The sequence below is a fragment of the Enterobacter cloacae complex sp. I3 genome (assembly GCF_014896175.1).
GTDB classification, from domain to species: domain Bacteria; phylum Pseudomonadota; class Gammaproteobacteria; order Enterobacterales; family Enterobacteriaceae; genus Enterobacter; species Enterobacter bugandensis.
The window spans coordinates 1-57671 of the sequence record NZ_JADBQZ010000005.1 but is presented as its reverse complement, the minus strand read 5'-3'; the positions used below and the strand labels follow the sequence as shown (position 1 = coordinate 57671).

At 56.3% G+C, this 57671-nt stretch carries 47 protein-coding genes (1 of these 47 running past the window's edge); 29 read left to right on the top strand and 18 right to left on the bottom strand.

The window, feature by feature from the left end:
- The 12 genes from gspF to IM271_RS04890 all read left to right on the top strand — a co-directional run.
- Positions 1-1009, top strand: the 3' portion of a protein-coding gene (gene gspF / locus IM271_RS04945) for a type II secretion system inner membrane protein GspF (RefSeq protein ID WP_045261802.1). The gene continues 200 nt to the left of window position 1, outside the view; only the last 1009 of its 1209 coding nucleotides appear in the window; the start codon falls outside the window, past its left edge; it ends in the stop codon at positions 1007-1009.
- A 3-nt stretch (positions 1010-1012) separates the two neighbouring features.
- A complete protein-coding gene (gspG, locus tag IM271_RS04940) occupies positions 1013-1462 on the top strand; it encodes a type II secretion system major pseudopilin GspG (protein ID WP_028012525.1) in 450 nt (149 codons plus the stop codon).
- Entirely contained in the window at positions 1462-1947 is a 486-nt protein-coding gene (gene gspH / locus IM271_RS04935; protein ID WP_028012526.1) for a type II secretion system minor pseudopilin GspH, read from the top strand. Before gspG ends, gspH begins: the two co-directional genes overlap by 1 nt.
- Entirely contained in the window at positions 1940-2317 is a 378-nt protein-coding gene (gene gspI, locus IM271_RS04930; RefSeq protein ID WP_193052250.1) for a type II secretion system minor pseudopilin GspI, read from the top strand. Before gspH ends, gspI begins: the two co-directional genes overlap by 8 nt.
- Positions 2314-2949, top strand: coding sequence for a type II secretion system minor pseudopilin GspJ (gspJ, locus tag IM271_RS04925; protein ID WP_193052249.1), 636 nt, complete (start codon positions 2314-2316; stop codon positions 2947-2949). The genes gspI and gspJ overlap by 4 nt, the downstream gene beginning before the upstream one ends.
- A complete protein-coding gene (gene gspK / locus IM271_RS04920) occupies positions 2946-3956 on the top strand; it encodes a type II secretion system minor pseudopilin GspK (RefSeq protein ID WP_045261800.1) in 1011 nt (336 codons plus the stop codon). Before gspJ ends, gspK begins: the two co-directional genes overlap by 4 nt.
- A gap of 15 nt (positions 3957-3971) precedes the next feature.
- Positions 3972-5105 carry a type II secretion system protein GspL gene (gspL, locus tag IM271_RS04915; protein WP_193052248.1) on the top strand — a complete coding sequence of 378 codons (1134 nt, stop codon included), beginning with the start codon at positions 3972-3974 and terminating at the stop codon, positions 5103-5105.
- The gene (gene gspM / locus IM271_RS04910; protein WP_193052247.1) at positions 5102-5587 is read left to right on the top strand and encodes a type II secretion system protein GspM; all 486 of its coding nucleotides are present in this window, start codon (positions 5102-5104) and stop codon (positions 5585-5587) included. Before gspL ends, gspM begins: the two co-directional genes overlap by 4 nt.
- Positions 5584-6381 (top strand): A24 family peptidase, encoded by a 798-nt coding sequence (locus IM271_RS04905; RefSeq protein ID WP_193052246.1) that lies wholly within the window; start codon positions 5584-5586, stop codon positions 6379-6381. Before gspM ends, IM271_RS04905 begins: the two co-directional genes overlap by 4 nt.
- A 255-nt stretch (positions 6382-6636) precedes the next feature.
- Positions 6637-9342 (top strand): glycosyl hydrolase family 18 protein, encoded by a 2706-nt coding sequence (locus IM271_RS04900; RefSeq protein WP_126326604.1) that lies wholly within the window; start codon positions 6637-6639, stop codon positions 9340-9342.
- 102 nt (positions 9343-9444) lie between these two features.
- Entirely contained in the window at positions 9445-9885 is a 441-nt protein-coding gene (iagB, locus tag IM271_RS04895) for a type III secretion system invasion protein IagB (protein ID WP_048959679.1), read from the top strand.
- Positions 9886-10018: 133 nt separating this feature from the next.
- Entirely contained in the window at positions 10019-11845 is a 1827-nt protein-coding gene (locus IM271_RS04890; protein ID WP_048959680.1) for a chitinase, read from the top strand.
- A 111-nt stretch (positions 11846-11956) separates the two neighbouring features.
- Here IM271_RS04890 and IM271_RS04885 read toward each other — a convergent pair whose 3' ends face one another.
- The 4 genes from IM271_RS04885 to poxB all read right to left on the bottom strand — a co-directional run bounded on the left by IM271_RS04885 (position 11957) and on the right by poxB (position 17267).
- A complete protein-coding gene (locus tag IM271_RS04885) occupies positions 11957-12970 on the bottom strand; it encodes an NAD(P)-dependent oxidoreductase (protein WP_028012536.1) in 1014 nt (337 codons plus the stop codon).
- Positions 12971-13061: 91 nt separating this feature from the next.
- Positions 13062-14498, bottom strand: coding sequence for an SDR family oxidoreductase (locus tag IM271_RS04880; RefSeq protein ID WP_193052245.1), 1437 nt, complete (start codon positions 14496-14498; stop codon positions 13062-13064).
- A 10-nt stretch (positions 14499-14508) separates the two neighbouring features.
- Positions 14509-15510 carry a low-specificity L-threonine aldolase gene (gene ltaE, locus IM271_RS04875; protein ID WP_192970845.1) on the bottom strand — a complete coding sequence of 334 codons (1002 nt, stop codon included), beginning with the start codon at positions 15508-15510 and terminating at the stop codon, positions 14509-14511.
- A gap of 38 nt (positions 15511-15548) precedes the next feature.
- A complete protein-coding gene (poxB, locus tag IM271_RS04870; RefSeq protein WP_193052244.1) occupies positions 15549-17267 on the bottom strand; it encodes a ubiquinone-dependent pyruvate dehydrogenase in 1719 nt (572 codons plus the stop codon).
- Positions 17268-17418: 151 nt separating this feature from the next.
- Between poxB and IM271_RS04865 the strand changes: the two genes are divergently transcribed.
- Positions 17419-17853 carry a DoxX family protein gene (locus tag IM271_RS04865; protein ID WP_193052243.1) on the top strand — a complete coding sequence of 145 codons (435 nt, stop codon included), beginning with the start codon at positions 17419-17421 and terminating at the stop codon, positions 17851-17853.
- A 336-nt stretch (positions 17854-18189) separates the two neighbouring features.
- On the opposite strand, the gene hcr is transcribed toward IM271_RS04865, so the two are convergent.
- The 4 genes from hcr to aqpZ form a co-directional block, all read right to left on the bottom strand.
- Positions 18190-19158, bottom strand: coding sequence for an NADH oxidoreductase (hcr, locus tag IM271_RS04860; RefSeq protein WP_163333968.1), 969 nt, complete (start codon positions 19156-19158; stop codon positions 18190-18192).
- Positions 19159-19168: 10 nt separating this feature from the next.
- Positions 19169-20821 carry a hydroxylamine reductase gene (gene hcp, locus IM271_RS04855; RefSeq protein ID WP_048999359.1) on the bottom strand — a complete coding sequence of 551 codons (1653 nt, stop codon included), beginning with the start codon at positions 20819-20821 and terminating at the stop codon, positions 19169-19171.
- A gap of 144 nt (positions 20822-20965) precedes the next feature.
- Positions 20966-21865 carry a lysine exporter LysO family protein gene (locus tag IM271_RS04850; RefSeq protein ID WP_193052242.1) on the bottom strand — a complete coding sequence of 300 codons (900 nt, stop codon included), beginning with the start codon at positions 21863-21865 and terminating at the stop codon, positions 20966-20968.
- Between the two features lie 181 nt (positions 21866-22046).
- Positions 22047-22742: an aquaporin Z gene (aqpZ, locus tag IM271_RS04845; RefSeq protein ID WP_028012545.1), complete on the bottom strand. Its 696-nt coding sequence runs from the start codon at positions 22740-22742 to the stop codon at positions 22047-22049.
- A gap of 291 nt (positions 22743-23033) precedes the next feature.
- On the opposite strand from aqpZ, the gene IM271_RS04840 reads away from it, so the two are divergent.
- Entirely contained in the window at positions 23034-24692 is a 1659-nt protein-coding gene (locus IM271_RS04840; RefSeq protein WP_041910643.1) for an ATP-dependent endonuclease, read from the top strand.
- Here IM271_RS04840 and IM271_RS04835 read toward each other — a convergent pair.
- On the bottom strand, positions 24689-25645 hold the full coding sequence (locus IM271_RS04835) for a VirK/YbjX family protein (RefSeq protein WP_193050398.1): 957 nt from the start codon (positions 25643-25645) through the stop codon (positions 24689-24691). The two genes, IM271_RS04840 and IM271_RS04835, sit on opposite strands and share 4 nt — an antisense overlap.
- A 159-nt stretch (positions 25646-25804) precedes the next feature.
- On the opposite strand from IM271_RS04835, the gene macA reads away from it, so the two are divergent.
- Positions 25805-26920 carry a macrolide transporter subunit MacA gene (macA, locus tag IM271_RS04830; RefSeq protein ID WP_041910641.1) on the top strand — a complete coding sequence of 372 codons (1116 nt, stop codon included), beginning with the start codon at positions 25805-25807 and terminating at the stop codon, positions 26918-26920.
- Positions 26917-28857 carry a macrolide ABC transporter ATP-binding protein/permease MacB gene (macB, locus tag IM271_RS04825; RefSeq protein ID WP_045630015.1) on the top strand — a complete coding sequence of 647 codons (1941 nt, stop codon included), beginning with the start codon at positions 26917-26919 and terminating at the stop codon, positions 28855-28857. The genes macA and macB overlap by 4 nt, the downstream gene beginning before the upstream one ends.
- 70 nt (positions 28858-28927) lie before the next feature.
- Here the strand turns inward: macB and cspD are convergent, their stop codons facing one another.
- Positions 28928-29149 (bottom strand): cold shock-like protein CspD, encoded by a 222-nt coding sequence (gene cspD, locus IM271_RS04820; protein ID WP_006809408.1) that lies wholly within the window; start codon positions 29147-29149, stop codon positions 28928-28930.
- Positions 29150-29416: 267 nt separating this feature from the next.
- Between cspD and clpS the strand changes: the two genes are divergently transcribed.
- The 3 genes from clpS (at position 29417) to IM271_RS04805 (ending at position 32808) form a co-directional block, all read left to right on the top strand.
- Positions 29417-29737 (top strand): ATP-dependent Clp protease adapter ClpS, encoded by a 321-nt coding sequence (clpS, locus tag IM271_RS04815; protein ID WP_006174393.1) that lies wholly within the window; start codon positions 29417-29419, stop codon positions 29735-29737.
- Between the two features lie 27 nt (positions 29738-29764).
- A complete protein-coding gene (gene clpA, locus IM271_RS04810; RefSeq protein WP_028012550.1) occupies positions 29765-32044 on the top strand; it encodes an ATP-dependent Clp protease ATP-binding subunit ClpA in 2280 nt (759 codons plus the stop codon).
- A gap of 314 nt (positions 32045-32358) precedes the next feature.
- On the top strand, positions 32359-32808 hold the full coding sequence (locus tag IM271_RS04805) for a hypothetical protein (RefSeq protein WP_193052241.1): 450 nt from the start codon (positions 32359-32361) through the stop codon (positions 32806-32808).
- A 70-nt stretch (positions 32809-32878) separates the two neighbouring features.
- On the opposite strand, the gene infA is transcribed toward IM271_RS04805, so the two are convergent.
- The 5 genes from infA to trxB all read right to left on the bottom strand — a co-directional run bounded on the left by infA (position 32879) and on the right by trxB (position 38702).
- Positions 32879-33097: a translation initiation factor IF-1 gene (gene infA, locus IM271_RS04800; RefSeq protein WP_002211347.1), complete on the bottom strand. Its 219-nt coding sequence runs from the start codon at positions 33095-33097 to the stop codon at positions 32879-32881.
- Positions 33098-33381: 284 nt separating this feature from the next.
- Positions 33382-34086 carry a leucyl/phenylalanyl-tRNA--protein transferase gene (aat, locus tag IM271_RS04795; RefSeq protein WP_041910636.1) on the bottom strand — a complete coding sequence of 235 codons (705 nt, stop codon included), beginning with the start codon at positions 34084-34086 and terminating at the stop codon, positions 33382-33384.
- A 45-nt stretch (positions 34087-34131) separates the two neighbouring features.
- Positions 34132-35853 (bottom strand): cysteine/glutathione ABC transporter ATP-binding protein/permease CydC, encoded by a 1722-nt coding sequence (gene cydC, locus IM271_RS04790; protein ID WP_193052240.1) that lies wholly within the window; start codon positions 35851-35853, stop codon positions 34132-34134.
- Positions 35853-37619: a cysteine/glutathione ABC transporter permease/ATP-binding protein CydD gene (gene cydD, locus IM271_RS04785; protein ID WP_049136502.1), complete on the bottom strand. Its 1767-nt coding sequence runs from the start codon at positions 37617-37619 to the stop codon at positions 35853-35855. Before cydD ends, cydC begins: the two co-directional genes overlap by 1 nt.
- A gap of 114 nt (positions 37620-37733) precedes the next feature.
- A complete protein-coding gene (trxB, locus tag IM271_RS04780; protein WP_028012555.1) occupies positions 37734-38702 on the bottom strand; it encodes a thioredoxin-disulfide reductase in 969 nt (322 codons plus the stop codon).
- 544 nt (positions 38703-39246) lie between these two features.
- On the opposite strand from trxB, the gene lrp reads away from it, so the two are divergent.
- From lrp to IM271_RS04730, 10 genes are all read left to right on the top strand, one after another.
- Positions 39247-39741, top strand: coding sequence for a leucine-responsive transcriptional regulator Lrp (lrp, locus tag IM271_RS04775; protein ID WP_000228469.1), 495 nt, complete (start codon positions 39247-39249; stop codon positions 39739-39741).
- A 135-nt stretch (positions 39742-39876) separates the two neighbouring features.
- Complete coding sequence (locus IM271_RS04770; RefSeq protein ID WP_060572716.1) at positions 39877-43572, top strand: DNA translocase FtsK 4TM domain-containing protein; 3696 nt, start codon at positions 39877-39879, stop codon at positions 43570-43572.
- Between the two features lie 127 nt (positions 43573-43699).
- Positions 43700-44314, top strand: coding sequence for an outer membrane lipoprotein chaperone LolA (lolA, locus tag IM271_RS04765; protein ID WP_028012557.1), 615 nt, complete (start codon positions 43700-43702; stop codon positions 44312-44314).
- 9 nt (positions 44315-44323) lie between these two features.
- Positions 44324-45667, top strand: a complete 1344-nt coding sequence (gene rarA, locus IM271_RS04760) for a replication-associated recombination protein RarA (protein WP_193052239.1) — start codon at positions 44324-44326, stop codon at positions 45665-45667.
- 92 nt (positions 45668-45759) lie between these two features.
- Complete coding sequence (gene serS / locus IM271_RS04755; protein WP_063154575.1) at positions 45760-47052, top strand: serine--tRNA ligase; 1293 nt, start codon at positions 45760-45762, stop codon at positions 47050-47052.
- 211 nt (positions 47053-47263) lie between these two features.
- Positions 47264-49708: a dimethylsulfoxide reductase subunit A gene (gene dmsA, locus IM271_RS04750; RefSeq protein WP_150143212.1), complete on the top strand. Its 2445-nt coding sequence runs from the start codon at positions 47264-47266 to the stop codon at positions 49706-49708.
- 10 nt (positions 49709-49718) lie between these two features.
- Positions 49719-50336 (top strand): DMSO/selenate family reductase complex B subunit, encoded by a 618-nt coding sequence (locus IM271_RS04745; protein WP_014883208.1) that lies wholly within the window; start codon positions 49719-49721, stop codon positions 50334-50336.
- 1 nt (position 50337) lies between these two features.
- Positions 50338-51201: a dimethyl sulfoxide reductase anchor subunit family protein gene (locus tag IM271_RS04740; protein ID WP_048999366.1), complete on the top strand. Its 864-nt coding sequence runs from the start codon at positions 50338-50340 to the stop codon at positions 51199-51201.
- Between the two features lie 275 nt (positions 51202-51476).
- Positions 51477-52625 (top strand): MFS transporter, encoded by a 1149-nt coding sequence (locus tag IM271_RS04735; RefSeq protein ID WP_049136505.1) that lies wholly within the window; start codon positions 51477-51479, stop codon positions 52623-52625.
- A gap of 122 nt (positions 52626-52747) precedes the next feature.
- Complete coding sequence (locus tag IM271_RS04730; RefSeq protein ID WP_193052238.1) at positions 52748-53278, top strand: anti-virulence regulator CigR family protein; 531 nt, start codon at positions 52748-52750, stop codon at positions 53276-53278.
- Between the two features lie 36 nt (positions 53279-53314).
- Here the strand turns inward: IM271_RS04730 and pflA are convergent, their stop codons facing one another.
- The 3 genes from pflA to focA all read right to left on the bottom strand — a co-directional run bounded on the left by pflA (position 53315) and on the right by focA (position 57450).
- On the bottom strand, positions 53315-54055 hold the full coding sequence (pflA, locus tag IM271_RS04725) for a pyruvate formate lyase 1-activating protein (RefSeq protein WP_028012563.1): 741 nt from the start codon (positions 54053-54055) through the stop codon (positions 53315-53317).
- Positions 54056-54258: 203 nt separating this feature from the next.
- Complete coding sequence (gene pflB / locus IM271_RS04720; protein ID WP_023338210.1) at positions 54259-56541, bottom strand: formate C-acetyltransferase; 2283 nt, start codon at positions 56539-56541, stop codon at positions 54259-54261.
- A 51-nt stretch (positions 56542-56592) separates the two neighbouring features.
- Positions 56593-57450, bottom strand: coding sequence for a formate transporter FocA (gene focA, locus IM271_RS04715; RefSeq protein WP_028012564.1), 858 nt, complete (start codon positions 57448-57450; stop codon positions 56593-56595).
- Positions 57451-57671: the final 221 nt, after the last annotated feature.

Below are 57671 nucleotides of genomic sequence, written 5' to 3'. Positions count from 1 at the left end.
GTTTACCCGCCAGCTTTCGACGCTGGTCAACGCCGCGCTGCCGCTGGAAAGCGCCCTGAAGGCTATCTCGAAGCAGACGGAGGACAAAAAGCTGGCGGCGATGGTGGTGGAGATCCGCGAGAAAGTAGTGGAAGGCCACACGCTGTTCGACGCGTTTAGCCAGTTCCCGCGCACCTTCGACAAGCTCTACTGCACCCTGGTGATGGCCGGCGAAAAAACCGGCCACCTGGGCGACGTGCTGGAGAAGCTGGCGGAGTACAACGAGCAGCGCCAGAAGATGAAAAGCAAGCTGACGCAGGCGATGGTCTACCCGATTACCCTGACCGTGGTCGCCATCGCGGTCATCAGCATTCTGCTGGTGGCGGTGGTGCCGCAGGTGATCGAGCAGTTCACCCACATGAAGCAGCAGCTGCCGATCACCACCCGCACGCTGATTGCGGTGAGTGATTTTCTGCAGGCGTACGGGATCTACATCGTGGGGATCCTCGGCGGCGGGTTTGTCGGCTTTAAGACCTGGCTGAGAAACGCCAAAAACCGTTTTCGCTGGCACAGCTGGCTGGTGAACGGATCGCCGATCAAAAAGCTGGTGTGCGCCATCAACAGCGCCCGCTACATCCGTACCCTGAGCATTCTTCAGGCCAGCAGCGTGCCGCTGCTGGAGGGGATGTATATCGCGATGGACGGTATCGAAAACCTCTATGCCCGGCAGGTACTGGAGCAGGCCGCTGATACCGTGCGCCAGGGGGCATCGCTCTATGCCGCGCTGGAGCAGGCGAAATTATTCCCGCCAACCATGCTGTATATGATTGCCTCCGGCGAAGAGAGCGGGGAATTAGGCAATTTAATGGACCGCGCGGCGGAAAACCAGGAATCGGCATTGCAGCATCGAATTACATTAACGCTGTCGGTATTTGAACCGGCGCTGGTGGTATCCATGGCGACGATTGTTTTATTCATCGTGCTGTCAATATTACAACCGCTTCTGCAACTTAATAATATGGTAGGTTAAATCATGGCTTTAAAACGTAAAAACCTGGCGCGTCAGGCGGGTTTCACCTTGCTCGAATTAATGGTGGTCATTGTTATTCTCGGCGTACTGGCGAGCATGGTGGTGCCAAACTTAATGGGCAATAAAGAAAAAGCAGATACGCAAAAAGCAACCAGCGATATTGTCGCGCTCGAAGGTTCGCTGGATATGTATAAGCTGGATAATCACCGCTACCCGACAACCGAGCAGGGTTTACAGGCGCTGGTAACCAAGCCTGAAATCGCGCCAATCCCGAACGGCTACCGTGCTGATGGCTATATCCGTCGCCTGCCGCAGGACCCGTGGGGCGGAGATTATATTCTGGTTAGCCCGGGCGAACACGGCGCGGTCGACGTATTCTCCGCCGGTCCGGACGGTGAAGCCAATACCGCCGATGATATTACGAACTGGTCTCTGGATAAGAAAGAGAAATAATGAATAAACAACGCGGCTTTACGTTGCTGGAAATTATTCTGGCGCTGGTAATATTTGCCAGCTGCGCCATGATGGTGGTGTCAACAATACCTTCACGGAGCGGTGCGGATATATTTGGCCAGCAATTAAAAGCTCTCGTTGATTATGGTTCAGACCGTGCGGTGATGGACGGAAATATCGTCGGGCTGGTCATCACGACGGATAATTATCAGCTGGTGACGCTCGAGGATAAAAACGGCGAACGTCACTGGGTGCCGTTATCCGCCGGGCGTATTACCACCAAAGGCGATTTCCCGGAAGAGATGCACGTTTCGCTCTCGCCCCAGCGCCTTGCCGCCACGGTAAGCGCCGATCCGCAGGTGCTCTTTTTACCGGACGGCGAAATCAGCCGCTTCACGCTGACGCTGCAAAGCTATGACAAACAGCACCATTTCCGCGTGGTGTCGCAAGGCGCTGCGCCTGTATCGGTAGAGAACGATGGCTAACGGCAAAAAGCAAAAGGGGATGACGCTGCTGGAGGTGATGGTCGCGCTGGTGATCTTCTCCACCGCCGCGCTGGCGCTGATGAACTCCGTCTCCCTGAACGTGCGTTTCACTCGCGGCCTGGCCGACACGCTGCAGGCCAGCTGGGTGGCGGAAAATCAGCTGGCGGAAGCGCAGCTCACGAAAACCGACTTCCCGGACGCCGAGGCGCAGGGGACGGAAATCATGGGCGGGCGCAGCTGGAACTGGCGCAAGCAGCGGGTGAAAACCACCGACAACGGCTGGGCGAACGCCATTCGCGTCTACGCGGAAGGGGACGACAGCCAGCCGGTTATCGCTTTGCAGATCGTTCCGCCGGGAGAGAGCAAGTGAAAAAAACGCGACGCCAGCGCGGGTTTACCCTGCTGGAGATCATGATTGCCCTGACCATTTTCGCGGTGATCAGCACCCTGGCCTGGCAAATTCTGGACGGCGCAATGCGCACCAGTTCGGCAACCGACGCCAGCGCCGCGAAGCTCAATCAGCTGCAGCGGGCCTGGAATCTGATGGAGCGCGATTTCTACCAGCTGCAGGCGCGCGCCCCGCGTAACGAGCCGGATCTGTTTCGACAGGTGGATGATGCGCTTGAGCTGACCACGCTGAATGGCGTGAGCGGAACGATCCAGCTGGAGCGTGTGCGCTGGCGCCTGGAAGAGGGGCGTCTGTATCGCGACGTCTGGCCGGTGATTGATGGCCCGGTGGACGCGAAGCCCGATGAAGTGCCGATTGTCAGTGAGGTGAAATCCCTGCAGTGGCGTTTTTACCGTCAGGGCTGGCAGAAAAGCTGGAGCGACCCGGCGCATCTGCCGGACGGCGTGGAGCTGACGCTAACCATGGAAAACGGCGATACCTGGCGCTGGGTCTTTACGACCCCGGGCGATATGCCTGAAGCGGCGGTGCCAGCGCCCGCCGCTGCGCCAGAGACCGCGCCTGCGCCGCTGCCGGCACCGGAAGCAAAATCATGAGTGCATTACGTAAACAGAAAGGGGTAGCGCTGCTGGTGGTGCTGATCCTGCTGGTCATGATGTCGGCGCTGGCCGCCAAAATTAGCCAGCAGTTCTGTCGCAATCTGCAGAAAACCCATTATCAGGTCAGCCAGCAGCAGTTGCGCTGGGCGATGCAGGCGCAGGAGAAGGTGGTGAAGGACCGCCTGCAGACCGACGCCACCGGTGAAAACAAGGCTCTGAACCTTGACGGCGACTGGCACCAGCCGCTGGAGACGCGGGGCGAAGATTACACGGTGGTCAGCCAGGTGGAAGACGCGCAGGACTGCTTTAACGTCAATAACCTGCTGGCCGCAGAGAAAATACCACAGGGGCAAAACGCGCCCGCCGTGCCGGAAAAACCGCGCAACGAGCAGATTGTTGAACAGATCCTGACGGAAAGCGGCATCAGCCACACTACGGCAGAAGAGGTGTATCAACAGCTGGTGGACTATCTCGATGGCGACGCGACGACGGCCAAAGACGGTGCAGAGAGCGATGCCTGGGCGGGCGTTGTGCCCGCCCGACAGCCCGCGAACCAGATGATGCGCACCATTGCGGAGATCAAACAGCTGCCCGCGTTCCCGGTAGCGGCATATCCGAAGGTGAGCAAGCTGCTCTGCGCGCTGCCGGACTCTGCCAGCAAGGTGGATGTGAACACCCTGAAACCGGAACAGGCCGCCTTACTGGCCGCTCTGTTCCCCGGAAAATTAACGGAAGATGATGCCGTTCGCCTGATTGATTCGCGTCCAGAAACCGGCTGGGAAAATATGGAAACCTTCAGCAAAGCGCTGGAGCAGACCTTCCCGCAGTTAAAAGACGATCTCCCGCAGGTGGCTGAGCTTCTCTCCATCAGCAGCCGGTATTTCCGCGTGAACTATACCGGCAATACCGATGAATTAACGCTTCGCGTGGTTAGCCAGCTTCAGGTCAATAACGAGGCCGGTGAGATCGTGACGTGGCAACGTCGTTACCGAATGATTGAATAAGAAAAGTAGATCGCTATGAAACAGGTACTTTTTGTTCGTCCCGATAACCGCGAGGGCGGGAAAATAATGGGGTGTGTCTCCGGCAGCCAGCAGGTTGAGACGCTGGAGAGCCTGGACGCGCTGGCGGACCACCCACTGGCGGCCCGTGTTTGTCTGCTGCTGCCCGCCAGCAGCATGATCTTCCGCCATTTTACGCTGCCGAAGAAAGTCGCCTCTCAGGCGACGGCATTCTCCTGGATGGCGGAAGAGACGCTGATTGGCGAGGTGGATAATCTCCACTGGACGGTGCTGAACAAAAAAGGCGCTGAGGTTGATGCGGTGGCGATAGACGCCGATCTGCTGCGCGGGTGGTTAAGCCGCTGTCAGGAGGCGGGGTTAAAAGTGATCCAGGTGCTGCCGGATGCCTGGCTGCTGCCCGTGACGGCTGGCGGAAGTACTCTTGTCGCTCAGGACGACGGCTACTGGCTACGTTTATCACCGCATGTTGCCAGCGAAATGGAAGCGAGCCTGCTGCCGCTTCTGATGCAGAAGGCCGGAGAGGGGGAGGTGTGCTGTTACGGCGAAGCGCCTGCTGGTGTGGACGTCGACATCGCCCAGCCCTGGCAGCATCCGTTGGTGCTGATCCAGTCGCAGTGGCAGGCCTGTCGCGTGAATCTGCTTCACGGTGAATTCAGCCTTAAGGCCGGTAAAGGGCGTGTCGCGAAAAGCATGAAAGCCGCAGTAGCGATTGCGGGCCTGCTGTCCGTTAGCCTGCTGCTGGGGCCGCGCATTGCGATGGCCTGGATGCTGGTGCAGCAGGAAAACCAGATACAGGAGGAGATCCTCCAGGTGTATAAGCACCATTTCCCCAGCATGCGTCACCAGACCAATATCAAATATCACTTTGGTCAGAACGTCAAAAAACAGAGTAAGGGGATCTTCCTTCAACTGGACGAGCTGGCGGCCGCCCGGCAGTCAGTGCCTGCGATGGAAATCGATCTTCTGGAATACGATGCGCAGCAAAACACGCTGACGCTGAGCGTCAGCGCGCAAAACCAGCCCGCGTTGCAGGCGTTTGTTAATCAGACCCGTGAGAATTTCGATTTTACCTTACAGCCTGTTTCAACCACCAAACCCTATACCGCCATGATCGCAGGGAAACATAAATGAAAGAGCGAATCGAGCAGCTGAAATCACGCTACCAGAACTACAGCGCCCGGGAGAAAGTTATTTTAAAACTCTGCATCGTTGCCCTGCTTGGGGCTGCGGTGTATTACGCAGGAGTCATCCCTTTGGATAATATGATTCAAAATAGTAAATCGACGCTTAAAAGACAAAAAGAGACGCTTAACTGGATGCGCAATGAAATTGATAAAAATCATCTTCAGGTTCAGTTAGTCAAAACGGATAATCCTCGCACGGTGGTCGAGAAAAGCGCCAATGAAATTAACCTGTCGCTGACGGACGTGCGCCAGGAGGGACAAATTTTATCGTTCGTGGTTAATCGGGTAAATGTTTATGAATTAAAAAACTGGCTGCGCGAAATTAATCAGACCTCCGGCGTCAGATTGCAAAAAATAAACCTCACGCCGGTTGACCATCTCAGCGATGTAAAAGCGCAGGTGCAGCTCACCTGGGCAAAAAACGCATGAATACCTTCTCGCTGATCCGGGAGGCCTGCCCGGTTAGTTTTCCGATAATGAGTGCGATCCTGGGCGGGATTATGGGTAGTTTTCTTGGTGTTGTTGCCGAGCGCCTGCCGGGGATCGTGATGGATGTAGAGGGAAGCGGCAATCTGCTCTTTCCTGCCTCGCACTGTCCGGTGTGCCAGCACACGCTTGCTGCATGGGAAAATATCCCCCTGGTCAGCTGGCTGTTATTACGGGGACGCTGCCACCAGTGCGGCACGACCATCCCGCTGCGGTTATTTTTGATCGAATTTTTCTCGGCGCTGTTTTTTGGCGTTACGGCCTGGTGCATGCCGGACGTTCAGGGGTTGTTTTCGCTGTGGTTACTCGCGCTGTTTTTACTGCCACTGGCGATGATCGACTGGCAGCATCAGCTTCTCCCGGACTGCCTGACCCAGCCGCTGTTGTGGGCAGGTCTCTTACTCCATGCATTTGACCACAGATTGCCGTTGCAGGACGCGCTGTTCGGTGCGGTAGCGGGCTATCTGTCGCTCTGGCTGCTCTACTGGGCCTTTCGCCTGCTGACCGGGCGGGAAGGGCTGGGCTACGGCGATTTTAAGCTGCTGGCGGCCTTAGGTGCCTGGTGCGGCTGGCAGGCGCTGCCTTCAATTGAACTTGCCGCAGCGTTGAGCGGTATCGCGGGCTATTTCGCGTTAAATAATTTAAATAAAAATAACCTCACTATTTCTTTCGGACCCTATCTGTCATTTGCTGGAATAGTCGTGTTTATTGGGCAGCAGTTTGCTTTCATATTTTAAATATACAGGTCAAGTTTTTTTATAAGTTTTTTTGACGGTGGAAGAGAAGGATGTCTCTTTGCGCTCAGTGTATCGTAAAAGATATAAGCTACACGGAATTTGGGCTTGTATCTTTTTATGGAGGAATACAACGCAGCAAAACGTTTTTTGTCACGGTTTTCAGGTTGGTTAAATACGCATTACGCAAATAGACTCCATGCTCTCAAGGAAGACATGGATTATTACGTTACGAATAAATTTATCAGGAAATAAAAAATGAAATTTATGAAGCCTAAATATCTGGCGCTTTTTGTTGCAGCCGCAACAAGCTCAGTATTTGCAGCGGCGCCGGGTACACCGTCAATTACATCAGGCAATGATAAGTTTGCGCTGGTAGAGGTGGATCAGGCGGCACAGGACTACAACAACCTCATCAAAGTGCATAAAGATGGCGTTGACGTGAAGGTGGAGTGGAACGTCTGGAGCGGCGATGCCCCAACGTCTGCAAAAGTTTTGCTGGACGGCAAGACCGTCTGGACCGGTGCGGGTAGTGCCGCAGGCTCTGCGACCTTTAAAGTGAAGAAAGGCGGACGCTATCAGGAGCAGGTTGAGCTGTGTAACGACAGCGGCTGCACCAAGAGCGCCAGCAAGCTGATCATCGTGGCGGACACCGACGGTAGCCACCTGCTTCCTCTGAACACCCCGCTGCTGGAAAACAACAAAGCGTTCGCGCAGCACACCGATAAAGTGGTTGGCGCTTACTTCCCTGAGTGGGGCGTGTACGACCGTAACTTCTCGGCAGACAAAATTCCTGTCGCGAACATTAACCACCTGCTGTACGGCTTCATTCCAATCTGTGGCGGCGACGGCATTAACGACAGCGCCAAATCCTCCGGCGCGCTGGAGTCTCTGAAACGCGCCTGTCAGGGCCGCCAGGACTACACCGTGGCGATCCACGACCCGTGGGCTGCGCTGCAAAAACCTCAGCAGGGCGTAAGCAACTGGGACGACCCGTACAAAGGCAACTACGGCCAGCTGATGGCGATGAAAAAAGCCCATCCTGATCTGAAAATCCTGCCATCCGTAGGCGGCTGGACTCTGTCTGACCCGTTCTATCAGATGGATAACAAAGTGCTGCGCGACCGCTTCGTTGCGTCCGTTAAAGACTTCCTGACCACCTGGAAAGTATTCGACGGTGTGGATATCGACTGGGAATTCCCGGGCGGCGGCGGTGAGAACGCCAAGCTGGGTAACCCGCAGACCGACAAAGCGACTTACACCGCGCTGATGCATGACCTGCGTCAGATGCTGAACGAGCTGTCTGCGGAAACTGGCCGTACCTACGAGCTGACCACGGCAATCGGTGCAGGTAAAGATAAGATCGAAGACGTGGACTACAACACCGCGCAGCAGTACATCGACCATATCTTCCTGATGAGCTACGACTTCTACGGTGCGTGGAGTAATACCGATTTGGGTCACCAGACCGCGCTGTACGGTGCGTCCTGGAAACCAGATACCAACTACACCACCGATAACGCAGTGAAAGAGATGCTGGCGCAGGGCGTTCAGCCTGGCAAGATCGTCGTCGGTGCGGGCATGTATGGCCGCGGCTGGACCGGCGTTCACGGTTACACGGGTGACAATCCATTCACCGGTACCGCGACGGGTCCAATCAAAGGGACATGGGAAAACGGTATTGTTGACTACCGTCAGATTGTAAACCAGATGCTGGGCAAACCAGGCTGGGAATACAAATACGACGAAGCAGCAGAAGCGCCGTACGTGTTCAACAAATCCACCGGTGAGCTGGTGACATACGATAACGCCCGTTCCGTCAATGCGAAAGGCAAATACGTGCTGAGCAAAAACCTGGGTGGTTTGTTCGCATGGTCTATCGAATCCGATAACGGCGATATCCTGAATGCCATGAACGAAAGCCTGCTGGGCGGCAGCTCTACGCCTGTTGAGCCGGTTGTAACCAACCATGCGCCGGTCGCTTCTGCAACCGACATGACGGTAACGGGCCCGGCGACTGTCACGCTCGACGGCTCAGCCTCCAGCGACCAGGACGGCGATGCGCTGACCTATAAATGGACGCAGGTTTCCGGCGCCACCGTGACCCTGGCGAACAGCACCAAAGCGAAAGCCAGCTTCAGCGTACCGGCCGTGACCAGCGATCAGAACCTGGTGTTCCGCCTGACCGTGACCGACGCGAAAGGGTTGAGCAACGCTATCGACGTACAGGTAGTGAACAAAGCGCCTAAGGCCAACCAGGCTCCGGTGATCAATGCCATGGAATCCGTTACCGTTGAATCCGGTGAAGCGATTTCTCTGCATGCACAAGCCTCCGATCCTGATGGCGATGCGCTGACCTACAGCTGGAGCGTACCGGCTGATATGAACGCAACGGGTACCGATACTGCTAACGTTCGCATCACTGCGCCAGAGGTGAACAATACCTCTTCTTACACGCTGAGCGTTGTTGTGACGGATGGTAAAACCAGCGTGCAGTCTAACGTGCAGGTAACTGTGAATCCAAAACCGGCTGACGTAACGCCACCGGCTGATGAGGTGACCCCTCCGGCTGACGATGTGACCCCACCAGCTGATGATGTGACTCCGCCATCTGACGAAGGTTCTGCAACCGGTAGCTGCGACGCGCCTGTCGATGCTAACGCCAGCAAATATGCTGCCTGGGATGCCAGCAAAATCTACAACAATGGCGATACCGTAAGCTTCGACCATCTGGTGTGGAAAGCGAAGTACTGGACGCAGGGCAACCAGCCTGGCTTCGGTGTGGATGCATGGGAACTGGTGAGCAACGTGAAGATGAACTGGCGTTCTGACCTGGTCTATAACGGCGGTGATACCACCACTTACCAGGGCAGCGTTTACCGTGCCAAATGGTGGACCCGTGGTGATAACCCGGCTAACAGCGATGTATGGGTAAAAGAAGGCGCAGCAACAGACTGCAAATAATCTAGCCCAATAAATGCTCCCCCCTTATTGGGGGGAGCAATTCAAACTTCATTTTACAGGATGTTGGCCAGGAGAAATAACCGAAAATGTCAGCAGGTAAAAATGAAAAAGTTCATCTTGTTATTATTGATAATAAGCCACGGCGCACTGGCAAACTGTTGGAATAACGCCGCGCACTATTATCATGTCGATCCTTATTTGCTGTACGCCATCGCTAACGTTGAATCGGGGATGAACCCGTATGCGGTAGGGCAAAATCATGATGGCACACGCGATGTCGGATTAATGCAAATAAACAGCTCACACTTTACGGAGCTTGAGAGAAAAGGCATTGATGAGTATCGGTTGATGGCCGAACCCTGTACCTCAATTATGGTGGGAGCGTCGATTCTCTCAAACATGATTAAGGTCTACGGCTATAACTGGGAAGCAGTAGGGGCTTATAACGCCGGATTAAAAAGAGAGAACTATCCGCAGCGTATGATGTATGCCCACAAAGTCTGGAAAAAATATCAGGAATTGAAATTAGCAGCGCGTTATTAACGTTTTTTATTTTTGAAGAATTCCTTTTGGTGTTCTTCGAAAAGTGAAAACAGCTGTCTGTGGTTTATTTATTAATGGATTAATACATAAACCGGGATTCTTTTTTTAATCTTAACGAAACAGGAATATTGAAATGAACAAAAGGACGTTACTGAGTGTACTTGTTGCTGGTGCTTGCGTTGCACCTTTTATGGCGCAGGCTGCCTCTTTGCAGGCGACCACCGGCGAGCCGTACACCATGAAAGCCAGCGATCTGGCGAAGAAAGAGCAGGAGCTCACTAACTTCCCGCTGATGACCTCCGTTAAAGAGACGATTCAGACCCTTGATAACGCGCAGGTCGAAATGATTGAGCCAGGCCGTGCGGCGAACCCGGACAACGTTAAGCGCGTGGAAGGGATCGTGAAGGCCAGCGACTGGGATTATCTCTTCCCGCTGCGCGCTCAGGCCTATACCTACAGCAACTTCCTGAAAGCCGTAGGTAAATTCCCGGCGCTGTGTAAGACCTATAACGACGGTCGCGACAGCGATGCGATTTGCCGCAAAGAGCTGGCCACCATGTTTGCCCACTTTGCCCAGGAAACCGGCGGCCACGAAAGCTGGCGTCCGGAAGCCGAGTGGCGTCAGGCGCTGGTCCACGTGCGTGAAATGGGCTGGAGCGAAGGGCAGAAGGGCGGCTATAACGGCGAATGTGACCCGAAAGTATGGCAGGGCCAGACCTGGCCGTGCGGTAAGGATAAAGACGGCGACTTCCTGAGCTACTTCGGTCGCGGCGCGAAGCAGCTGTCCTACAACTACAACTACGGTCCGTTCTCCGAAGCAATGTACGGCGACGTGCGTACCCTGCTGGATAAACCTGAGCTGGTGGCGGATACCTGGCTGAACCTGGCGAGCGCGATCTTCTTCTTCGCCTACCCGCAGCCGCCAAAACCAAGCATGCTGCAGGTTATCGACGGCACGTGGCAGCCGAACGATCATGATAAAGCCAACGGTCTGGTCCCTGGCTTCGGTGTGACCACCCAGATCATCAACGGCGGCGTAGAGTGCGGCGGCCCGACTGAAATTGCTCAGTCTCAGAACCGTATCAAGTACTACAAAGAGTTCGCGAACTACCTGAAAGTGCCTGTTCCGGCCAATGAAGTGCTGGGCTGCGCCAACATGAAGCAGTTCGACGAATACGGTGCCGGCGCCCTGAAGATCTACTGGGAGCAGGACTGGGGATGGAGCGCGGATACGCCAGACGGTAAGACCTACTCGTGCCAGCTCGTGGGCTACCAGACGCCGTTCAGCGCGTTCAAAGACGGCGACTATACCAAGTGCGTGCAGAAGTTCTATAACGTCAATATCGTGAACGATGACGGCTCTGCCGTAACGCCGGACGAAACCCCGGTAACGCCAGCGCCAACGCCTTCAGAAGATGAAACGCCGGCACCAGCTCCAGCGCCAACGCCGGATGAAACCCCGGCTGAACCTGTTGCGGTGAACCACGCGCCGGTTGCGCAGATTGCGGGTCCAATCGGTGCCGTTGAAGCGGGCGCACAGGTTTCTCTGAGCGCGGAAGGCTCTACCGACGCGGACGGCAACAAGCTGACCTACACCTGGCATTCTCAGGATGGCCAGACTGTGACCGGCGAAGATAAAGCGGTGGTGACCTTCAAGGCGCCTGAGTCCGCAACGGCGCAGCAGATTGAAATCAGCCTGACCGTCAGCGATGGCGAGCTGAGCAATACCACCACTTACCTGCTGAACGTGAAAGCGAAAGCGGCAACGCCATCAGGTGACGAAGGTGCTTACCAGGCGTGGAGCGCGAACAGCAAGTACAACGCAGGTGATATCGTGAACAACCACGGTAAACTGTTCCAGTGCAAACCGTTCCCGTACAGCGGCTGGTGTAACAACTCCCCGGCATACTATGAACCAGGCGCAGGTCTGGCATGGGCTGATGCCTGGACGGCTCTGTAAAAGCAAACGGCAACCGAAAGGTTGCCGTTTTAGTATTTGCACTTTCCCCTCTCCCCGGAGGCGCGAGGGGATGTAGGCCCGGTAAGGCGAAGCCGCCACCGGGCAAAAAGGCTAGCGGTGCAACTTCCCGTGATCCCGTAACCACGCCGCCGTGCGCACAATGCCTTCATCCAGCGTCACAATCGGCTTATACCCCAGCTCAGTCTCCGCGCGCGTGATATCCAGCGTAAAATCAAAGTTAAGCTTCGATACGCCGTAGTGCGTCAGCGCGGGCTCTTTGGCGGATTTACTGCCAAAACGCTCCATGCTGCGGGCGATCATGTCCAGCATCGGGTAGGGCACGGAACGGATACGGCAGTCGATCTGCAGTTCATCAATCAGCCGCTGCACAATGCTGCGCAACGTGCACGGTTCACCGTTGGTGATGTTATAGGCGCGACCGGAGATAAGCTTATCGCAGTCCGGCTGGCTTGCCAGCCACATGGCGTGGACGGCATTTTCGTAATAGGTCATGTCCACCAGCGCATCGCCGCCGCGCGGCAGCAGCACGCTGCCGTAGTGGTGCATCATCTGCGCCAGACGCGGAATAAACACTTTGTCGTGCGGTCCGAAGAGGCTTTGCGGGCGCAGGACGGTAAAACGGGTATGCGGGTTTGACTGCGCCAGCAGGTCGATCACCTCTTCGCTGGCCGCCTTGCTGCGGGCAAACTCGCAGGCAAAGCGAGCAGGGCGGAAATCTTCCTGCACGTCGCGATGGTGGTGATAATCAAAATAGAGCGACGGGGAGGAGATATGGATAAAGTTACGCACGCCCCAGGCGACGGCCCATTCGCCCAGACGACGCGTGGCGCGCACGTTGGCGAGATCGAAGGCTTCCTGGGTTCCCCACGGGGAGGTAAAACTGGAGCAGTGCCACAGCGTGTCGATACCGGCGAGCATCACCTTCGCCTGCGAGGAGACCAGCTCCGTCAGGTCGGCATGGACGAACTCCGCGCCCATTTTTTGCAGCAGTTTCCCCATCGCTTCGTTGCGACCGGTGGCCCTGACGCTGATGCCCTTGTTGCGCAGAAATTCGACCGCATTTCGGCCTAAGCCGCTGGTCGCCCCGGTAACCAGTACCTTCATATCAATCCACTGTGTTGAAAAGAATTTCGTGCGCATTCTTTCGTGAATTACGATGTGTTGCAATGGGAAAGGTGAAAGAAAGAGGGTTTTATTAACTTATTTTCGTCTTTTGTTCTGCCAGTTGCGCAATGCGTTTTGCCATACCCCGGAAGATAAACAGATGGGCGGGGATCATAAACAGCCAGTAGAACAGACCCGGCATCCCGTGTGGGTGCCACCAGGCGCGAACGTCCAGTTCCCGATGGTCGCCTTTGTCCTTGAGCGTAAAGCAGAGCCGCCCCAGCCCCGGCGCCTTCATGCCGAACAGTAGCGCCAGCTGTTTTTCCGGCTCGACGACGATCACCTTCCAGCTGTCGACCGCATCGCCTGGCTTAAGATACGGATGCGCCGGGCGGCCTTTCGCCAGCCGGTGACCGACCAGCAGATCCATCGCACCGCGCGTCTGCCAGAGGATATTGCCGAAGAAATAGCGCTCTTTGCCGCCGATCTGGTTCACCACCTCCCACAGCGCGTGAAGGCTGGAAGAGGTTTTTACCGTGCAGCCCGCCTGTTTCGGGTAATAGCCGTACTCGGGGCGCCAGCGGGCAAAGGCCTGCGCGTCGTAGCCCCAGTCGCTGGAGTTCACCAGCTTCTCTTCTTCTTTCAGCGTATGGCGCACCGCGTCGTCAAAGCGGATCAACGCCTGGGGGATCAATGCGCGTAGCGCGCGATCGTCTGCCAGCAAATCGTGCTTTAGCCCCTGGATCAGTGCTTTGGCAGTCGTCGGGGGAACCGAGGTGATCACATTCAAAAACCACACCGATATCCAGCGGGTCGGGAAGGGAATGGGGATCAGCCAGCGGCGGCGTCCGCTGACGCGCATGAAATGTTCGAACTGCTCCTGATAGCTCAGCACTTCCGGGCCTGCCGCCTCCAGCACGCGGTGTTGCTCTGCCGGGTGATCCAGCAGGGCCACCAGATAGTGGAGCAAATTCTCCAGCGCAATCGGCGTGGTGCGCGAGCGCACCCAGCGCGGCGGGGTCAGCACCGGCAGGTTGTAGACCATATCGCGCATTACTTCGAAGGCGGCGGAACCCGCGCCGACGATGATCCCGGCGCGCAGTTCGGTGACGGGAATATTCGCCCCGCGCAGCGTGTCTGCCGTCAGCTGGCGGGCGCGCAGATGGTCGGACTGCTCGTGTTCGGGTGCCTGGAGCGAGCTTAAAAAAATCACCTGCTTAACCGGGGTTTGCAGCAGGGCATCGCGGACGTTCATCGCCACCTGACGCTCGTGGGCGATAAAATCCCCGCCTTCGCCCATGCTGTGGACCAGGTAGTAAAGCGTGTCGACCCCTTCCAGCAGCGCGGGGAGTTCCTTCGGCCAGTTGAGATCGACGTTGTGACAGGTCACGCCAGGCAAACCAAGCTTTTGCAGGCGCTCGGTATTGCGTGCCGCTGCCCGCACCTGATGCCCCTGCTGGCTTAATGCAGTAGTGAGGTGCTGACCGATATATCCGCTGGCGCCAAGCACCAGAATACGTTGCGGCACGTGATGCTCCTTAACCCTGTAAAAACGCCTGCCAGTGTTTTACCACGTCCGCCAGCTGTTCGCGGCTTACGTCGAGATGCATCACCAGGCGCACGACCGGGGAGGCGTTGATCAGCACGCCACGCGCTTTCATAAATTCACCCAGCGCAGCGGCGTGCTCGTCGCCCACGCGCACAAAAAGCATGTTGGTGTCGTGACGCATCACGTCCGCGCCGATCTCGCGCAGCTGCGTTGCCATCCACGCGGCGTTGTCATGATCGTCCTTGAGGCGCGCCACGTTATTTTTTAACGCGTACAGTCCCGCAGCCGCCAGAATGCCCGCCTGACGCATGCCGCCGCCGGTCATTTTACGCCAGCGGTTGGCGCGCTTGATGTAGTCTGCGCTGCCGACCAGCAGCGAACCCACCGGCGTGCCCAGCCCTTTTGAGAGGCAAATGGTGAACGAGTCGCAATATTGCGTTATCTCTTTCAGCTCGCAGCCATACTCCACCACGGCGTTAAAGATGCGCGCGCCGTCGACGTGCAGGCCGAGGTTGCGCTCGCGGGTAAACGCCCACGCCGCTTTCAGGTATTCGCGAGGCAGCACTTTACCGTTGTGGGTGTTTTCGAGGCTGAGCAGCCGGGTGCGGGCGAAGTGAATATCGTCAGCTTTGATTTTTGCCGCGACTTTATCCAGCGGCAGGGAGCCGTCCGGCGCGGCGTCAATCGGCTGCGGCTGGATGCTGCCAAGCACCGCCGCGCCGCCAGCTTCGTACAGGTAGTTATGCGCACCCTGGCCGACGATATACTCTTCGCCGCGCTCGCAGTGGCTGAGCAGTGCCACCAGGTTAGCCTGCGTGCCGGTCGGCAGGAACAACGCGGCCTCCTTGCCGCTCAGCTCTGCCGCATAGCGCTGCAGTTCGTTGACCGTCGGGTCATCGCCGTAGACGTCGTCCCCGACCGGGGCGGCCATCATCTCTTCGAGCATGGCGCGGCTCGGGCGGGTAACGGTATCACTACGCAAATCAATCATTTCACATCCCTTTATTTTAAGAGGTCATGCGAAACGTTTTACCTGAGCCAGTTGGTTTTTGCCAGTTCGATCACTTCGTCACCGCGCCCGCTGATGATGGCGCGCAGCATGTAGAGGCTAAAACCTTTGGCCTGTTCCAGCTTGATCTGCGGCGGGATCGCCAGCTCTTCTTTGGCGACGACGACGTCAACCAGTACCGGACCGTCGATGGAGAAGGCGCGCTGCAGGGCTTCATCCACCTCTGAGGCTTTCTCCACGCGGATGCCGGTGATGCCGCACGCTTCGGCGATGCGGGCAAAGTTGGTGTCGTGCAGCTCGGTGCCATCTGTCAGATAGCCGCCGGCCTTCATCTCCATCGCCACGAAGCCCAGCACGCTGTTGTTAAAGACTACGATTTTCAGCGGAAGCTTCATCTGCACCACCGACAGGAAATCCCCCATCAGCATGCTGAACCCGCCGTCGCCGCACATCGCCACGACCTGACGCTCCGGTGCCGTCGCTTTTGCCCCCAGCGCCTGCGGCATGGCGTTGGCCATCGAGCCGTGGTTGAACGAGCCGAGCAGGCGACGTTTGCCGTTCATCTTCAGGTAGCGCGCCGCCCAGACGGTGGGCGTGCCGACGTCGCAGGTAAAAATAGCGTCGTCGTCCGCAAAATGGCTGATCTGCTGCGCCAGATACTGCGGATGAATGGCTTTGTCGCTCGGTTTGGCGAGGTCGTCCAGCCCCTTGCGCGCGTCGCGGTAGTCGCTCAACGCCTTATCAAGGAATTTGCGGTCGGTTTTCTCTTCCAGCAGCGGCAGCAGGGCGGCAAGGGTGGATTTAATATCGCCGATAAGCGCCATATCGACCTTGCTGTGCGCGCCGATGCTGGCCGGGTTGATATCAATCTGAATGATTTTGGCATCCGTCGGATAGAACGCGCGGTACGGGAACTGGGTGCCGAGCAGGATCAGCGTGTCGGCGTTCATCATGGTGTGGAAGCCGGAAGAAAAACCGATCAGCCCGGTCATGCCCACATCGTACGGGTTATCGTATTCGACGTGCTCTTTGCCGCGCAGGGCGTGGACGATGGGCGCTTTGAGCTTACCGGCGAACTCAAGTAACTCTTTATGCGCGCCCGCGCAGCCGCTGCCGCACATCAGGGCGATATTGCTGGAGTAGCGCAGCAGCTGCGCCAGCTTTTTCAGCTCCTCTTCGGCTGGCGTTACCACCGGCTGCGGAGCGTGATACCAGTGGGTACTGGCCCCTTCAGGCGCAGCCTTGAGCGCCACGTCTCCCGGGATAACGACCACGGAAACGCCACGGTTTAGTACGGCTTTGCGCATGGCGATCGCCAGCACCTGCGGGATCTGCTCCGGGGATGAAACCAGCTCACAGTAGTGGCTGCATTCACGGAACAGCTCCTGCGGATGCGTCTCCTGAAAATAGCCGCTGCCGATTTCGGAAGAGGGGATATGGGCGGCAATCGCCAGCACCGGCACGTGGTTACGGTGGCAGTCGAACAGGCCGTTGATCAGATGCAGGTTGCCAGGCCCGCACGAGCCTGCACACACGGCCAGTTCTCCTGTGAGCTGCGCTTCGGCACCGGCGGCGAAGGCAGCGACCTCCTCATGACGGGTCGGCATCCATTCGATGGTTTTCATCTTGTTCAGGCTGTCGCTGAGCCCGTTCAGGGAATCGCCGGTCACGCCCCAGATACGTTTTATGCCAGCCTGTTCGAGCGTTTTCGCTATATATGCAGCCACGGTTTGTTTCATGGTTGTCCGTCTCCTTTTTGTGATATCGCTTACAAGCTTAGAAGAAAGTCACTGTATTGCCCGTCAAATCCCCCCATTTAAAAGGTGCTTTTCACGCGCCACGCTTCGGCATAATCTGGTAATGCCTCAGTGAAAACAGGAATCATTTCAAATGGTTAAAACATTGTTAATTGCTGTTAATGAAAAGCTATCGTGCGACGATCTTGGCAAACTCTTGTTACGACTTGCCGTCGGTGGGCTGATGCTTTTTCACGGTTTGCATAAGCTGTTTGGTGGGGTGGGCTTTATCAGCGGCATGCTGGTAGAGAAAGGGCTGCCGGGATTTATTGCCTACGGCGTGTTGATTGGCGAAGTGGTGGCACCGATCCTGATTATTGTCGGGCTCTTTACGCGCCCGGCCGCGCTGGTGCTGGCGTTTACGATGATCGTGGCATGGCTGATGGTGGGAATGGGTGAAACGTTCGCGCTCGATAAGGTTGGGGCATGGGCGATTGAAAGTCTGGTGTACTTCTTTGTTGGCTCGCTGGCGGTGGCGTGTTTAGGTGCAGGGCGGTTTGCGTTAGGGAAAGCGCCTGCGTGGCAATAAAGCTGGGTGCTAAAAATATAAGGGTCTCTGGACCCTTTTTTATTGGTGGTTTTTAAGTGTTTGATTTTATTAAGCGGAATTATTTGTGATGAAAAAAGGGTTTAAGGGGTATTTTTTAGGGGAATTCTTTATCTGACAAGGTGATAGGTGTAGATTGTTCCAGTTTACTGCCGTACAGGCAGCTTAGAAATGAATTGGGATTTACGGGCCATTCAGGTTGTCGTTCACTGCCGTACAGGCAGCATGCACAACGTAGGCCGGGTAAACGCAGTGCCACCCGGCAAAAAAGCCCGGTGGCGCTAGCGCTTACCGGGCCTACGATCGAACGTTTATTGCTTATGCGAGGACCAAATCCCCCTGCGGATGGCACGAGCACGCCAGCACGTAACCCTCGGCAATTTCCGCGTCGGACAGCGTCATGGTGCTGGTGACGGTATATTCCCCGGAAACCACTTTCGTTTTACAGCAGCCGCACACGCCCGCACGGCAGGCCGCGACTACCGGCACCTTGTTGCTTTCCAGCGCTTCCAGCAGCGTGGTGCCCACGCGGCCAAAGAAGGTCTGTGCGGGCTGCAGTTTGGTGAACTGAATCCCGCTGGTTGCCGCTTCCGCCACCGGCGTGAAGAACTGCTCTTTGAAGAAGCGGGTCACGCCAAGCGCTCTAACTTCTTTCTCCACGATATCCATGTACGGCGCCGGGCCGCAGGTCATCACGGTACGGTTCGCAATATCCGGCACGCTTTGCAGCAACTCGCGGCTCAGGCGACCGGGCACAAAACCGTGGGTCGCGTTGTGTTCCGCCACCAGCGTCACCGGATAATCACGCCACTCATCGGCAAAAATCACATCTTCCGGAGAGCGCACGCTGAAGATTGTCTGCACGTCGGCCTGCGGGCGGTTCTTCGCCAGCCAGCGGCGCATCGACATGATCGGCGTTACGCCACAGCCCGCCGCCAGCAGAAGGAATTTATCGTCTGCCTTGTCGTCACAGGTGAAATCCCCCTGCGCGTCAGACAGCCAGATGTAATCTCCGCGCTTCACGTCACGGGTCAGCCACTGGGAGCCTGCACCGTCATCAATGCGGCGGATAGTGAGCGTAATGTACTCGCTCACGCCCGGCGTGGAGGAGATCGTATAGGCGCGAAGCGTGTCCGCCGAGTTGCGAACGCTGACCAGCGCATACTGGCCCGCACGGTACGGATAGTAGTCGTGGCAGAGCAGCGACAGCGTCCACACATCCGGCGTCTCCTGATGGATGTGATGAACCTGCATCCGCCACGGACATTGTGAGGTTGGCATGGTCATGAATCGCTCCTTACGCGCTCAGCAGTTGCTTCATATCATCTTCAACATTGGTCACGGAACGCAGACCGAATTTCTCGTTCAGCACCGCCAGCAGGTCCGGCGTCAGGAAGCCTGGCGCCGTCGGGCCGGTCACGATGTTGGTTACGCCCAAAGAGAGCAGGGTCAGCAGGATGACAATCGCTTTCTGCTCGAACCAGGAGAGCACCAGGGACAGCGGCAGATCGTTGACGCCGCAGCCGAGTTTTTCCGCCAGCGTGACCGCCAGAATGATGGCCGAGTAAGCATCATTGCACTGGCCTGCATCAATCAGGCGCGGCAGGCCTTCGATGTTGCCGAAGTCCAGCTTGTTGAAACGGTATTTACCGCACGCCAGGGTCAGGATCAGGCAATCATCCGGCACGCTGGTGGCGAAATCGGTGAAGTAGTTACGCTCGCCGCGCGCGCCGTCGCATCCCCCAACGAGGAAGATGTGGCGCAGCTTTTCACGGCTGACGAGGTCAATCAGAGAATCTGCCGCACCCAGCAGCGTTTCGCGACCGAAGCCAACGGTGATCAGATGTTCGATTTCGCTGTACGGGAAGCCCGCCATCTGCTGCGCCTGCTCGATAACCGGACCGAAATCGTCGCCTTCAAGGTGGCTCACGCCCGGCCAGCCGACGATGCTGCGGGTCCAGATGCGGTCGTCATACGCGCCCACGGTAGGGTCGATGATGCAGTTTGAGGTCATCACGATAGGGCCAGGGAAGCGGGCGAACTCTACCTGCTGATTTTGCCAGCCGCTGCCGTAGTTACCCACCAGATGCTTGAACTTGCGCAGTTCCGGGTAGCCGTGGGCGGGCAGCATTTCGCCGTGGGTATAGACGTTAACGCCGGTGCCTTCGGTCTGCTTCAGCAGGTTGTAGAGATCTTTCAGGTCGTGGCCGGAAATCAGGATGCATTTGCCTTCGGTCGCTTTGACGTTGACCTGCGTCGGGGTCGGATGACCGTAAGTGCTGGTTTCACCGGCATCCAGAATGCTCATGACCTTGAAGTTCATCTGGCCGATTTCCATTGCGCACTCGAGCAGGGCGTTCATGTCGGAAGGCCAGGTGCCGAGCCACGCCATAATTTTGTGGTACTGGGCGTAAATGTCGTTATCTGACTTCCCGAGAACGTGCGCGTGTTCCATATAGGCCGCTGCACCTTTCAGGCCGTACAGGCACAGCAGACGCAGGCCAAGGATGTTCTCGCCAATCGCCGCTTTGTCCTTATTAGGGGTAAATTCTGCGGCCTGGCGCTGTAGCTCGCCCAGGTCGTCGCTCACCAGCTGAAGCTCCGCCATTGGGTTGTCCACGCGGGCACTGGTATCGGCATTCAGGCACTGCGCTTTCAAAGCTTCGCGCAGGGCAATCGCTTCGCGGGCATAGCCGACGATGCGCGGAGAATCGAAGTTGACGTTAGTCAGCGTGGAGAAAAACGCGCGCGGCGCGAAGCTGTCGACGTAATGGTCGACGATGCCGTATTCACGGGCTTTGAAGGCCCAGGCGGAAAGACCATGCAGGGCGGCTATCAGCAGATCCTGCAGGTCTGATGTTTCTGCGGTTTTACCGCACATACCCTGCGCGTAAGAGCAGCCGTTGCCTGCCGGGGTACGGATGGTTTGTTCACATTGCACACAAAACATAATCACACCTGTAAAAGTTATATTTAATATACATGTTTAAGGGTATGCCTGTGCCAGAACGGTGAAAAGAGCTTTCTGCGACAAAATAGAGGGAGATTGATTTAGCGCAATTTTGGCGGCAGGAGCCCTACCGCCACAGAGATATCAGGCAGAGAAAAACGCCATCAGGACGGGAACCAGCAGGCTCAAAATAAAGCCGTGAACGATGGCTGCGGGCACCATCTCCAGCCCGCCAGAACGCTGGAGGACCGGCAGGGTAAAGTCCATCGACGTGGCGCCGCACAGGCCCAGTGCCGTCGAGCGGCTGCGGCGAACCAGACCCGGGATCAGCATGATGGCAATCAGCTCTCGAGCCAGATCGTTAAAGAAGGCAGCGCTGCCGATCACCGGGCCGAAGGATTCGGTCAGCAGAATACCGGAGAGGGAGTACCAGCCAAACCCGGAGGCCATCGCCAGGCCGGTTTTCAGCGGCAGATCGAGAATAAAGGCATTAATCACGCCCGCGACCATTGAGCTGACGACAACCATAACGGCAACGATCATTCCCCGACGGTTCAGGACGATCTGTTTCAGCGTCATACCATTATTTCGCAGCTGAATACCAATCAGGAACAGCAGGAAGGTCAGGGTATATTCGCTGGCGTCCGTCGCGTGCTGCAAAAATGTCCATCCGGTAAGGCCCAGAAGAAATCCAAGCACCACGACGCCGCAGAGCTTTAATGATTCCAGCGCCATTGCAATTCGGGAGGGAAGCTTTTCCTGGTGGTGATTATTTTTCCACGGAATAGTGCGTTCCAGCCACAGCAGGGCGGCAATATTGCACAGCAAAATAACCACCACGGTGACCGCAGAATAATGCAGGATGGAAAGTAAATTTGTCGCCAGATTATCCAGGAAGGCCAGGCTTATCCCCATAAAGAACAGAATGACGTAAACAATCCAGCTGAGAAAACGGTTAATAAGCTTTAAGGCCGATTCATGACGCAGCGGAATAAGATAGCCCACAATCAGGGGCAGCAGAATAATGAGGAGTCCTGAAAACATGAACAGCCGGTCCTTTTGAGTTTCTGTTAAGCGCCAGAGACACTACCCAATAAAGGCTGTCAGGTAAAGGAGCAATAAAAAAGCCGGGTGGCGGCTGCGCCTTACCCGGCTTGTGTCTATGTGGGGGGGCGGCCTGTTGCCCTCACCCCGGCCCTCTCCCACGGGGAGAGGGAGGGAAAGATTAATCGCGTTTTTCCAGCAGAGTGCGGTACAGCACGCCGCCCAGAATACCGCCGACGATCGGCATCACCCAGAACAGCCACAGCTGCTCAAGCGCCCAGCCGCCCTGGAAAATGGCGACGGCGGTGCTGCGCGCCGGGTTAACGGAGGTGTTGGTCACCGGAATGGAGATCAGGTGGATCAGCGTCAGCGCCAGACCAATGGCGATGGGCGCGAAGCCTGCAGGCGCGTGTTTGTCGGTTGCACCGTGGATCACCAACAGGAAGCCTGCGGTCAGTACAATTTCAATTACAATGGCAGAAAGCATGGAATAACCGCCCGGAGAGTGTTCGCCGAAGCCGTTAGAGGCGAAGCCGCTGGCCGCCGCGTCAAAACCTGCTTTACCGCTGGCAATGACGTACAGCACGCCCGCCGCAATAATACCACCAACCACCTGCGCCACGATGTAGCCAATAACCTCTTTCGCCGGGAAACGCCCGCCCGCCCATAAGCCTAATGTCACCGCCGGGTTAAAATGACCGCCGGAAATATGCCCCACGGCGAAAGCCATGGTTAATACGGTTAAGCCAAAGGCCAGCGCGACGCCGACAAAACCAATACCTAATTCCGGGAATGCTGCTGCCAGAACGGCGCTACCGCAGCCACCAAATACCAGCCAGAATGTACCAAAGCATTCTGCTGCCAATTTTCTAAACATAACCACCTCAAAATAATTTTCCACGCGTTTTCCCGCGCGCGGGATATATCGCCATAAAGGGATGACGACTCAAAGAGCCCGTATTTTAAAAACCAACAACATCCCTTCGCCACTTAAATAAATTCGGTTAATTTGATTTAAGGCAATGTGATGTCAATCCTTGTTCAAATCAGCGGTAAATAGAGCATAGTTCAAATCCCGCAAGGGTGAATGTTCTGCTGTCGTGCCAGGGTTCCTGCCGCTATACTGCTGATAACTTAAAGGAAAAAGTGATCATTTCGCGGGGGATTTATGCTTCTCGAACGTGTGGAAATTGTCGGGTTTCGCGGTATTAACCGCCTGTCGCTGCAGCTGGAGCAGAACAACGTCCTGATCGGCGAGAACGCGTGGGGTAAGTCCAGCCTGCTTGATGCGCTGACGCTGCTGCTTTCACCCGAAGACAAGCTGTATCACTTCGTCCACGATGATTTCTGGTTCCCGCCCGGCGATATCGCGGGCCGCGAGAAGCACCTGCATATCATCCTGACGTTCCGTGAATCTGAACCCGGCCGTCACCGCGTGCGTCGCTTCCGCCCGCTGTCGCCCTGCTGGGTGCCCTGCGACGACGGTTTCCACCGGATTTTCTATCGGCTGGAAGGTGAGATGGCGGAAAACGAGGGGGTACTGACCCTGCGTGAATTCCTCGATGAGAAAGCCAACCCGATTCCGCTGGAGAATATCGACGATCTGGCGCGTCACCTTATCCGCCTGACGCCGGTGTTACGCCTGCGCGATGCGCGCTTTATGCGCCGTATTCGTAACGGCACCGTACCGAATATGCCGGAGGTGGAAGTCACCGCCCGCGAGCTGGATTTCCTGGCGCGAGAGCTGGTGTCGCGTCCGCAAAACCTCACCGATGGTCAAATTCGTCAGGGGCTGTCGGCGATGGTGCAACTGCTGGAGCACTATTTTTCCGAGCAGGGCACCTCGGAGTCGCGCCATCGTTTGATGCGCCGCCGTTCTCATGATGAACAGCGCAGCTGGCGCTATCTCGACATCATCAACCGGATGATCGACCGGCCCGGCGGGCGTACCCATCGGGTGATTTTGCTGGGGCTGTTTTCAACGCTTCTGCAGGCGAAGGGCACCGTGCGTCTTGACCGGGATGCCCGCCCGCTGCTGCTGGTGGAAGATCCGGAAACGCGCCTGCACCCCATCATGCTCTCCGTGGCGTGGCACCTGCTGAATCTGCTGCCGCTCCAGCGGATTACCACCACCAACTCCGGTGAGCTGCTATCGCTGACGCCGGTGGAGCACATTTGCCGTCTGGTGCGCGAGTCCTCCCGCGTATCCGCGTACCGCCTCGGGCCCGGCGGGATGAACGCCGAAGACGGGCGGCGAATCGCGTTTCATATACGCTTTAATCGCGCCTCGTCGCTCTTCGCCCGCTGCTGGCTGCTGGTGGAGGGGGAAACGGAGACCTGGGTCATCAACGAACTGGCGCGCCAGTGCGGCCACCATTTTGATGCCGAAGGTATTAAGGTGATCGAATTTGCCCAGTCGGGATTAAAACCGCTGATAAAATTTGCCCGCCGAATGGGAATTGAATGGCATGTGCTGGTGGACGGCGACGAAGCGGGGAAAAAATATGCCTCAACCGTGCGCAGCCTGCTGAACAACGAGCGGGAAGAAGAACGGGATCATTTAACGATGCTGCCCGCGATGGACATGGAGCATTTTATGTACCGTCAGGGCTTTGACGACGTATTCCACCGCATTGCGATGGTGCCGGTCGACGTCCCGATGAACATGCGGCGCGTGATCGCCAAAGCTATTCACCGTTCGTCGAAACCGGACTTAGCCATTGAAGTGGCGACGGAAGCGGGAAGGCGGGGCGTAGAGGCGGTTCCGACCCTGCTGCGGAAAATGTTCTCCCGCGTGCTGTGGCTGGCACGCGGAAGGGCGGATTAACGTTCGGTCGCCTGTTTCACCTGCTGAATCAGGCTATCCAGCAGCGCGTAGCGGCGACGGTATTCGGCGCGTTTTTTGCTCGCGATCTCTTCTACGGGTTTACGCGGCATGGCAAGCGGCAGCATAAAGTGGCCGCTCTCCTGTTTTTCCCCACCGAGGGAACTCCAGAAGCCGTCGTAATCGGCCAGCAGTTTTCCCTCTTTTTTCTTGCGGTAGCGCCAGCTGCGATAAATATGGGTGGCATTACTGACGGCAACAATCTGCGCGACCGGGAATGCGGCTCCGAACGTCATGGCGGCTTCAACCAGCAGGCGTTTCGGGAACAGACCGTGGCAGGCCTTCGTCGCTTTCTGGATCAGCTCATGGGGAACATGCGCTTTCGCCCCCTGCAAACCGCCGATGAACAGCGTCGATTTTCCTTCAAACTGGCAGAGCGTAAAGGTTAGCTCCGCCAGCACCGTATTCTGAACGTCGCAGAAGGTGAGGGTGGCCTCTCCCTCTTTATCCAGGAACGCATCGGCACACAGGCGGACGGTAAATTGCTGTTCATCTTTCCCGGTTAAGGTCAGCAGTGTAGTCCCCTGCGTCGAAAGATAGCCCTTCAGGAGCGTGGTCGGGAGCTGGCGGCTCATGGCCTGATAGTGCCAGTTCAGGGATTCCAGCGCGTGCTGGCGATTCATCTTCACCGTCAGCCAGGGACGATGCAGCCGACACGGCAGACCGGGCTGCACCTGCAGCATCTGCATCAGACGCGGCTGCTTAGCGAGGTTTGTTAACAGGCGAGACGTGCTCACGGGCGTCGCCAGAGAACGCAGCATGAACTTACGGCGATAGGCGGGGTTCTGCCATGCAAGGCCGGGCGCGATCTTGCCGAACGCCAGGTTTTTGAAGAGCTGCCAGCCGGATGTCGGCTGCGTCAGGTTTGGAAGAGGTGTATCGACGATAGAAGACATGATAAATCCTGAGTCTTTTGGAATACCGCTATTTCAGCAGGGGAAATATCAACGTCTTGTAAACAAATTAGGGTGATTTCGGAGAACAGGGGTTTCGTTAAGGAGTCGTTTAGATAGAATCAACGTTTATTATTGCCAGAACATTTATTTGGAATATTTATGAACCTCAAGGGAAAACGCAGAACGCTGTTTCTGCTGCTGGCGCTGGTGATTGTAGCCGGTGGATTCTGGTTATGGCAGGTGCTTAACGCGCCTGTGCCGCAGTACCAGACGCTGATCGTTCGTCCGGGTGAACTGCAGCAAAATGTCCTTGCGACGGGCAAACTTGACGCGCTGCGCAAAGTTGACGTCGGCGCTCAGGTCAGCGGCCAGCTGAAAACGCTGTCGGTAGAGATTGGCGACAAGGTGAAAAAAGGCCAGCTGCTTGGCGTTATCGATCCCGAGCAGGCTGAGAACCAGATCCGCGAAGTGGAAGCGACGCTGATGGAGCTGCGCGCGCAGCGCGCGCAGGCGCAGGCAGAGCGTAACCTGGCGCAGGTGACGCTGACCCGCCAGCAGGCGCTGGCGAAAACCCAGGCTATCTCGAAACAGGATTTAGACACCGCCGCGACTGAACTGGCGGTGAAACAGGCGCAGATTGGCACGATCGACGCGCAAATCAAGCGTAATCAGGCCTCGCTGGATACGGCGAAAACCAATCTTGATTACACAAAGATCGTCGCGCCGATGGCCGGGGAAGTGACGCAAATTACCACGCTGCAGGGCCAGACGGTGATTGCCGCCCAGCAGGCGCCAAACATTCTGACGCTGGCGGACATGAGCACCATGCTGGTGAAGGCCCAGGTCTCCGAGGCGGACGTGATCCATCTTAAGCCGGGGCAGAATGCCTGGTTTACCGTACTCGGCGATCCGCAGACCCGCTACGAAGGCGTGCTGAAAGACATTCTGCCGACGCCGGAAAAGGTTAACGACGCCATTTTCTACTATGCGCGTTTTGAAGTGCCAAACCCGAAGGGCGTGCTGCGCCTGGACATGACCGCGCAGGTGCACATCCAGCTGACCGGCGTGAAGAACGTGCTGACCGTTCCGCTCTCCGCGCTGGGTGAATCCGCCGGGGACAATCGCTACAAGGTGAAAGTGCTGCGCAACGGTGAAACGCGCGAGCGCGAGGTGGTGATTGGCGCGCGCAACGACACTGACGTGGTGGTGGAGAAAGGGCTGGAAGAGGGCGAGGAGGTTGTTGTCAGCGAAAGCCTGCCCGGAGCCGCTAAATGACCGCGCTGCTTGAGCTGAAGGACATTCGCCGCAGCTATCCGTCCGGCGACGGCCCGGTGGAGGTGCTGAAAGGCATCTCCCTGAGCGTGGAGGCGGGCGAGATGGTAGCGATTGTAGGCGCGTCGGGTTCCGGTAAATCGACGCTGATGAACATTCTCGGCTGTCTGGATAAACCCACCAGCGGTACCTATCGCGTGGCCGGAACCGATATCTCCACGCTCGACGGCGACGCGCTGGCGAAGCTGCGCCGGGAACACTTTGGCTTTATCTTCCAGCGTTACCACTTGCTCTCTCACCTGAGCGCGGCGCAGAACGTGGAGGTTCCCGCGGTGTATGCGGGCGTTGAGCGGAAGAAACGCCTTGAGCGCGCGAAGGCGCTGTTAACGCGTCTGGGGCTGGCGGAGCGGGTGGAGTACCAGCCGTCGCAGTTGTCCGGCGGCCAGCAGCAGCGCGTGAGTATTGCCCGCGCGCTGATGAACGGCGGGCAGGTGATCCTCGCGGATGAACCGACCGGGGCGCTCGACAGCCACTCCGGCGAAGAGGTGATGGCGATCCTGCACCAGCTGCGCGATCAGGGCCACACGGTGATTATCGTGACCCACGATCCGCAGGTAGCGGCGCAGGCCGAACGCATTATAGAGATCCACGACGGCGAGCTGGTGAGCAACCCGCCGCCGCGTGAGTCCCGCGCGGCGGCACCGAAGGAAGCGCTGCCTGCGTCGACCGGCTGGGCGCAGTTCTCCAGCGGCTTTCGTGAAGCGCTGACCATGGCCTGGCTGGCGATGGCGGCCAACAAAATGCGCACCCTGCTGACCATGCTTGGCATCATTATCGGTATTGCCTCGGTGGTGTCGATTGTGGTGGTGGGCGACGCGGCCAAGCAGCTGGTGCTGGCGGATATCCGCGCCATCGGGACCAATACCATTGACGTTTATCCCGGCAAAGACTTCGGCGACGACGAGCCGCAGTATCAGCAGGCGCTCAAGTATGACGATCTGGCGGCGATTCAGAAGCAGCCGTGGGTGAACTCCGCCACGCCTGCGGTCTCGCAAAACCTCCGTCTGCGCTACGGCAATATCGACGTGGCGGCCAGCGCCAACGGCGTGAGCGGCGACTACTTCAACGTCTACGGCATGACCTTCAGCGAAGGCGCCACCTTCAACGCCGAGCAGCTGGCGGGGAGGGCGCAGGTGGTGGTGCTGGACGCCAACTCGCGCAGGCAGCTCTTCCCCAATAAAGCGAACGTGGTGGGCGAAGTGATCCTCGTCGGCAACATGCCTGCCACGGTCATTGGCGTGGCGGAAGAGAAGCAGTCGATGTTCGGCAGCAGCAAAATCCTGCGCGTCTGGCTGCCGTATACGACCATCTCCGGGCGGATTATGGGCCAGTCGTGGCTTAACTCCATCACCGTGCGCGTGAAGGAGGGCTACGACAGCGCGCTGGCGGAACAGCAGCTGGAACGGCTGTTAACGTTGCGCCACGGGAAGAAGGATTTCTTCACCTGGAATATGGACGGCCTCTTGAAAACGGCGGAAAAGACCACACGTACTCTTCAGCTGTTCCTGACGCTGGTGGCGGTGATCTCGCTGGTCGTTGGCGGTATCGGGGTGATGAATATCATGCTGGTGTCGGTAACTGAACGCACCCGGGAGATTGGCATCCGCATGGCGGTCGGGGCCAGGGCCAGCGACGTGCTGCAGCAGTTTTTAATTGAAGCGGTGCTGGTATGCCTGGTGGGCGGCGCGATGGGCATTGCGCTCTCGATGATGATTGCCTTTGCGCTCCAGCTCTTTTTACCCGGCTGGGAGATTGGCTTCTCGCCGATGGCGATACTCACCGCGTTTTTGTGTTCCACCTTTACCGGGATTTTGTTTGGCTGGCTGCCTGCGCGCAACGCGGCGCGGCTGGATCCGGTGGACGCGCTGGCTCGGGAATAACCCGAAAATAAAAATGCCAGCCGATCGGGCTGGCATTTTGACTGCGTGATGTACACAATAAAACAGAGAGCTATGCAACCGTTTCTGCTTCAACGGGTACGATTAGGCTTGCATGATTGCCTTTTGGTCCCTGGTGTACATCGAACCGGACGGACTGCCCGGCTTTGAGCGTCCTGTAACCATCCATCTGAATGGTGGAATAGTGAGCGAAGATATCTTCGCCGCCGCCTTCAGGGCAAATGAAGCCAAACCCCTTGGCGTTGTTGAACCACTTAACAGTACCCATTTCCATGCTTCGACATCCTTCGTAAATCTTATAAATTAAGATGGAATGAACCGGTGGTGGAGTGGGGGCTGTTCAAAACCTCGCCATCTCACGCTTGTACAATTTAGATAAACGAAAGACGTCGTCAAGCATTTGGCGCTGGAGTTGGGACAATAATCAACCAAAGTTTGAAGCAGTTAACGCTATTGCAACAGTTTGTGACAGACATCGCGGATGACAGTAATAGATGATTGTTATCTAACATCTGAGGTAGATTCAAAGTGGTTATGCAAAATGGGTAAGACCAACGACTGGCTGGATTTTGACCAGCTGGCGGAAGATAAAGTGCGCGACGCGCTAAAACCGCCATCTATGTATAAAGTTATGTTAATGAACGATGATTACACGCCGATGGAATTTGTTATTGACGTGCTACAAAAGTTCTTTTCTTATGATGTAGAACGTGCAACGCAACTGATGCTTACCGTTCATTATCGTGGCAAAGCTATCTGCGGCATTTTTACCGCCGAAGTGGCGGAAACCAAAGTGGCGATGGTGAACGACTATGCGAGGGAGAACGAGCATCCGTTGCTGTGTACGCTGGAAAAGGCCTGATAAGGCATAAAATTGGGGGAGGTGCCTATGCTCAATCAAGAACTGGAACTCAGTTTAAACATGGCTTTCGCCAGAGCGCGTGAGCACCGACATGAGTTTATGACCGTCGAGCATTTACTGCTCGCACTGCTTAGCAACCCATCTGCCCGCGAAGCGCTGGAAGCCTGCTCCGTGGATCTGGTGGCGCTACGTCAGGAACTCGAAGCCTTCATCGAACAAACCACACCGGTGCTGCCAGCCAGTGAAGAAGAGCGCGACACGCAGCCGACGCTCAGCTTCCAGCGCGTGCTGCAGCGCGCGGTATTCCACGTCCAGTCTTCCGGACGTAGCGAAGTGACTGGCGCAAACGTCTTAGTCGCCATCTTCAGCGAGCAGGAGTCACAGGCTGCCTACCTGCTGCGCAAACACGAAGTCAGCCGCCTCGACGTGGTTAACTTTATTTCTCACGGAACGCGCAAAGACGAGCCTAACCAGGCATCGGATTCCAGCAATCAGGTCAATAACAATGAAGAGCAAGCAGGCGGGGAGGATCGTATGGAAAACTTCACCACCAACCTTAATCAGCTTGCTCGCGTTGGCGGCATCGACCCGCTGATTGGCCGCGATAAAGAGCTGGAGCGTGCGATCCAGGTGCTGTGCCGTCGCCGCAAGAACAACCCGCTGCTGGTGGGCGAGTCAGGCGTGGGTAAAACGGCGATTGCCGAAGGGCTTGCCTGGCGCATTGTGCAGGGCGACGTGCCGGAAGTGATTGCCGACTGCACCATCTACTCGCTGGATATTGGCTCGCTGCTGGCGGGCACTAAATACCGCGGTGATTTTGAAAAACGCTTCAAGGCGCTGTTAAAACAGCTGGAGCAGGACACCAACAGCATCCTGTTTATCGATGAGATCCACACCATCATCGGCGCAGGTGCGGCTTCCGGTGGCCAGGTGGATGCGGCAAACCTGATCAAACCGCTGCTTTCAAGCGGCAAGATCCGCGTGATGGGCTCCACGACGTACCAGGAGTTCAGCAATATTTTTGAGAAAGATCGCGCGCTGGCGCGTCGTTTCCAGAAAATCGACGTCACCGAGCCGTCGGTTGACGAAACGGTGCAGATCATCAACGGCCTGAAAACGAAGTACGAAGCGCACCACGACGTGCGTTACACCGCGAAAGCGGTGCGTGCGGCGGTGGAGCTGGCGGTGAAATACATCAACGACCGTCACCTGCCGGATAAGGCGATTGACGTGATTGATGAGGCCGGGGCGCGTGCGCGCCTGATGCCGGCCAGCAAGCGTAAGAAAACCGTTAACGTGGCGGATATCGAGTCCGTGGTCGCCCGCATCGCGCGTATTCCTGAGAAGAGCGTTTCTCAGAGCGATCGCGATACGCTGCGCACCCTCGGCAATCGCCTTAAAATGCTGGTCTTTGGTCAGGATAAAGCCATTGAGGCCTTAACCGAAGCGATCAAGATGGCCCGTGCCGGACTGGGGCATGACCACAAGCCCGTTGGTTCCTTCCTGTTTGCCGGCCCGACCGGCGTGGGGAAAACCGAGGTGACGGTTCAGCTCTCCAAAGCGCTGGGCATTGAGCTGCTGCGCTTTGATATGTCCGAGTATATGGAGCGTCATACCGTCAGCCGTTTGATTGGTGCACCTCCGGGCTACGTGGGCTTTGACCAGGGCGGCCTGCTCACTGACGCGGTGATCAAGCATCCGCATGCGGTCCTGCTGCTCGATGAAATCGAGAAAGCGCATCCGGACGTGTTCAACATCCTGTTGCAGGTGATGGACAACGGGACGCTGACCGATAACAACGGGCGCAAGGCGGACTTCCGCAACGTGGTGCTGGTGATGACCACTAACGCCGGGGTACGTGAAACCGAGCGCAAATCCATCGGCCTGATCCACCAGGATAACAGCACCGATGCGATGGAGGAGATCAAGAAGATCTTCACGCCGGAGTTCCGTAACCGTCTGGACAACATTATCTGGTTCGATCACCTGTCTACCGAGGTGATCCATCAGGTGGTGGATAAGTTCATCGTCGAGCTGCAGGTTCAGCTGGATCAGAAAGGCGTGTCGCTGGAAGTGAGCCAGGAGGCCCGCAACTGGCTGGCCGAGAAAGGCTACGACCGCGCGATGGGGGCCCGTCCGATGGCGCGCGTGATTCAGGACAACCTGAAGAAACCGCTGGCGAACGAGCTGCTGTTTGGCTCGCTGGTGGACGGCGGTCAGGTGACCGTGGCGCTGGATCAGGCGAAGAACGAGCTGACGTACGATTTCCAGAGTGCGGCGAAGCACAAGCCGGAAGCGGCTCACTGATTTCTTACGTAGGTCTAAAAACCGGGCTATAGCCCGGTTTTTTTATGCCTGCTTTTTTCCTTTCGCTGTGGCTGAGGGTTTCACACAAAATAGTGTATGCACTGAACAGTTCCCTCGCCCCTTTAGGGAGAGGGGTAGGGTGAGGGGAACAGGCCGCAGCGAAATTTTGCGAGGCGCTTTCCAGTTTTGTTCGACGTTGGTTGCTGGATAAATCCACAGTAATAAAATGGCGGCGCACCTGCAAAAATTAGGTGCCGGGATTGGCGTCCTGAAAGTGTGTGCACAGATAATCTTGCGTGCATAAAGGATCACATATGACTAATATTAATAGCTTCGCCCAACTCTACACCGAACTCTCCCTCAACCCCGATCTCCCAACCCTTGCAGAGCGCTGCCAACTGCTCACCGAAATCCTGCTGGATTGCAAATCACTTCCGCAAACGCAGCCCGTTTGCCGTTGTCTCGGAGCCTACCTGGAAGAGGTGAAATCCGGCCTTACAGAATCCATGCGTGATTTTCAGGTGGTGGAATTTGAGGAAGAAGCGGAACAACCGCGACAAAAAGAGTGGTTGCTTGAAGATACAGAAACGAAATGTGACTACTGCCGGGCGTTGAATCATGTGCTGCTGGTGTCGCATTTTGACCGTGATATGCTGCCGCACCTGACGGGATTACTCCATGACATGGCTCATTCTATGGCGGGGGATTTAATCGCTCCTGTACAACCATGGATGACAATACATCTTCCGACGCAGCAACACTAACGCCATAAATAAAAAAGGCCGGGATTAACCCGACCTTTTATATATTCATCTGCCATTACAGGCGAAAAAATTAGCGACTACGGAAGACAATGCGGCCTTTGCTCAGGTCGTACGGGGTCAGTTCAACAGTCACTTTGTCGCCCGTCAAAATGCGGATGTAGTTTTTGCGCATTTTACCGGAGATGTGCGCAGTTACCACGTGACCGTTTTCCAGCTCTACGCGAAACATGGTATTAGGCAACGTATCAAGTACGGTACCCTGCATTTCAATATTGTCTTCTTTGGCCATCTAATCCTCTGGGGTATCACTACCAAGTTTTGAACCGGCAAGATAATGCCGAAATTCATCAATTAAGTAAAGAATTGCGCGATTAAAACGCAGCAAAACAGTTTCGGCGCATTGCCCAAGCGTCACGGTACAACCGAACAGGAAGCGCATTCGTAAAGGGGAGACAACAGGATAAACGTCAGGACGTTATCTGAAGCGAGGGTCCCAAACGGCGGCGGGGCAACAGGCAGAAGCTACTCTGCGGCATAATTATAACACCCTCACAAAAAATATGCGGAAAACATTTAAGCATTGGGCATAAAGAGCGTTCTGGGGATCCAGAAGTCGCGCGGGAGCTTCTCCTGACGGCAGGCGTCAAGATGCTCGATATACTGTCGTCGCGGGATGTCAACTGCACCGAGAGAGGCCGTGTGCTCGTTGAGTACCTGACAATCGATCAGGCGTCCGCCGCGCTGGGCAAAGGCCTCGCAGAAGACCAGCAGCGCGGTTTTCGAGGCGTTGACCGCACGGGAGAACATCGATTCGCCGCAAAACAGCGTCCCTTGCGCCACGCCGTACATGCCGCCAACCAGTTCCCCCTTTTCCCAGACCTCAATGGAGTGGGCGTAGCCAAGCTCATGGAGCTGGTGGTAGGCGTTGACGATATCGCGGGTGATCCACGTCCCTTCATGGCGATCTTCGGCACAGCCTTCGATCACCTGCCCAAAGGCGTGATTCAGCGTGACGCGATACGGGGATTTAGCATGGAAACGCTTCATGCTGCGGCTCAGATGGAACTGCGCTGGCCACAGCACGGCGCGCGGGTCGGGAGACCACCATAAAATCGGGTCGCCGGGAGAAAACCACGGGAAGATGCCGCGCTGGTAGGCCATTAATAGCCGCGCAGGGCTAAGGTCACCGCCAAGGGCCAGCAGCCCGTTGGGCTCACGCAGCGCTCCCTCCGGCGAAGGAAACGCGATGTTATGACGAGAAAGCTGGACCAGGCGCATGACAGCAAAACTCCAGTACGCGAGTGAGGACGCTACAAATATAGTCTACAGACGCTGTTTGAACTGGTAGTAGCGACCCTGTTTCGCCAACAGCTCTGCGTGACTACCTTGCTCAATAATGTGTCCGTTGTCCATCACAATTATCCGATCAAAACTTGCCAGCCCGCGCAGGCGGTGCGTCACCATCAGGACGGTTTTTCCTGCCATAACGTTTGCCAGTAAATCAAGGATTTGACTCTCGGTTGTCGCATCAAGCCCTTCTGTAGGTTCGTCGAGCAGCATCAGAGGTGCATCATGCAGCAGCGCGCGTGCAATGGCCAGACGGCGCAGCTCTCCGCCGGAAAGCTGACGACCGCCTTCTCCCAGCCAGCTGTTCAGTCCTTCGTCCTCAAGCAGCTTTTGCAGTCCGACCTGCTCCAGTACGGCGCGAAGATCATCGTCCGAAGCCTCTGGCGCGGCCAGCAGCAGGTTATCGCGCAGGGTGGCGCTAAACAGATGCACGCGCTGTGGAACAACGCTCACGGTCTTGCGCAGGGCCTGCTCGCTGAAATCAGTCAGCAACGTGTTATTAAAACGAATCTGACCGTGCTGTGGATCCCAGGCGCGCGTCAGCAGCTGCAGCAGCGTCGACTTACCGCAGCCGGTACGGCCGAGGATCGCAATCCGCTGCCCTGCATTAACGGAAAGGTTGATACCCTCCAGCGCGTTCTGCGCCTGTTTGTCATAGGCGAAGGTCACGTTATCAAGCGTCAGCGCCACCTGCTCAGGCACGGTGGTTTGCCCGGCACTGAACGTGACTTCAGGCTCCTGTTCGGCAATCTGGGTGATGCGCAGGGCAGAGGCGATCACCTGTCCAAGATGCTGGAAAGCGCCCGTCACCGGGGCCAGTGCCTCAAATGCGGCGAGCGCGCAGAAAACAAAGAGGGCAATAAGAGGGCCTGGCTGGGTATTACCGCCAATCCCGCCGGATGCCAGCCACAGCATGGCGATCACCGCCACGCCGCCGATTAACACCATCAGCGCCTGCGAGAAGGCCGTCAGTTCCGACTGGCGGCGCTGGGCTTCATGCCAGTTCAGCTCCGTACTTTCCATTCGGGCACGGTAGCGCTTGCTGGCACCAAAAATGGTCAGCTCCGCCTGGCCCTGAAGCCAGGAGGTCAGCTGCTGGCGGTAATCCCCGCGCAGCCGCGTCAGGTTTTCCCCGGTGGATTTCCCGGCGCGATAAAACAGCGGCGGCAGAATGATAAGCGTCAGCAGCATGATCCCGCCCAGCGTCAGCGCAACGGGAACATCCAGAACGGACAGCCCCAGCGTAACTACCACAATCACCACAAGCGCGCCCACTATCGGGGAGATCACCCGCAGGTAAAGGTGGTCCAGCGTGTCGACATCCGCAACGACACGGTTCAGTAATTCGCCCTGGCGAAAACGCGCCAGCCCGGCAGGGGAGAGGGGAAGCAGTTTGCTGAAGGTGTAAATGCGCAGGTGCTGCAGGACGCGGAACGTCGCGTCGTGGCTGACCAGCCGCTCGAAATAGCGTCCGGCAGTACGGGTAATGGCGGTACCCCGCACGCCTGCCGCCGGCAGCATATAGTTGAAGCTGTATAATCCGGCGAACCCGGCTACGGCGGAGGCCGACAGGAACCAGCCGGAAAGCGTGAGCAGGCCGATGCTGGCGAGCAGCGTTACAATCGCCAGCACGATCCCCAGCGTCAGCATCCACTTGTGGCGTTTATAGAGCGCAAGATAAGGCAGCAGAGCACGCATCAGATGTCCTCCTGACGGTTCGCCAGCAGGGCGGCGAACGGCCCCTGCGCGGCAACAAGCGCGGCGTAATTGCCTTGCTCAACAATATGACCGTTTTCCATCACCCAGATCTCATCCCAGTCAGCAATGCCTTCCAGCTGATGGGTAACCATAAGGGTGGTTTGCTGCAGGGAAGCGGCGCTCAGGGCCGCCATGACGCGCTGCTCGCTGTGTGAATCCAGGCTGGCAGCAGGCTCATCCAGCAGCATCAGCTGGCACGGGTTCAGCAGCGCACGGGCGACGGCCACGCGCTGTGCCTGGCCGACAGACAGCCCGGCAGACTGATCGCCTACCACGGTATCGACACCCTGCGGGAGCAGCGGCAGAAATTCACTGACCCACGCGCGGTCGAGAACGGACTGCAGTTCATCTTCACGAGCATCCGGGCGTGCCAGGAGCACGTTTTCGCGCAGCGTGGAAGCAGGTAGCTGAGGGTTTTGTCCGACCCAACTGAGCTGCTTACGCCACGCGTCGGGATCGAGATTACGCAGTTCAGTTTTGTTTATCCGCAGAGAACCGGTGTAGGCCATAAAACCGGATAACGCATTCAGCAGAGAACTCTTCCCTGAACCGCTGGTGCCGACCAGCACCACGCGTTTTCCGGCGGGCAGGCTAAAGTTCAGCGGGCCAGCCAGCACTTTTCCTTCCGGTGAGAGAATGCAGAAATCGCTCGCTTCGACGGTTACCGGCTCTTTAGCGTTCAGCGCCACGTCACCGCGCTCCGGGTGCGCCAGCGGCGTCTCCAGGAAGGTTTTCAGGCTGTCGGCCGCGCCAACGGCCTGCGCTTTGGCATGATAGAAGGTCCCCAGGTCGCGAAGCGGCTGGAAAAACTCCGGAGCCAGGATGAGCGCGAGGAAACCGGCAGAGAGGGTCACCGCCGTGCCGTAGTGGCCGAAATCCAGCGCGCCGAGATAGGAGAAACCGAAATAAACCGCCACGAGGGCAATCGACAGCGAGGTAAAGAATTCCAGCACGCCGGACGAGAGGAACGCCAGGCGTAACACTTCCATCGTGCGCTGGCGGAAGTCCTGTGATGCCAGGCGAATGTTCTCGGTTTCCGCTTCACCGCGACCAAAAATACGCAGGGTTTCCATCCCGCGCAGACGATCGAGGAAATGTCCGCTCAGCCGGCCCAGCGCCAGGAAGTTGCGGCGGTTGGCATCAGCCGCACCCATGCCGACCATCGCCATAAACAGCGGGATCAGCGGGGCGGTCCCCAGCAGGATCAGCGCCGCCACCCAGTTAACCGGGAAGATGGCAATAACAATCAACAGCGGCACAAAAACCGCCAGCGCCATCTGCGGAAGATAGCGCGCGTAGTAATCGTGCATATCGTCGATCTGCTCAAGGATCAGCGTCGCCCAGCTTCCGGCCGGTTTACCCTGGATCCACGCGGGCCCGGCTTCCTGCAGGCGGTCGAGCACCTGACGACGGATCTCGTAGCGGATATGCTGTCCGGCGTGGAAGCCGACACGTTCACGCAGCCACACCACCCAGGCGCGCAGGACAAAAACCAGGATCAGAACGATAAAGGGCAGCAGGAGCGCTTCGCGGGGAATGTTCTCCATGATCATGTGATTAAGAATGCGGGCCAGCAGCCATGCCTGGGCAACAATCAACAGACCGCTAACGAACCCCAGAAGACGGGAGATCGTAAGCCAGCGGCGGGAAATAACGCTTTGCTGTTTCAGCCAGCGTGTTAACTCTTGTTGACGGGTTTTTTCCATTGCGTATTTTGCAGGTGACGTTATAAGAAATTAGACATCTGCATGTTACACGCGAGCAAAAATAAAGGCGACCTGTGGCCGCCTTTATTTACGTTTGTTACTGACTTGTAAAGATTATTTACCTTGTTCAGCCAGTCCGTCGAGGTAGCGTTCAGCGTCCAGCGCGGCCATACAGCCGGTGCCCGCAGAGGTGATCGCCTGACGATAAATATGGTCCATCACGTCACCGGCAGCGAACACGCCCGGGATGCTGGTCTGGGTCGCGTTACCGTGAATGCCGGACTGCACTTTGATATAGCCGTTTTCCAGCTCCAGCTGGCCTTCGAAGATCGCGGTGTTCGGGCTGTGGCCGATTGCCACAAACAGGCCCGCCACTTCCAGCGTTTCGACGTTATCGGTGTTCTGGGTATCACGAATGCGCAGACCCGCAACGCCCATCTGATCGCCGGTGACTTCTTCCAGGGTACGGTTGGTGTGCAGCACGATGTTGCCGCTCGCCACTTTATCCATCAGGCGCTTAATGAGGATCTTCTCGGCGCGGAAGGTGTCACGACGGTGGATCAGATGCACCTCGGAGGCAATGTTCGCCAGGTACAGCGCTTCTTCCACCGCGGTATTACCGCCGCCGATAACCGCGACTTTCTGGTTACGGTAGAAGAAACCGTCGCAGGTCGCACAGGCAGAGACGCCGCGGCCTTTGAACGCTTCTTCAGACGGCAGGCCGAGATAACGGGCAGAGGCGCCGGTGGCAATGATTAGCGCATCGCAGGTGTATTCACCGCTGTCACCCGTCAGGCGGAACGGACGGTTCTGCAAATCCACTTTATTAATGTGGTCGAACAGGATTTCGGTTTCGAATTTGGCGGCATGCTCGTGCATGCGTTCCATCAGCAGCGGCCCGGTCAGATCGTTCGGGTCGCCCGGCCAGTTTTCCACTTCCGTGGTGGTGGTCAACTGACCGCCTTTTTCCATGCCGGTGATCAGAACCGGCTGCAGGTTTGCGCGTGCAGCATAGACCGCCGCGGTATATCCCGCAGGTCCAGAACCAAGGATTAACAACTTACTGTGTTTGGTCGTGCCCATGAGATCCCCATTGTTGTTGGCAGGCAATGGGCTGGATTGTAGGGAATTTGTTGCCGTAAAAAAAGAGCACTGGGATTTTGCTTTCGATATATGCAATAGCTGCGCCCGATGAATCTAGTGCCGTTACGTCACGTTTTCTACTGAAAACCGCTCGTTTATAAAGCAGTAAAATGAGGATTAATACCCCCCCGTAATGAATATCCGGCATCTTGTACTAAAAAACGATGTTTTGCTTTGACAATCCCCTGCGCATTTGCGAAAACATTCAAGGAAGAAAAAAAACCGCGTTAACCGTATGCCGCATAGGCATGCACGTAAATGCCATTTTTACCGTGTCAGTGAAATCTACGCATGGCGTGGACAGACGCCATACGTGATGTCGGTGACAGCCTTCGGGCAGCGGTCTTCTTACCAACAGAACCCGAATCCGCATCGCGTCTAATACATAACCAGGCGATGTGATGACTAACGGGTACAGGCTCTGAACAGTGATGTGCACAGGGTCCAGGCAGGAGTAGGGAAGGAATACAGAGAGACAATAATAATGGTAGATAGCAAGAAGCGCCCTGGCAAAGATCTCGACCGTATCGATCGTAACATTCTTAATGAATTGCAAAAGGATGGGCGTATTTCCAACGTCGAGCTTTCAAAACGTGTGGGACTTTCCCCGACGCCGTGCCTTGAGCGTGTGCGCCGACTGGAAAGACAGGGTTTTATTCAGGGCTATACGGCTCTGCTGAACCCGCATTATCTGGATGCCTCACTTCTGGTATTTGTTGAGATTACTCTGAATCGTGGTGCGCCGGATGTGTTTGAGCAATTTAACGCCGCTGTACAAAAACTTGAAGAAATTCAAGAGTGTCATCTGGTGTCCGGTGATTTCGACTACCTGTTGAAAACCCGTGTGCCTGATATGTCCGCCTACCGTAAGCTGCTGGGGGAAACCCTGCTGCGTCTGCCAGGCGTGAACGACACCCGTACCTATGTGGTGATGGAAGAAGTCAAACAGAGCAATCGTCTGGTTATTAAGACGCGCTAACACGGAACAGGTGCAAAATCAGCGTAGTTTGATTACACTCCTGTTAATCCATACAGCAACAGTGCCGGGGAGCCCCGGCGCTGTTGTCCGTTTTAGCAAACAGGCAGGATATGCCTGATACCTGGAGAGCCTTTCTTGAGCCAGGAATACACTGAAGACAAAGAAGTCACACTATCGAAGCTAAGCAGCGGACGTCGTCTCCTCGAGGCTTTGCTGATCGTTATTGCCCTTTTTGCCGTCTGGCTGATGGCAGCCTTACTCAGTTTCAATCCCTCCGATCCCAGCTGGTCGCAAACCGCGTGGCATGAGCCTATCCATAATTTAGGTGGCGTACCCGGAGCCTGGCTTGCGGACACGCTCTTTTTCATTTTCGGTGTGATGGCCTACACCATTCCCGTCATAATCATTGGCGGATGCTGGTTTGCATGGCGTCATCGTCAGAACGATGATTACATCGACTATTTTGCGGTTTCCCTGCGCCTGATTGGCGCCCTGGCGCTGATCCTCACCTCCTGCGGGCTGGCGGCGATTAATGCCGATGATATCTGGTACTTCGCCTCCGGTGGGGTGATTGGCAGCCTGCTGAGCTCTGCGCTACAGCCGATGCTTCACAGCAGCGGCGGCACGCTGGCGCTGCTCTGCATCTGGGCGGCCGGGCTGACGCTGTTTACCGGCTGGTCATGGGTGAGCATTGCCGAAAAGATCGGCAGCTTTATTCTTACGATCCTGACCTTCGCGAGCAACCGTACCCGCCGCGACGACACGTGGGTCGATGAAGAAGAATATGAAGATGAGTACGAAGAGGAAGACGATGCGCCGGTGCAACGTCGTGAATCTCGTCGTGCTCGTATTCTGCGCGGTGCCCTGGCGCGTCGACAGCGCGTTGCTGAAAAATTTGCCAACCCGCTTGGACGTAAAACCGACGCGGCGCTCTTCTCCGGTAAGCGTATGGATGAAGACGAGCAGGTGGAGTACCGCGCAGCGGGTAGTACAGTCGATCCTGATGATGTGCTTTTCTCCGGCAACCGTGCGATGCCGGGTGATTTCGATGAATACGATCCGCTGCTTAACGGCCATACCGTTACCGCGCCGGTTGCCGCGGCCGCAGCCGCAACGACAGCATCACAGGCGTATGCCGCGCCTGTCGAAGCCGTGATGCCATCCGCGCCGGTTCCGCCTCCGGAATCCGCTATTCAGCAGCCTCAGGTTGCCTGGCAGACCGCGCCGGGTGTCCACACGCCGGAGCCTGTTATCGCGCCGGAACCAGAGAGCTATATCCCCGTGCAGCAGGAGCAGTGGCAGCAGCCTTATCAGCCGCCGCAACCTGAGTATGAACAGCCGCACTATGAGCAGCCTGTGGCCCAGCCTTATCAGGAGTACGTGCCTGAACCGGTTGAACCTGTGCAGCCTTATGTCGAGCCTCAGCCTGAACCTGAGGTGGTGGAAGAGGTGAAACCGTCTCGTCCGCCAATGTACTATTTTGAAGAAGTTGAAGAACGCCGTGCTCGTGAGCGCGAACAGCTGGCGGCATGGTATCAGCCTGTGCCTGAACCGGTGCAGGAACCTGCGCCAAAAGCCCCGTCGGTTTCGGTTCCACCGGTCGACCCGACGCCTGCTGTTGCCCCCGTAGCGGAAAGCGTGAAGCAGGCTACCGCAGCCGCAGCGGCGGCGGCACCTGTCTTTAGCCTGGCAACGGGCGGTGCGCCGCGTCCGCAGGTGAAAGAGGGAATTGGTCCGCAACTGCCTCGCCCTAACCGCGTCCGCGTTCCAACTCGTCGTGAGCTTGCCTCCTATGGGATCAAGCTGCCTTCCCAGCGGATGGCCGAAGAGAAAGCGCGTGGGACGGACTACGAAGATGATGCTGATGAAATGCAGCAGGACGAGCTGGCGCGCCAGTTCGCCGCGCAGCAGAATCAGCGCTACGGTGAAGACTATCAGCATGATGAACCGATGCTGGAAGACGAAGATGACGCGGCTGAAGCCGAATTAGCGCGTCAGTTTGCGGCAACCCAGCAGCAGCGTTACTCAGGTGAACAGCCAGCTGGTGCGAACCCGTTCTCATTATCGGATTTCGAGTTTTCGCCGATGAAAGATCTGGTGGATGATGGCCCGAGCGAGCCTCTGTTCACCCCAAGCGTGATGCCTGAAGCTGAGCCTGTGCGTCAGCCGCCAGCGCCGCAGGCACAGACTTACGCGCAGCCGCAGCAACCTGTTCAGCAGCCGTATGCGCAACCGCAGCAGCCACAACAGCAGCCGCCGCAGTACCAGCAGCCAGCACCGCAGCCGCAGGAGAGCCTGATTCACCCGCTGCTGATGCGTAACGGTGATAGCCGTCCGCTGCAGCGTCCGAGCACGCCGCTGCCGTCGCTGGATCTGCTGACGCCGCCACCGGCTGAAGTCGAACCGGTTGATACGTTTGCCCTGGAGCAGATGGCCCGTCTGGTGGAAGCCCGTCTGGCAGACTTCCGCATTAAGGCGGACGTGGTGAACTACTCGCCGGGTCCGGTGATCACCCGTTTCGAACTGAACCTGGCGCCGGGCGTCAAAGCCGCGCGTATTTCTAACCTCTCCCGCGACCTGGCGCGTTCTCTGTCGACCGTGGCGGTACGTGTGGTGGAAGTGATTCCGGGTAAACCGTACGTTGGCCTTGAGCTGCCGAACAAGAAACGTCAGACCGTTTACCTGCGTGAAGTGCTGGATAACACCAAGTTCCGCGATAACCCATCTCCTCTGACCGTGGTGTTGGGTAAAGATATCGCCGGCGACCCGGTGGTGGCAGACCTCGCGAAAATGCCTCACCTGCTGGTAGCGGGTACTACCGGTTCCGGTAAATCGGTCGGCGTGAACGCCATGATCCTGAGCATGCTCTACAAAGCGCAGCCTGAAGACGTGCGTTTCATCATGATCGACCCGAAAATGCTCGAACTGTCGGTCTACGAAGGCATTCCGCACCTGCTGACGGAAGTGGTCACCGACATGAAGGACGCCGCCAACGCCCTGCGCTGGAGCGTCAATGAAATGGAGCGTCGCTACAAGCTGATGTCGGCGCTGGGCGTGCGTAACCTGGCCGGTTATAACGAGAAGATCGCCGAGGCGGCGCGCATGGGTCGTCCGATTCCGGACCCATACTGGAAGCCGGGTGACAGCATGGATGCCCAGCATCCTGTGCTGGAGAAACTGCCTTATATCGTCGTGCTGGTGGATGAATTCGCCGACCTGATGATGACCGTCGGGAAGAAAGTGGAAGAGCTGATCGCGCGTCTGGCACAGAAAGCGCGTGCGGCAGGTATTCACCTGGTGCTGGCGACCCAGCGTCCGTCCGTGGACGTTATCACCGGTCTGATTAAGGCGAATATTCCGACCCGTATTGCGTTTACCGTTTCGAGCAAAATCGACTCCCGTACTATTCTTGACCAGGGCGGCGCTGAGTCGCTGCTGGGAATGGGTGACATGCTGTACTCCGGCCCGAACTCCACCTCTCCGGTGCGCGTACACGGCGCGTTTGTTCGCGACCAGGAAGTACACGCCGTGGTGCAGGACTGGAAGGCGCGCGGACGTCCGCAGTACGTTGACGGCATTACCTCCGACAGCGAAAGCGAAGGCGGCGGTGGTGGCTTTGACGGCGGCGAAGAGCTGGATCCGTTATTCGACCAGGCGGTTAATTTCGTTACTGAAAAACGCAAAGCGTCCATCTCTGGCGTGCAGCGTCAGTTCCGCATCGGCTATAACCGCGCGGCGCGCATCATCGAGCAGATGGAAGCGCAGGGCATTGTGAGCGAGCAGGGGCACAACGGTAACCGTGAGGTGCTGGCTCCGCCGCCGTTTGATTAACCTTCAGCGATTGCAAAGAAGGGTAAATCAGCAAAAATTAAGCATATTCTTCTGTCGCCTGCCTTCGGGCAGGTCCAGAATAGAAACGGAAACCCCATTTCGGGAAGACGTATTTTAAGGAATAACAATGAAAAAAATCGCCATCGCCTGTGCATTACTCACCAGTTTTGTAGCCAGCAGCGTCTGGGCTGATGCAGCCAGCGACCTTAAAAGCCGACTGGATAAAGTAAGCAGCTTCCACGCCAGCTTCACGCAAAAAGTGACGGACGGCAGCGGCAACGCGGTGCAGGAAGGACAGGGTGATTTGTGGGTGAAACGCCCCAATCTGTTTAACTGGCACATGACCCAGCCGGATGAGAGCATCCTGGTTTCTGACGGTAAAACCCTGTGGTTCTTCAACCCGTTTGTTGAGCAGGCCACTGCGACCTGGCTGAAAGACGCGACCAGCAATACGCCGTTTATGCTGATCGCCCGCAACCAGACCAGCGACTGGCAGCAGTACAACATTAAACAGAATGGTGATGAGTTTGTCCTGACGCCGAAAGGCAGCAACGGCAATCTGAAGCAGTTCACCATCAACGTAAGCACCAACGGTACCATTAATCAGTTCGGCGCGGTTGAGCAGGACGATCAGCGCAGCAGCTACCAGCTTAAGTCTCAGCAAAACGGCGCCGTTGACGCATCGAAATTCACCTTTACCCCGCCGCAGGGCGTAACGGTGGACGACCAACGCAATAAGTAAGAGGCGTGAGTGAGCAACCTGTCGCTCGATTTTTCAGATAATGCGTTTCAACCTCTGGCCGCCCGTATGCGGCCAGAAAATTTAGCGCAGTACATCGGTCAGCAGCATCTGCTGGCTGCGGGGAAACCCTTGCCGCGCGCTATTGAGGCGGGGCATCTGCACTCCATGATCCTCTGGGGGCCGCCCGGCACCGGAAAAACCACGCTCGCTGAAGTGATCGCCCGCTATGCCAACGCGGACGTTGAGCGTATCTCGGCGGTAACGTCTGGCGTGAAGGAGATCCGCGAGGCGATCGAGCGCGCGCGTCAAAACCGCAATGCCGGACGCCGCACCATTCTCTTTGTCGATGAAGTCCACCGCTTCAACAAGAGCCAGCAGGATGCTTTCCTGCCGCACATTGAAGACGGGACGATCTTCTTCATCGGCGCCACCACCGAAAACCCGTCGTTTGAACTCAACTCGGCGCTGCTGTCCCGCGCCCGCGTCTACCTGCTTAAATCCCTGACCACGGAAGATATCGAAAAGGTTCTGACCCAGGCAATGGACGACAAAGCGCGGGGTTACGGCGGGCAGGATATCGTTCTGCCTGACGACACGCGACGTGCGATTGCGGAGCTGGTCAACGGCGATGCGCGCCGCGCGCTGAACATGCTCGAAATGATGGCCGATATGGCAGAAGTGGACGATGCGGGCAAGCGCGTATTGAAGCCTGAACTGCTCACCGAAATTGCTGGCGAGCGCAGCGCGCGTTTCGATAATAAAGGCGACCGTTTCTACGACCTGATCTCGGCGCTGCATAAGTCGGTGCGCGGCAGCGCGCCGGATGCTGCGCTCTACTGGTACGCACGTATCATTACCGCAGGTGGCGATCCGCTATACGTTGCGCGCCGCTGTCTGGCGATTGCGTCAGAAGATGTTGGCAATGCTGACCCACGCGCCATGCAGGTTGCGCTTTCAGCCTGGGACTGCTTCACCCGCGTAGGCCCGGCGGAAGGCGAACGCGCCATTGCGCAGGCGATTGTCTATCTGGCCTGCGCGCCGAAAAGCAATGCGGTCTATACCGCGTTCAAAGCGGCGATGTCGGATGCGCGCGAGCGCCCGGACTATGATGTGCCGGTTCATCTGCGCAATGCGCCAACCAAACTGATGAAAGAGATGGGTTACGGGCAGGAGTATCGCTACGCCCATGATGAGCCTAACGCCTACGCCGCCGGGGAGGAATATTTCCCGCAGGAGATGGCACAAACGCGCTATTATCATCCCACAAACAGAGGTCTTGAAGGCAAGATTGGTGAAAAGCTCACCTGGCTCGCCGGACAGGATCAAAATAGCCCTATAAAACGCTACCGTTAGTTCAATCGTTGCGGTAATGTTGGCAATTGTATCCTTGTGACCGCAGGCTGTGGTCACATTTCCTATTTTAATTCGATAAGCACAGGATAAGCATGCTCGATCCCAATCTGCTGCGTAATGAGCCAGACGCAGTCGCTGAAAAACTGGCACGCCGGGGCTTTAAGCTGGATGTAGATAAGCTGCGCGCTCTTGAAGAGCGTCGTAAAGTACTGCAGGTACAAACTGAAAATCTGCAGGCAGAGCGTAACTCTCGATCGAAATCCATTGGCCAGGCGAAAGCGCGCGGGGAAGATATTGAGCCATTACGCCTGGAAGTGAACAAGCTGGGTGAAGAGCTGGATCAGGCGAAAGCGGAGCTGGACGTTCTTCAGGCCGAAATTCGTGACATCGCTCTGGCTATCCCGAACATTCCTGACGAGAGCGTGCCTGTCGGCAAAGACGAGAACGACAACGTTGAAGTGAAGCGCTGGGGTACGCCTCGCGAGTTTGACTTCGAAGTGCGCGATCACGTGACGCTGGGCGAAATGCACGCGGGCCTGGACTTTGCCGCTGCGGTTAAGCTGACCGGCTCTCGCTTCGTAGTAATGAAAGGTCAAATTGCCCATCTGCACCGCGCCCTGGCGCAGTTCATGCTGGATCTGCACACCGAGCAGCACGGCTACAGCGAAACCTATGTTCCGTATCTGGTTAACCACGATACGCTGTACGGTACGGGCCAGCTGCCGAAATTTGCCGGCGATCTGTTCCATACCCGTCCGCTGGATGAAGAAGCAGACAGCAGCAACTATGCGCTGATCCCAACTGCGGAAGTGCCGCTGACCAACCTCGTGCGTGATGAGATCATTGACGAAGACGATCTGCCAATCAAGCTGACGGCACACTCTCCATGCTTCCGTTCAGAAGCCGGTTCTTACGGTCGCGACACCCGTGGTCTGATCCGTATGCACCAGTTCGACAAAGTCGAGATGGTGCAGATCGTCCGTCCGGAAGAATCCATGGACGCGCTGGAAGAGATGACTGGCCATGCGGAAAAAGTGCTGGAGCTGCTGGGCCTGCCGTATCGCCGCATGGCGCTGTGCACCGGTGACATGGGCTTTGGTGCCTGCAAAACCTTCGACCTGGAAGTCTGGGTGCCTGCACAGAACACCTACCGTGAAATCTCCTCCTGCTCTAACGTCTGGGATTTCCAGGCGCGCCGCATGCAGGCACGCTGCCGCAGCAAATCTGACAAGAAAACCCGTCTGGTGCATACCCTGAACGGTTCTGGTCTGGCTGTTGGCCGTACGCTGGTTGCTGTGCTGGAAAACTACCAGCAGGCAGATGGCCGCATCGAGATCCCTGAAGTGCTGCGTCCATACATGAAAGGCCAGCAGTACATCGGCTAATTCTTTGCCTCACAACAAAAAAGCGCCTTCGGGCGCTTTTTTTATGCCTCTGAATTGACACGACGCAATACCCCCTCCCTCTAAAGTAGTAATACTCCTCCGAATGAAAGTCAGCATAAGACGCTGATAACGAGGAAATTCGTTATTTACAAAACTATATAGCGGTTCGTGCCGCCTCTTTTTTCTTTGTGAGCAACCAAAGTGAGTCTCTATGAAAATCAAAGCGCCTGAAGCGTTAATGGCTGCCGAGGTCACTCGCCGTGGGTTGATGAAAACCACGGCAATAGGCGGCCTGGCTGTAGCCAGCAGCGCCTTCACGCTCCCTTTTACCCGGCTGGCGTCGGCGGCGGACGCACTATCCGCAGCCGCAGCTCCGGAAAAAGTGGTGTGGAGTGCGTGTACCGTAAACTGCGGTAGCCGTTGTCCGCTGCGTATGCACGTGGTGGATGGCGAAATTAAGTATGTCGAAACCGACAACACCGGGGACGATAACTACGAAGGGTTACACCAGGTTCGCGCCTGCCTGCGCGGTCGCTCCATGCGTCGCCGCGTCTACAACCCGGATCGTCTGAAATACCCAATGAAGCGTGTCGGTAAGCGTGGGGAAGGGAAGTTTGAGCGCATTAGCTGGGACGAAGCCTACGACATTATCGCCACCAACATGCAGCGCCTGATCAAAGAGTACGGCAACGAGTCCATCTACCTGAACTATGGCACCGGGACGCTGGGCGGCACGCTGACCCGCTCCTGGCCACCGGGTAAAACGCTGGTGGCGCGTCTGATGAACTGCTGCGGCGGTTATCTCAACCACTACGGCGACTACTCTTCCGCACAGATTGCCGCAGGTCTGAACTATACCTACGGCGGCTGGGCCGACGGCAACAGCCCGTCCGATATCGAAAACAGTAAGCTGGTCGTCCTGTTCGGTAACAACCCGGGCGAAACCCGCATGAGCGGCGGCGGGGTGACGTACTACCTCGAACAGGCCCGCGCCAAATCCAATGCCCGCATGATCATTATCGATCCGCGCTATACCGACACCGGTGCCGGGCGCGAAGATGAGTGGATCCCCATTCGTCCCGGTACCGATGCGGCACTGGTTTCCGCGCTGGCGTGGGTGATGATTACTGAAAACCTCGTCGATCAGCCGTTCCTTGATAAATACTGCGTCGGTTATGACGAGAAAACGCTGCCAGCCAGTGCCCCTGCCAATGGTCACTACAAGGCATATATTCTCGGCCAGGGCAGCGACGGCGTAGCGAAAACGCCGGAGTGGGCCTCCACCATCACCGGTATTCCGGTCGAGCGCATTGTTCAGCTGGCGCGTGAGATAGGTTCAGCTAAACCGGCCTACATCAGCCAGGGCTGGGGACCGCAGCGTCATGCGAATGGTGAAATCGCCACCCGCGCTATCTCCATGCTTTCAATTCTGACCGGCAACGTCGGCGTTCATGGCGGTAACACCGGCGCGCGCGAAGGTTCTTATGAAGTGCCGTTTGAGCGGATGCCGACGCTGGACAACCCGGTTCAGACCAGCATCTCCATGTTTATGTGGACTGACGCAATCGAGCGCGGTCCGGAAATGACCGCGCTGCGCGACGGCGTTCGGGGCAAAGACAAGCTGGATGTGCCGATCAAGATGATCTGGAACTACGCCGGCAACTGCCTTATCAACCAGCACTCGGAAATCAACCGCACCCATGAAATTCTGCAGGACGACAAGAAGTGCGAGATGATTGTGGTGATCGACTGCCACATGACCTCCTCGGCAAAATATGCCGATATTCTGCTGCCGGACTGCACCGCGTCTGAGCAGATGGATTTCGCGCTGGACGCTTCCTGCGGCAACATGTCCTACGTGATCTTTACCGACCAGGCCATCAAGCCGCGCTTCGAGTGCAAAACCATCTATGAGATGACCTCCGAACTGGCGAAGCGATTGGGCGTCGAACAGCAGTTTACCGAAGGGCGTACTCAGGAAGGGTGGATGCGCCATCTGCACGAGCTCTCTCGTAAAGCAATTCCCGATCTGCCGGACTTCGACACCTTCCGCAAGCAGGGCATGTACAAGCAGCGTGACCCGGAAGGGCATCACGTGGCGTATAAAGCGTTCCGTGAAGATCCGCAGGCGAATCCGCTGACCACGCCGTCGGGCAAAATCGAAATCTACTCCGAAGCGCTGGCAAAAATCGCGTCTACCTGGGAGCTGCCGGAAGGAGATGTTATCGATCCGCTGCCGATCTACACGCCGGGGTTCGAAAACTATAACGATCCGCTGACGGCGAAATTCCCGCTGCAGCTGACCGGTTTCCACTATAAGGCGCGTGTGCACTCCACCTACGGCAACGTTGACGTACTGAAGGCCGCCTGCCGCCAGGAGATGTGGATCAACCCGATGGATGCCAAAGCACGTGGTATCCGTAACGGGGATCGCGTGCGTATCTTTAACGGTCGCGGCGAGGTACACATTGAAGCCAAAGTGACACCGCGCATGATGCCTGGCGTAGTGGCACTGGGGGAAGGGGCCTGGTACAGCCCGGATGCCAACGGCATCGACCAGGCAGGCAGTATTAACGTCCTGACCACGCAGCGTCCGTCGCCGCTGGCGAAAGGCAACCCGTCTCACACAAACCTTGTCCAGGTTGAAAAGGTTTAAGGAGTAACCGATGACAACCCAGTATGGATTTTTCATTGATTCCAGCCGTTGCACCGGGTGCAAAACCTGCGAGCTGGCCTGTAAAGATTATAAAGATCTCACCCCGGACGTGAGCTTCCGCCGCATTTACGAATACGCCGGGGGCGACTGGCAGGAAGATAACGGCGTCTGGCATCAGAACGTCTTTGCCTATTACCTGTCGATTGCCTGTAACCACTGTGAAGATCCGGCCTGCACCAAGGTGTGCCCGAGCGGGGCGATGCACAAGCGGGAGGACGGTTTTGTGGTGGTGGATGAAGATGTCTGCATCGGCTGTCGCTACTGCCATATGGCGTGCCCGTACGGCGCGCCGCAGTACAACGCCGCTAAAGGACATATGACCAAGTGCGACGGCTGCCACAGCCGCGTAGCGGACGGCAAAAAGCCAATCTGCGTCGAGTCCTGCCCGCTGCGCGCGCTGGATTTTGGTCCGATAGAAGAGCTGCGTCAGAAACACGGTCAGCTTGCCGCTGTGGCACCGCTGCCGTCCGCGCACTTCACGAAGCCGAGTATTGTCATTAAACCTAACGCCAACAGCCGTCCGACGGGTGACACCACCGGCTACCTGGCAAATCCGAAGGAGGTGTGAGATGGGAAGTGGATGGCATGAATGGCCGCTGATGATCTTCACGGTCTTTGGGCAGTGCGTAGTGGGCGGCTTTATTGTTCTGGCGCTGGCGCTGTTAAAAGGGAACCTCAATGCCGAACAGCAGCAGCGTTTAGTGTTGAGCATGTTTGGCCTGTGGGTGCTGATGGGGATTGGATTTATCGCCTCTACGCTGCACCTGGGCTCACCGATGCGCGCGTTCAACTCCCTGAACCGCGTGGGGGCGTCGTCGCTCAGTAACGAAATTGCCAGCGGGGCAATCTTCTTTGCCGTCGGCGGGCTGGGGTGGCTGCTGGCTGCGTTGAAAAAATTGCCTGCGGGCCTGCGCAGCCTGTGGCTGATCGTCACCATGGTACTGGGCGTGGTGTTCGTGTGGATGATGGTGCGCGTCTATAACACCATCGATACCGTTCCTACCTGGTACAGCGTCTGGACGCCGATGAGCTTCTTCCTGACGATGTTTATCGGCGGGCCGCTGCTGGGCTACCTGCTGCTGCGCGTGGCGGGGGTAAACGGTTGGGCAATGCGTCTGCTGCCAGCCGTTTCGCTGCTGGCGCTGGTGGTGAGCGCGATGGTCGCCCTGATGCAGGGGGCCGAGCTGGCAACCATTCACAACTCTATCCAGCAGGCTTCTGCGCTGGTGCCGGACTACGGTTCGCTGATGGCCTGGCGTGTGGTGTTGCTGGCAGCTGCGCTGGTGTGCTGGATCGGCCCTCAGCTTAAAGGTTATCAGCCTGCACTGCCGCTCCTGTCACTGGCTTTTGTGCTGGTGCTGGTAGGGGAGTTAATTGGTCGCGGTGTGTTTTACGGCCTGCATATGACGGTCGGTATGGCTATCGCCAGCTAATTTCATTTTTCGTTATAAAAAGCCGGGACATAGCGCCCGGCTTTTCTTTTTTTCATTCATGAAATTTTTCGACTGTCGTTTTGTTTTAATTTCGGTCATTAATAAATAAAAACAGATACATAATTAATATCTATAGCAGGCGCTGCATTAGCAGGATAAGTTTTTTAAATCGACAGGGAACATATTGTGCGAGCCGGTTAAATCTGTGGATTGACTTTGTTTTTGCCAGTGGCATGATGCGCACGAAATCTGAACTTCCTCACGGTTTTTAATCCATGACCACCTATACCCGGCCAGTGCTCCTGTTGCTCTGTGGCCTGCTTCTGTTGACCCTGGCGATCGCTGTGTTAAACACGCTCGTCCCGCTGTGGCTCGCCCATGAAAACTTACCGACCTGGCAGGTGGGTATGGTCAGCTCGTCCTTTTTTACCGGGAACCTGTTGGGCACATTATTAACCGGTAGCCTGATTAAGCGTTTTGGCTTTAATCGCAGCTATTATCTGGCCTCGCTGATTTTCGCTGCCGGGTGCGCCGGTCTGGGTCTGATGGTGGGCTTCTGGAGCTGGATGGCATGGCGCTTTATCGCCGGCATCGGCTGCGCGATGATTTGGGTGGTGGTTGAAAGCGCGCTGATGTGTAGCGGTACCTCCCGCAACCGCGGACGTCTGCTGGCGGCCTATATGATGGTTTACTACGTCGGTACCGTTCTGGGTCAACTGATGGTCAGCAAACTGCCAACCGACCTGATGAGCGTGCTGCCGTGGGTAACCGGCATGGTGCTGGCCGCGATCCTGCCGCTGCTCTTTACGCGCATTGTTAACCAGAACAGCGAACATCAGGAAGCGACCCACGTCTGGCCGATGTTGAGACTCCGTCAGGCGCGTCTGGGCGTAAACGGCTGCATTATTTCGGGAATTGTACTGGGCTCGCTCTATGGCCTGATGCCGCTCTACCTGAATCATCAGGGCGTCAGCGATTCCGGAATTGGTTTCTGGATGGCGGTGATGGTCAGTGCGGGTATTGTGGGGCAATGGCCGATTGGCCGCCTGGCGGACCGTTTTGGTCGTCTGCTGGTGCTGCGCGTTCAGGTCTTCGTGGTGATCATGGGATGCCTTGCGATGCTCAGCAACGCCGCGATGGCGCCTGCACTGTTTATTCTCGGGGCCGCAGGATTCACGCTTTACCCCGTCGCGATGGCGTGGGCCTGTGAGAAAGTAGAACATCACCAGCTCGTGGCAATGAACCAGGCGCTATTATTAAGCTATACCATCGGTAGCCTGCTGGGACCGACATTTACCGCGATGCTGATGCAGAATTATTCCGACAATTTGCTGTTTATCATGATTGCCAGCGTGTCGTTTATTTATCTCCTGATGCTGCTGCGCAAAGCGGGCGAGCATCCCACCCCTGTGGCGCACGCATGATTAAATAAAAGCCTGTCGATGACAGGCTTTTTTGTCCCTGTCACATATAAGACTTTTACGCATTGTTTGTTTTCCCCGCCTGGCGATAATTCAAATGAGTTCTACCATAAAAGGCAACAATCATGTCTATACGTCGTTTTTCCACTACCGTACTTGCCGTAGTGTTGTCTTTAACGTTTGCAACGGCTCCGGTCATGGCTAATCCTGGAAACGGGAATGGCGGTGGTCATGGAAACAGTGGCGGACAAGGTAATGGCGGCAATCATGGTAACGGGAATTCTGGTAATTCCGGTAACCATGGTAATAAGCAAAATAGCGGAAAGGAAAACCCTGGAAAATCGGATAAGAGCTTCAAAAACAGCAAAGATGTCGGTAATGACGTCGACGCTCGCGTGAGCTTCGATCATGCCCGCCACCTGGCACTGAATTATGGCTTAACGGGCTATGAGTCTCTGCCTCCGGGGATTGCGAAAAACCTCGCACGCGGTAAACCGCTTCCTCCGGGCATTGCGAAGAAGACCGTACCAGCCTCTATGCTCGGCCAGCTTCCTTCCTACCCGGGCTATGAATGGCGCGTGGTCGGGGACGATCTGGTCTTAATTGCGCTGAGTACGGCAATTGTGACCTCCGTAATTAACGGCGTCTTTAAATAGAATATAAAAAGGCCCGGTTCTTACCGGGCCTTCTCTTTAATACATGACCTTGTGGCCATACTGCTCAAGAATACCTTTTACGCGTTCCATCGTCTCTTTTTTCGGCGGCTTCACGCCATCAAGCTTGTACTCTTCGCCCATCGCCACCCATTTATGTTTACCCAGTTCGTGATAGGGCAGAAGCTCAATTTTCTCGACGTTGCCCATGTCGCGGGTAAATTCACCCAGGCGATGTGCGGAGTCATCGTCATCTGACCAGCCGGGAACAACAACGTAGCGGATCCAGGTTTTGATGCCTTTGTCGGCGATGTACTTGGCAAACTCCAGCGTACGGTGGTTAGAAACACCAACCAGATTCTGGTGGATCTCATCGTTCATCTGTTTGAGATCGAGCATCACCAGATCGGTCACGTCGAGCAGTTCATCAATGACCGGATCGTAGCGGCGCACAAAGCCGTTGGTGTCGAGACAGGTATGAATGCCTTCTTTATGGCAGGCGCGGAACCAGTCACGGACAAACTCAGCCTGAAGAATAGCTTCACCGCCGGACGCGGTCACGCCACCGCCGGATGCGTTCATAAAGTGGCGGTAGGTCACCACCTCTTTCATCAGATCTTCCACGGTGACTTCTTTACCGCCGTGCGTGTCCCAGGTGTCGCGGTTATGGCAGTACAGGCAGCGCATCAGGCAGCCCTGGAAAAAGGTAATAAAGCGGATCCCCGGGCCATCGACGGTGCCACAGGATTCAAAGGAGTGAATGCGACCAATAGTTGACATTGCGGTGATATCTCCGAATTTGGCCCATCCGGGGGCCTGTGTAGTTGCACAGCTCAAAGGCTATGTCGAGTCTGTTTTGGCTGTTATCCATAAAGTATAGATAGCGGACAAAAGAGACTGGTGAAGCGAGGGTGTTAAAAAGGCCCCACTTGCGTGGAGCCTTTATTGTACGCTTTTTAACGCGTGATTTCAGTCAATTCCACTTACATGGACTGAGTGAAAGTACGGGTGATAACGTCCTGCTGCTGTTCTTTCGTCAGGGAGTTAAAACGTACTGCGTAGCCAGATACGCGGATGGTCAGCTGAGGATATTTCTCAGGATGTTCCATCGCGTCGAGCAGCATTTCACGGTTCATTACGTTCACGTTCAGGTGCTGACCACCTTCGATGGACGCTTCGTGGTGGAAGTAACCATCCATCAGACCCGCGAGGTTAGTTTTACGCACTTCGTCGTCTTTACCCAGCGCGTTTGGCACGATAGAGAAGGTGTAAGAGATACCATCTTTCGCGTAAGCAAACGGCAGTTTAGCAACGGAGGTCAGAGAAGCTACAGCACCTTTCTGGTCACGACCGTGCATTGGGTTAGCACCTGGGCCAAATGGCGCGCCAGCACGACGACCGTCTGGGGTGTTACCGGTTTTCTTACCATACACAACGTTAGAGGTGATGGTCAGAACAGACTGAGTCGGGATAGCGTTACGGTAGGTAGTGAGTTTCTGAATTTTCTTCATGAAACGTTCTACCAAGTCAACCGCCATGTCATCAACGCGAGCGTCGTTGTTACCAAACTGCGGGTATTCGCCTTCGATTTCGAAGTCTACGGCCAGGCCGTCTTCGTCACGAATTGGTTTAACTTTCGCGTATTTGATTGCAGACAGGGAGTCAGCCGCAACGGACAGACCTGCGATACCACACGCCATGGTGCGGATAACGTCACGGTCGTGCAGCGCCATCAGAGAGGCTTCGTAGCTGTACTTGTCGTGCATGTAGTGGATAACGTTCAGCGCGGTCACGTACTGCTTAGCCAGCCAGTCCATGAAGTGGTCCATGCGCTCCATGACTTCGTCATAGTTCAGCACGTCACCTTTAATTGGCTCAGACTTAGGACCAACCTGCATTTTCAGTTTTTCATCAACGCCACCGTTGATAGCGTACAGCATGGTTTTCGCCAGGTTTGCACGCGCACCGAAGAACTGCATTTGTTTACCAACAACCATTGGGCTCACGCAGCAAGCGATAGCGTAGTCGTCGTTGTTGAAGTCCGGACGCATCAGGTCATCGTTCTCGTACTGCAGAGAAGAGGTGTCGATGGACACTTTAGCGGCGAATTTCTTGAAGTTCAGAGGCAGTTTTTCAGACCACAGAACGGTGATGTTTGGCTCCGGAGAAGGACCCATGGTGTACAGGGTGTTCAGGAAGCGGAAGCTGTTTTTGGTAACCAGCGTACGGCCGTCAACGCCCATACCGCCGATAGATTCGGTTGCCCAGATTGGGTCACCAGAGAACAGTTCATCATATTCTGGGGTACGCAGGAAGCGAACCATACGCAGTTTCATGACCAGGTGGTCAATCATTTCCTGAGCGTCTTGCTCGGTGATTTTGCCTGCTTTCAGGTCACGTTCGATGTACGCATCCAGGAAGGTGGATACGCGGCCGAAGGACATTGCTGCACCGTTCTGAGACTTAACAGCGGCCAGGTAGCCGAAGTAGGTCCACTGGATAGCTTCCTGAGCGTTGGTCGCAGGACCAGAGATATCGCAGCCGTATTTAGCCGCCATCTCTTTGATCTGACCCAGCGCGCGGTGCTGTTCAGCAATTTCTTCACGCAGACGGATAGTCGCTTCCAGGTTTACGCCGTTTTCCAGGTCAGACTGCAGGGAAACGAACTGCGCGTATTTGTCTTTCATCAGGAAGTCGATACCGTACAGCGCAACGCGACGGTAGTCACCGATGATACGGCCACGGCCATAGGCATCTGGCAGACCGGTCAGAACGCCAGATTTACGGCAGTTCAGAATGTCTTTGGTATAAACATCGAATACGCCCTGGTTATGGGTTTTGCGGTATTCGGTGAAGATTTTTTTCAGCATTGGGTCCAGCTCGCGGTTATACGCTTTGCAGGAACCTTCAACCATTTTGATACCACCGAACGGGATGATGGCGCGTTTCAGTGGTGCTTCAGTCTGCAGACCAACAATTTTCTCAAGGGCTTTGTTGATGTAGCCAGCATCGTGAGAAGTGATGGTGGATGCAACGGAGGTGTCAAAATCAACTGGCGCGTGAGTGCGGTTTTCCAGTTTAACGCCTTCCATTACGCTGTCCCACAGCTTGGTGGTCGCGTCAGTTGCGCCAGCCAGGAAGGATTCGTCACCTTCATACGGGGTATAGTTTTTCTGAATGAAGTCACGGACGTTGACTTCATTCTGCCAGTCACCTTTCGCAAAACCTTCCCAGGCTGTGGCTAACTTTTCATTAAGCTCGGACATGTAACACCTACCTTCTTAAGTGGATTTTTTATTTACTGCCTGAGACAACCATTAATGATGGTCGCCGCCACGCAGGTAAATGACCCAGTATGTCAACCCAACTAAAAGACCCCCACCGATAATGTTCCCGATAGTGACGGGGATCAGGTTATCAGTAATGAAATTCATAATAGTCAGGTGAGAGAAACTTTCCGGGGATGAACCAACTGCGGTCCAGAACTCCGGGCTTGCAAAGTTGCGGATAACAATCCCCATCGGGATCATGAACATATTCGCAATACTGTGCTCGAAGCCGCTGGCAACAAACATCGCAACCGGCAGAACCATAATCATGGCTTTATCCATCAGGCTACGGCCAGAGTAGCTCATCCAGACCGCCAGGCAGACCATCAGGTTTGCGAGGATGCCGAGAGCAACGGCTTCGATAAATGTGTGATGCATTTTGTGGTCAGCGGTTTGCAGGACATTAAGCCCCCAGCCGCCGTTGGCGGTCATATACTCGCCAGAGAGCCACATCAACAGAACAAAGAGCAGACAGCCAATCAGGTTACCAACGTAGACGTTAAGCCAGTTGCGCGCCAGTTGACCCCAGGTAATTCTTCCGCTGGCTTTCGCCACAACAATCAGCACCGTTGAGGTGAAGAGGTCGGCGCCGCAAATGACGCAGAGAATCAGACCCAGTGAGAAGCAAATGCCGCCAATCAGTTTGGCCATGCCGAAAGGCATTCCGGCAGTACCGGTGGTGGCGGTGATGTAGAAGACGAAAGCGATAGAGATGAACACACCAGCGGTGATCGCCAGATAGAACGTCTTCATCGGGTGTTTCGTTGCTTTATAGACACCCGCTTCTTCGGCAACTTTTGCCATCGCGGCGGGGAGTAAAAGATCAAAAGGGTTGTCAGCTTTCACACTAACTCTCTCTTTATTAAGTCGGCGACGAGATACTAACAAAGCATTATAGAAGAGAAATTGATATAGATCATATCTCGCCTGGCTTATAGGCCCGCAGTATGTATGGTTTTACAACAAATGCGGAGTAAGTATTTGATTATCCGTATAAAAATAAATTTTAAAAGTTATGAAAAGAGTTGAATTTTTTCGTTCGGCCCCCTTCGAAACAGTTAATTAAT

What these genes read in the sequence shown, in the direction of transcription:
- gspG (WP_028012525.1), top strand. Translation starts at nt 1,013, where the DNA reads ATGGCTTTAAAACGTAAAAACCTGGCGCGTCAGGCGGGTTTCACCTTG.
- gspH (WP_028012526.1), top strand. Translation starts at nt 1,462, where the DNA reads ATGAATAAACAACGCGGCTTTACGTTGCTGGAAATTATTCTGGCGCTG.
- gspI (WP_193052250.1), top strand. Translation starts at nt 1,940, where the DNA reads ATGGCTAACGGCAAAAAGCAAAAGGGGATGACGCTGCTGGAGGTGATG.
- gspK (WP_045261800.1), top strand. Translation starts at nt 2,946, where the DNA reads ATGAGTGCATTACGTAAACAGAAAGGGGTAGCGCTGCTGGTGGTGCTG.
- gspL (WP_193052248.1), top strand. Translation starts at nt 3,972, where the DNA reads ATGAAACAGGTACTTTTTGTTCGTCCCGATAACCGCGAGGGCGGGAAA.
- gspM (WP_193052247.1), top strand. Translation starts at nt 5,102, where the DNA reads ATGAAAGAGCGAATCGAGCAGCTGAAATCACGCTACCAGAACTACAGC.
- IM271_RS04905 (WP_193052246.1), top strand. Translation starts at nt 5,584, where the DNA reads ATGAATACCTTCTCGCTGATCCGGGAGGCCTGCCCGGTTAGTTTTCCG.
- IM271_RS04900 (WP_126326604.1), top strand. Translation starts at nt 6,637, where the DNA reads ATGAAATTTATGAAGCCTAAATATCTGGCGCTTTTTGTTGCAGCCGCA.
- iagB (WP_048959679.1), top strand. Translation starts at nt 9,445, where the DNA reads ATGAAAAAGTTCATCTTGTTATTATTGATAATAAGCCACGGCGCACTG.
- IM271_RS04890 (WP_048959680.1), top strand. Translation starts at nt 10,019, where the DNA reads ATGAACAAAAGGACGTTACTGAGTGTACTTGTTGCTGGTGCTTGCGTT.
- IM271_RS04885 (WP_028012536.1), bottom strand. Translation starts at nt 12,970, where the DNA reads ATGAAGGTACTGGTTACCGGGGCGACCAGCGGCTTAGGCCGAAATGCG.
- ltaE (WP_192970845.1), bottom strand. Translation starts at nt 15,510, where the DNA reads ATGATTGATTTGCGTAGTGATACCGTTACCCGCCCGAGCCGCGCCATG.
- poxB (WP_193052244.1), bottom strand. Translation starts at nt 17,267, where the DNA reads ATGAAACAAACCGTGGCTGCATATATAGCGAAAACGCTCGAACAGGCT.
- IM271_RS04865 (WP_193052243.1), top strand. Translation starts at nt 17,419, where the DNA reads ATGGTTAAAACATTGTTAATTGCTGTTAATGAAAAGCTATCGTGCGAC.
- hcr (WP_163333968.1), bottom strand. Translation starts at nt 19,158, where the DNA reads ATGACCATGCCAACCTCACAATGTCCGTGGCGGATGCAGGTTCATCAC.
- hcp (WP_048999359.1), bottom strand. Translation starts at nt 20,821, where the DNA reads ATGTTTTGTGTGCAATGTGAACAAACCATCCGTACCCCGGCAGGCAAC.
- IM271_RS04850 (WP_193052242.1), bottom strand. Translation starts at nt 21,865, where the DNA reads ATGTTTTCAGGACTCCTCATTATTCTGCTGCCCCTGATTGTGGGCTAT.
- aqpZ (WP_028012545.1), bottom strand. Translation starts at nt 22,742, where the DNA reads ATGTTTAGAAAATTGGCAGCAGAATGCTTTGGTACATTCTGGCTGGTA.
- IM271_RS04840 (WP_041910643.1), top strand. Translation starts at nt 23,034, where the DNA reads ATGCTTCTCGAACGTGTGGAAATTGTCGGGTTTCGCGGTATTAACCGC.
- IM271_RS04835 (WP_193050398.1), bottom strand. Translation starts at nt 25,645, where the DNA reads ATGTCTTCTATCGTCGATACACCTCTTCCAAACCTGACGCAGCCGACA.
- macA (WP_041910641.1), top strand. Translation starts at nt 25,805, where the DNA reads ATGAACCTCAAGGGAAAACGCAGAACGCTGTTTCTGCTGCTGGCGCTG.
- macB (WP_045630015.1), top strand. Translation starts at nt 26,917, where the DNA reads ATGACCGCGCTGCTTGAGCTGAAGGACATTCGCCGCAGCTATCCGTCC.
- cspD (WP_006809408.1), bottom strand. Translation starts at nt 29,149, where the DNA reads ATGGAAATGGGTACTGTTAAGTGGTTCAACAACGCCAAGGGGTTTGGC.
- clpS (WP_006174393.1), top strand. Translation starts at nt 29,417, where the DNA reads ATGGGTAAGACCAACGACTGGCTGGATTTTGACCAGCTGGCGGAAGAT.
- clpA (WP_028012550.1), top strand. Translation starts at nt 29,765, where the DNA reads ATGCTCAATCAAGAACTGGAACTCAGTTTAAACATGGCTTTCGCCAGA.
- IM271_RS04805 (WP_193052241.1), top strand. Translation starts at nt 32,359, where the DNA reads ATGACTAATATTAATAGCTTCGCCCAACTCTACACCGAACTCTCCCTC.
- infA (WP_002211347.1), bottom strand. Translation starts at nt 33,097, where the DNA reads ATGGCCAAAGAAGACAATATTGAAATGCAGGGTACCGTACTTGATACG.
- aat (WP_041910636.1), bottom strand. Translation starts at nt 34,086, where the DNA reads ATGCGCCTGGTCCAGCTTTCTCGTCATAACATCGCGTTTCCTTCGCCG.
- cydC (WP_193052240.1), bottom strand. Translation starts at nt 35,853, where the DNA reads ATGCGTGCTCTGCTGCCTTATCTTGCGCTCTATAAACGCCACAAGTGG.
- cydD (WP_049136502.1), bottom strand. Translation starts at nt 37,619, where the DNA reads ATGGAAAAAACCCGTCAACAAGAGTTAACACGCTGGCTGAAACAGCAA.
- trxB (WP_028012555.1), bottom strand. Translation starts at nt 38,702, where the DNA reads ATGGGCACGACCAAACACAGTAAGTTGTTAATCCTTGGTTCTGGACCT.
- lrp (WP_000228469.1), top strand. Translation starts at nt 39,247, where the DNA reads ATGGTAGATAGCAAGAAGCGCCCTGGCAAAGATCTCGACCGTATCGAT.
- lolA (WP_028012557.1), top strand. Translation starts at nt 43,700, where the DNA reads ATGAAAAAAATCGCCATCGCCTGTGCATTACTCACCAGTTTTGTAGCC.
- serS (WP_063154575.1), top strand. Translation starts at nt 45,760, where the DNA reads ATGCTCGATCCCAATCTGCTGCGTAATGAGCCAGACGCAGTCGCTGAA.
- dmsA (WP_150143212.1), top strand. Translation starts at nt 47,264, where the DNA reads ATGAAAATCAAAGCGCCTGAAGCGTTAATGGCTGCCGAGGTCACTCGC.
- IM271_RS04745 (WP_014883208.1), top strand. Translation starts at nt 49,719, where the DNA reads ATGACAACCCAGTATGGATTTTTCATTGATTCCAGCCGTTGCACCGGG.
- IM271_RS04740 (WP_048999366.1), top strand. Translation starts at nt 50,338, where the DNA reads ATGGGAAGTGGATGGCATGAATGGCCGCTGATGATCTTCACGGTCTTT.
- IM271_RS04735 (WP_049136505.1), top strand. Translation starts at nt 51,477, where the DNA reads ATGACCACCTATACCCGGCCAGTGCTCCTGTTGCTCTGTGGCCTGCTT.
- IM271_RS04730 (WP_193052238.1), top strand. Translation starts at nt 52,748, where the DNA reads ATGTCTATACGTCGTTTTTCCACTACCGTACTTGCCGTAGTGTTGTCT.
- pflA (WP_028012563.1), bottom strand. Translation starts at nt 54,055, where the DNA reads ATGTCAACTATTGGTCGCATTCACTCCTTTGAATCCTGTGGCACCGTC.
- pflB (WP_023338210.1), bottom strand. Translation starts at nt 56,541, where the DNA reads ATGTCCGAGCTTAATGAAAAGTTAGCCACAGCCTGGGAAGGTTTTGCG.